This is a genomic window from Streptomyces blattellae, from assembly GCF_009709555.1.
Taxonomy (GTDB): domain Bacteria; phylum Actinomycetota; class Actinomycetes; order Streptomycetales; family Streptomycetaceae; genus Streptomyces; species Streptomyces blattellae.
This window is the reverse complement of the sequence record NZ_WJBG01000103.1, coordinates 1-57671: the sequence shown is the minus strand read 5'-3', so window position 1 is coordinate 57671 and position 57671 is coordinate 1. Positions and strand designations below refer to the sequence as shown.

Sequence of the window (57671 nt, the reverse complement as noted above, 5' to 3'; positions counted from 1 at the left end):
CTCACCGTCCGGCTGGGCACGGCCGACCGGGCGGCACCCGACGGCTCCGGCCTGCTGCCCGCCGTACCGGTGACCGCCGATCTGCGCGAGGTCGGGGCGCTGGGACTGGCCGGTCCGCGCGCGCGGCTCGCCGGGCTGGCCCGCGCGGTCGTGGCCCAGCTCACCGCGCTGCACTCCCCCGCCACCCTGGAAGTCGTCCTGATCAGCGCGGACCGCTCCCGCCCACTTCCGGAGCGCACCGCCGAGTGGTCCTGGCTGGGCTGGCTCCCCCACATCCGCCCGGGACACGGCCAGGACTGCCGCCTCCTCCTCGCCTACGACCGCGAACAGGCCACCGCCCGCACCGACGAACTCCTGCGCCGCCTGGAAGACCACGCGGCAGAGCTGAAAGGCGGTCCGGGCGGCGCGGGTCACGGACTCACGTCCCCGCGGACCAGCGCCGCCACCGCCACCGGCAGCGGCCCGACGAACACCGACCGTCCCACCCCGACGCCCTCCGGTTCGGCTGCCGGAGCATCCGCCGACGTGGCCGCCCCCTCCCCCCGCCATGCCACGGCGTCGTACGACATCCCCACCAGCCATCCCGATCAGCCCGACCCCGCCCCCGCCGCCACCCCCGCGGGGCCGATCCGGGGCGCGGCACACCGACCCTCCTGGGCCGCTGACGAGGACGAAGCCGTACAGGCCAGGAGGGGATTCCCGGGGCCGTACACCGTGGTCGTCGTGGACGGGGACCCCGGTGGCGCCGATGTGCGGGAGGCGGTGGCACGGCTGGCGTCGGAGGGGCCGCGGGTCGGCATACATGTGGTGTGCCTGGCCGAGACGGCGTCCGCCTCACCCGTGTCGCCCATGACGGAGACGTACGAGGCGGCGTGCGCGACATCCCCCACGTTCCGGGACTGCGGTGCCGTGGCGCTGCTCAGCGGTGATGTGGCGACGTCGCTGCGGCTCACGCGGGTCGCGGGGGCGGGCGCCGCACGACCCGGTCCCGTCGGGCAGGGCATGGTCGCCGCGGTGGACGCCGTCTCGCTCGCCTGGGCGGAGCGGTTCGCGCGGGCACTGGCGCCGCTCAGGACGGACGGTGCCGGGGGTGAGCGGCAGGGCAGGATGTCGGCGCCGTTGCCGCAGGCGGCCCGGCTGCTGGACGAGTTGGGGCTGGCCCGGGCCACTCCCGCGTCGCTGATGGCGCGGTGGGCGGACGCGGCCGACGACGCGGAGGCGCTCGGCGGGCGGGCCCTGGCCGTGCTCGGGGCCGGGCCGCACGGTCCGGTGTGCGCGGACCTCGTCGCCGAGGGACCGCATCTGCTGATCGAGGGACCGCACGGCAGCGGACGTACGGAGCTGCTGCGAGCCGTGGTCGCGTCGCTGGCCGCCGCCGAGCGCCCGGACCGGCTGAGCGTCGTGCTGATCGACGGGCGGGACAGCGTGAATGCGGGCAGCGGGCAGGGCGACGGCTTGCGGGTCTGTACGGACGTATCGCATGTGACGACCCATCTCGCCGCCAACGACCCCGTCCGCATGCGGGAGTTCGCGCAGTCACTGAGTGCCGAGCTGAAGCGGCGGGCCGAGTTGCTGGGGCGGGCCGACTTCGCCGAGTGGCACACGGGGCGGGAGGTGTCCGGCCGTATGGTCGCCCAGCGCTCGGCGGGAGCGGGTGAGATCCCCGGCACGGGCGCAGGTGCGTCCGGTGCCGAGGATCTCGACGCGCCGCCCAGTTCGACACTGCGGTTGCGGCCGGGCGCGGCGCGTCAGCGGGCGGAGGCGATATCGCCGTTGCCGCGGCTCGTCGTGGTCGTGGACGACCTGGACGCGCTGGTGTCGCCCGCGCTCGGTTCACCGGGCCGGCCGGCCGCCGGGTCCGTGATGCGGGCACTGGAGGCCGTGGCCCGGGAGGGCGAGCGGCTGGGCGTGCACCTGGTCGCCGCGGCGGGGGTCGGCGGCCGTACGGCCCAGACGGAACCGGCGCGGCAGGCGACCGTGCGGGTCACCCTCGACCCACCGGCCCCCGGGCCGGACGAACCGGCTCCGGGACGGGGCCGGCTGGCCTCCGCCGACGGCCGGGTGACGTCCTTCCAGGGCGGTCGGATCACGGGCCGGATCCCCCGTACGGCGACCCTGCGCCCGACCGTCATACCGATGGAGTGGGAGCGCATGGGCGACCCGCCGGCCCGGCGCCCCGTGCGGGAGCTGGGGAACGGGCCGACGGACCTGGCCTTGCTGGCGAGCGCGCTGGAGCGGGCGGCACGGGAGGTGTCGGCGGTATCGGTGCCGTCGCTTCTCTAGCGGCGGGCGATCCGGTCGCGCGGCTCCTCCAGGCATGCGGCCCCTCCAGGCACACGGCGACTGAGCCTGCCTGACGGGCGGCCGATCCTGCCTGACGGGCGGCCGATCCTGCCTGACGGGCGGCCGATCCTGCCTGACGGGCGACTGGCCTGTCTGGCGTTCGAGCACAAGGCCGTTCAAGCCAAAGAGGGACCTGAAGCGGGACCCGAAGGGAGACCTGAAGCGGGACCCGAAGCGGGACCCGAAGCGGGACCTGAAGGGAGACCTGAAGCGGGACCTGAAGGGAGACCCGAAGCGGGATGAAGGGGGATCTGGCGGCACAGCCCCCCGGGAAAGGTGCGCCACCCCGCACCCGCCCCCGAATCGGCCGCCGATTCCGCAACGCTGGGTCACGACGCGGTCACGATCACCGTCTTGACAGCGATGGCGCTCTTGCCGACCCACAGCACCCGGCGTAGACCAGACCGCACGGGACAGCGTTCGGACGTTCGACGAGGAACGAAGAACGGGGCAGTGATGCGCAGCACGTACAGCACCATCCGGAAGCACACGGCCGTGAAAGCCGCAGCCACCGTCCTCGCGGGAGCACTCGCGCTCACCGCCTGCGGTGGAGACGACGACAACGAAAACGAGCAGGCCGGCGCAGGCGAGGAGACGGCCACCACCGTCACCCTCCCCAAGCTGGACGGCGAAAGCCTTGAGGTCGCCGCCGTATGGAGCGGCGCGGAGCAGGACAACTTCAACAAGGTCCTTGAGGAGTTCGAGAAGCGCACCGGCGCCGAGGTCTCCTTCGTGCCCGCGCAGGACCCCATCGTCAACTTCCTGGGCTCGAAGATCGCGGGCGGCCAGCCGCCGGACGTGGCGATGCTCCCGCAGCCCGGCGCGATCCAGCAGGCCGTGGACAACGGTTGGGCCAAGCCGCTGGGCGTCGAGGCGAAGGCCGAACTGGCCGAGAACTACTCGCAGGGCTGGCAGGACATCGGCAAGGTCGACGGCGAGCAGTACGGCGTCTACTACAAGGCCGCCAACAAGTCCCTGATCTGGTACAACACCCAGGTCTTCGAGAACGCCGGGGTCACGGAACCGAAGACCTGGGACGAGCTGCTCACCACCGCCCAGACGGTCTACGACTCCGGTGTCACGCCGTTCTCCGTCGGCGGTGCCGACGGCTGGACCCTCACCGACTGGTTCGAGAACATCTACCTCTCCCAGGCGGGCCCGGAGAAGTACGACCAGCTCGCCAAGCACGAGATCAAGTGGACGGACCCGTCCGTGAAGGACGCGCTGACCACGCTGGCCGAGGTCTGGGGCAAGAAGGACTACGTCGCCGGCGGTGCGGACGGCGCGCTGCAGACGGACTTCCCGGCCTCGGTGACGCAGACCTTCACCGGCGGCGACCAGCCCAAGGCGGGCATGGTCTACGAGGGCGACTTCGCGCAGGTCAACATCGGTACGGCGGGCGCGGAGGTCGGCACGGACGCGAAGGCGTTCCCCTTCCCGGCCGTGGGCGACACCGCTCCCGTGGTCTCCGGCGGCGACGCGGCGGTGATCCTGAAGGACTCCAAGGCGGCGCAGGCGCTGGCCACCTTCCTGGCCTCCCCGGACGCGGCGACGATCCAGGCGAAGCTGGGCGGCTACCTCTCGCCGAACAAGAACGTGGACATCTCGGCGTATCCGAACACGGTGCAGCAGGGGATCGCCGAGGCCCTCATCGACTCCGGCGACGACTTCCGCTTCGACATGTCCGACCAGGCCCCGCAGGCCTTCGGCGGCACGCCCGGCAAGGGCGAGTGGAAGGCGCTGCAGGACTTCCTGGCGAACCCGACCGACATCGCGGGCACGCAGGCGCAACTGGAGGCGGACGCGGCGGCCGCCTACGGAGGCTGACGCGATGACGTCGGCCACGGCGGCAGGGGTCCCTCCGACCCCTGCCGCTCCCAAGTCGCGCAAGAGCGTGACCGGCACCCGCAAGACCGTGGTGGCGCTGTTCCTGCTGCCCGCTCTTGTGCTGCTGGGCGCGCTCGTGGTCTACCCGATCGGGTACTCGGTCGTCCGCAGCTTCTACGACCGGTCGGGCGCGTTCACCGGCTTCGACAACTACGAGTCCCTGTTCACCGACGACGGCATCCGCACCGCCCTGAAGAACAACGTCATCTGGGTGGTGTTCGCGCCGACGGTCGCCACCGCGCTCGGTCTGGTCTTCGCGGTGCTGACCGAACGGGTGAGCTGGGGCACGGCGTTCAAGCTGGTCGTCTTCATGCCGATGGCGATCTCGATGCTGGCCGCCGGCATCATCTTCCGCCTCGTCTACGACCAGGATCCGGAGAAGGGCGTCGCGAACGCGGTGTGGGTGGGCGTCCACGACACGTTCGCCGAGTCGTCGGCGTTCCCGAAGGCGCATCCGGGCCGTGAGTCGCCGCTCGTGGCGGAGAAGGGCGGCGCCTTCATCACCAGGGCGACGGTCCACACCGGGGGCACGGTCACCCTGCCCCTCGTGGGAGTCGCCCCCGACCAGATGCCCGGCGACGCCAAGCGGGCCGTTGCGCCGCAGGCCGACCCGGGCCGGATCACCGGCACGACGTGGCAGGACTTCACCCGCGGCGAGGGCGTCGGCACGCTCGGCGCACCCGACGCGTCCGAACTCGGCTACCCCGGCATGAAGATCGAGGCGGTCAAGGACGGCAAGGTCGTGGAGTCGGTGAAGGCCGGCGCCGACGGCACGTTCTCCCTGTCGGAGAAGGCCGACGGCGCCCAACTCCGCCTCCCGGCGGGCAACTTCAAGGAGCCGTACAACGGCCTGGACTGGCTGGGCCCGTCACTGGTCACGCCGTCGATCATCGGGGCGTACATCTGGATGTGGGCCGGTTTCGCGATGGTGCTGATCGCGGCGGGGCTGGCGGGCATCCCACGTGATCTCCTGGAGGCGGCGCGTGTCGACGGCGCGACCGAATGGCAGGTGTTCCGGAAGATCACGGTTCCGCTCCTGGCGCCCGTCCTCGCGGTCGTCGTCGTCACCCTGATGATCAACGTCCTGAAGATCTTCGACCTGGTCTTCATCATCGCCCCGGGCTCCGCCCAGGACGACGCGAACGTCCTCGCGCTGGAGCTGTACCGCAAGGGCTTCTCCGAGGGCCAGCCCGGCATCGCCAGCGCCATCTCGGTGTTCCTGCTTCTGCTGGTCATCCCGGTGATGTGGTTCAACATCCGCAGGCTCAGGCGGGAGGTGCGGCGATGAGCGGCGACTGGTCCTTCTGCTGGGGGTCCGGGGGTTATCCCCCGGGAAGGCGCAGTAACATCCGCAGGCTCAGGCGGGAGGTGCGGCGATGACCACACATGCCGACATGCTCACCCAGCCCGAACAACCCGGACAACCGGCGAAGACGGCCAAGACGGCCAAGGCGAAGCAGTCCCTCGGCTCCCGCCTCGTGGAAGGCATCGGCGGCGGTGCGGTCCGGGTCTTCCTGATCGTCGTCGGGCTGTTCTGGCTGGTCCCGACGATCGGTCTGCTGGTCTCCTCGCTGCGTCCCCCGCAGGAGATGACGATCAGCGGCTGGTGGGACGTCTTCACCGAGCCGTCCCAGCTCACCTTCGAGAGCTACGACAAGCTCCTGCAGAACAGCGACATCACCGACTCACTCGTCAACACCCTGCTGATCACGGTCCCGGCGACGGTCCTCGTCGTCGTCATCGGCGCGCTCGCGGGTTATGCGTTCGCGTGGATGGAGTTCCCCGGCCGCGACTGGTGGTTCCTCGGCGTGGTCGGCCTGCTGGTGGTGCCGGTGCAGGTGGCGCTGATCCCGGTCGCCGAACTCTTCGGCAACATCGGCCTGTTCGGCAACATCATGGGCGTGGTCCTCTTCCACACGGGTTTCGGTCTGCCCTTCGCGGTGTTCCTGCTGCGGAACTTCTTCGCGGAGATCCCGAAGGAGCTGCTGGAGGCGGCCCGGCTCGACGGGGCGGGTGAACTGCGGCTGTTCGCCCGGGTCGTGATGCCGCTGGGCGGGCCCGCGATCGCGAGTCTGGGCATCTTCCAGTTCCTGTGGGTGTGGAACGACATGCTGATCGCGCTGGTGTTCTCCGACACCGACAGCCAGCCGATCACGGTCGCCCTGCAGACGCAGATGCGCGCGTTCGCCGACAACGTCGACATCCTGGCGCCGGGCGCGTTCATCTCCATGGTGATCCCGCTGGTCGTGTTCTTCGCGTTCCAGCGGCAGTTCGTGTCCGGGGTGATGGCGGGCGCGGTGAAGTAGCGCGTACGACAGCCTGAAGGGCGTACGAAGCCTGAAAGGCTTACGACGGCCTGATCGACGGGGCGAGCCGGGACAACCGGCTCGCCCCATCACCTGCACCGGCTCGCCCCTCCGCCTGCACGGACTCGTCCCCCGGATGCCGTACCCGACGTAACCAAGTCACTCCACCGGCCGTTCCCGGGCCGACCGCCCGCACCGACCCATGGATGCGCCGTGCGCAGGTTCAGTGTTGTCGTCCCCGCGTACCGGGTTCAGGCATCCTCGACGGCCGCCCCGAACTCGCCCGGTGACGGCCGTTGTTGTTCCGCCGGATGGTCGGGCGCCTGGTGACGGTGTACCAGAGGCGGGGCCAGACCCCACCTGCCGCCCGCACCGGGTTCCTGAGCAAGTCCCTTACGTACTACCGTCGTTGCTATCGCCGTTACCGCACACCCGGCACCCCGGTCCCGCCGCGCGCACGTGCCCGGCAGGCACTGATCCGCCTGGGCCTGCGTCGCACCTACGGCATGCTCCGCTTCACCTCGGCCATGTGCCGCAGGGCAGTCCGGCAGTCGTCCCGCCTGGTCAGACAGGCGCGAGCCACCGCGCTGAGGCTCCGCTACCGCATCCAGCCGCGCCTCCCCCTGTTCCCGACGGCGACCCGTCGCCTCACGCCCGGCACGGCCGCCGCGCCGGTGGTACCGCTCGCAGAGCAGACCCCGGCGCTCACCCGTTGAGGTGAGCGCCAGGCGGAGTCGTCGACCCGCGCCGGGCGAACGGGGAGGCGCCGGCGCGGGTCAACCGAGCTGAGTCACTCGACGACGAGGTCGACGTCGATGTTGCCGCGGGTGGCGTTGGAGTACGGGCAGACCTGGTGGGCGGACTCGACGAGCTTGCGGCCGGTCGCCGCGTCCAGGCCGTCGGGCAGCTCGACACGGAGGGTGACCCTCAGGGCGAAGCCCTCGCCCTCCTTGATGACGCTGACCTCGGCGGTGACGGCTGCGTCGCTGACATCGGCCTTCGCCTGGCGGCCGACGAGGGCGAGCGCGCTGCCGAAGCAGGCGGCGTAACCGGCGGCGAAGAGCTGCTCCGGGTTGGTGCCCTGGCCGTTGCCGCCCATCTCCACCGGAATGCTGAGTGCGAGGTCCAGCTTGCCGTCGGAGGTGACGGCACGACCGTCGCGGCCGTGGGTGGCGGTGGCGACAGCGGTGTACAGCGCGTCCATGGAAGAACCATCCCTCTCAGATCACGGTCGGCGGCCCTGTCCGGCCGCCTCTCGACGACAATAAGTAGAGCACACAATTAAATTGTGGACAACTAAATGATGGGCAAAGAGCTACCCTGGAGCCATGACCACCACGCCCACCTCCGACTGGCTCCGCCTCGACCAGCAGATCTGCTTCGCCCTGAACGCCGCGTCGCGCGCCTTCGGCGGCGTCTACCGCGTACTCCTCAAGGACCTCGGGCTCACCTACCCGCAGTACCTCGTGATGCTGGTGCTGTGGGAGCACGGCGACCTGCCCGTCAAGAAGCTGGGCGAACACCTCCGTCTCGACTCCGGCACGCTCTCCCCGCTGCTCAAGCGGCTGGAGACGGCCGGCCTGGTACGCCGGGAGCGCAGCGCGCGCGACGAGCGGTCGGTGGAGGTACGGCTCACCGAGGACGGAGTGGCGCTGCGCGAGCGGGCGCTGGAGGTACCGCGGCGGATCATCGCCGCGACGGACTTCGACCTCGACGAGATCCAGGAGCTGCGGACCAGGCTCGACCGTCTCACCGCGGCGCTGGACGCGGCGACGGAAGACACTCACTGACGCCTGCTTCACTGTGACGGGTCCGACTGTGACCGACCAGCAACACCACGACCAGCAGCACCACGCACGGGCCAACTGACGAGGGGACGGCCGCACATGACCTGGCTGATCACCGGCGGCGCCGGTTACATCGGGGCGCACGTGGTACGCGCCATGACCGAGGCGGGCGAGCAGACGGTCGTGTACGACGACCTGTCCACCGGCATCGCCGAGCGCGTACCGGACGGCGTACCGCTGGTGGTCGGCTCGACCCTGGACGGCGCACGCGTGACCCGCGCCCTCACCGACCACGCGGTGACGGGTGTAGTGCACCTGGCGGCGAAGAAGCAGGTGGGCGAGTCGGTGAGCCGGCCCCTCCACTACTACCGGGAGAACGTCGAGGGCCTACGCGTCCTCCTGGAGGCCGTGACCCAGGCGGAGGTCCCCTCCTTCGTCTTCTCCTCCTCCGCCGCGGTGTACGGCATGCCGGACGTGGAGCTGGTGACGGAGGAGACTCCATGCGCGCCGATGTCTCCGTACGGCGAGACCAAGCTGGCCGGCGAATGGCTGGCCCGCGCGACGGGCAGAGCAACCGGCCTCGCCACAGCCTCCCTCCGCTACTTCAACGTGGCCGGCGCGGCCACACCGGAACTGGCGGACACCGGCGTCTTCAACATCGTCCCCATGGTCTTCGAGCGCCTCACGGCGAACGCGCCCCCGCGCATCTTCGGCGACGACTACCCCACCCCCGACGGCACCTGCATCCGCGACTACATCCACGTGCTGGACCTGGCCGAGGCCCACGTGACAACGGCCCGCGCCCTCCAGTCCTCCCCCGGCCTCGCCCTCACCCTCAACATCGGCCGCGGCGAGGGCGTTTCGGTCCGCGAGATGATCGACCACATCAACACGGCCACCGGCTACAACCTTCCCCCGACCGTCACCCCCCGCCGCCCCGGCGACCCGGCCCGCGTCGTCGCCTCCGCCGACCGCATCTCCACCGAACTGGGCTGGAAGGCAAAACACGACGTCTACGACATGGTCACGTCGGCGTGGGAGGGGTGGGTACGACTGCATCCGGGGGCGGCGCAGGCTTGAGGCCCCGCCGCGCCGACGCCGCAGAGCCGCCACCGGCGCCGCCCACCCGGCAGCGGCTCGAACATCAGCTGAGCCAGGTCACGCGCTGGATGTACACACGCTTGCGGTAGTCGATGACCTGATACCACACCATGAGCGGCCCCGTAGCGATCACTCGCAGGCCCTGCGGGTTCGTCACACTCGCTCCGTCGCCCGGGTCCTGCCCCAGTGAAGCGAGTACGACAAGTTCCCGTGCGACCTCTTCTGCGGCTGCGCGCCCCTCGGGGGGAAGATCTCCGACCACCCAGTCGGGTTCTGCGCCGTACTCCCAATCCCACTCCGAGTCCAGCGGCTCGTGGTCGTTCAATCCCCGATCTCCTGCTCGGCCTCACGCAGAATCCCGTTGATCTCCGCCATCGCGGCACGGAACGCGACCTCGCCTGCCATAGCGTCCTGGGAGATCCGCTCGGCCTCATGCAGACGTGCTGCTCGCACAGGGTCCCGCTCGATCGCCACGAAGACCCCCCAACGTTTCAGAAACAGCTGGAGCGGAGCCGTACTCCCCGTCTGGCTCGCCTGGTCGAACGCCCGCCCGGCCTCCAGGTCGAACTGGGGGAGGTTCACGAGGCTCAAGCGCTTCACGGCCTCACGCAACGCGTCCCTGGTCAAAGGGGGCATCGGGATGATCGGCCCATCGTGATGCACCGGCTGTGCACTCATCCCTCGTACCCCTCTCTCCCGCCCATCGGCCTCACCTGCCAGGGTAGCCGCGCGGGAGCGCAACCGAGCGGTCATCGTGGGCCCCCAACGGGGCCGGGTGCTCCGAGTTCGAACCACACACCCTTCCCTCCCTCGCCCCGGCGTCCCGTCCGCCACCCACCATGTTCAGCTCCCCAGCGCCCCTCGGTCAGCGAGTCGAGGATCCACAGACCGCGCCCGCCCCCAGGGTCGAACCCCTCCCTCATGACAGGCAGGTTCACGTCCCCGTCGTAGACCGTCGCGCGCATGCCGACCGGGTTGGTGACGAGGAGGAGCCCGGGACCGGTTCCGGCCGCGTGCACGCACGAGTTGGTGACCAACTCCGAGACGCAGAGCGCCGCGTCCTCCACGATGCCGCCGAGCCGCTGCGCGTGCAGCACAGAGGTGACGAAGTCGCGGGCGATGCGAGGGGAGGTGGCGTGGGGTGGAATGCGGAGGCTGTATTCGGGCATGAAGGATCAGCTCCAAGTCGCCGATGACATGGGTGAGTTGAACAGGCGGAGACCGCAGCACAACAGAGAGTGCCGCCCGCATCACCGAAGGTAGGGGGCAAGTCATATCCTGAGCAACCTATATCCGGAAAATGCCGACCTTCCGTGTGACCCGTGCCATGCTTGCTCGGCACGGGTCACACGCTGCATAGACCAGGGGGACGACACAGATGCCGCTCAGGAGCAACCCCACTTATCGCCAGGAGCGGTTGGGGGCCGAGCTGCGCAAGATGCGCGAACAGGCAGGCATCACCGCGCGAGCCGCAGCCGCGCTGCTCAACTCAAGTCCCATGCGCCAAAGTCATGTCGAGACCGGCCGCGGCGGCATCAGCGAGGACCGCATCCGGCGCCTGGCCAGGAGCTGCGCCTGTGACGACTCCGCGTACGTCGACGCATTGACGAGCATAGCTCTGGAACGGGGCAAGGGCTGGTGGGAGGAGTACCGCGGCATCGTCGTCCCCGTCGGCCTCAACCTGGCGGAGCTGGAACACCACGCCGTACGCATCCAGACTTTTCAAATGGCGCATGTTCCCGGCCTGCTGCAGACCGAGGATCACATGCGTGCCGCGTTCCGCTACGCATCACCAGAGCTGACGCCCCAGGACCTGGAAGCCTATGTGGCGTTCCGTCTCCGCCGCCAGCACGTCATCACGGAGTCACCGGAGACGCCGTACGAAGCGATCATCCACGAGGCTGCCCTGCGCATTCTGGTCGGCGGCCGCAAAACGGCCCACGCCCAGTTGGAGCGCATCCTTGAGCGCTCGGAACTGGACCATGTGACCCTGCACATCCTGCCGTTCGCCGCCGAGGACTTCGCCGGCGCCGGGCACTCGATGGACTACCTGCACGGCCCTGTTCCCCAGCTGGACACCGCACTGTCCGAGACCGGTCACAACAGCATCTTCTTCGATGCCGGGCCTCTGCTCAAGCAATACCGCAAGCGGTATGACAGAGTAGCGGGCTCTGCCCTGCCCCCGTCCGAGTCCCGGGACTTCATCGTCCACATGCTCCAGGAACTGTGAAAGGCACCCCCGTGATCGCACCCCTCACTTGGCAGAAGTCGTCGTTCTCAGGCGGCGGCACAGGTGACAGCTGCGTCGAACTCGCCGCCCCCACCACCTCCCCCCTCTCTATACACCTCCGCGAAAGCGACCTCCCCACCACCATCCTCACCACCAACCACACCACCCTCCACGCCCTCCTGACCACACTCAAGAACGGCGACGACCTACCCGGATGAACGCCCCCTCCGAACGAATCGCGCCCGCGGCTCCGCCGTCGGCAACGCCCGCGGCGCCCCCCGCGAGTGAGCGGGGCATCGACGCCCTAGTCGCCGTCGGCGGGGCGGTACTTGGCGCAAACTGTGCCACTTCCCGAGAAAGTGTCACACTTCCGCGGCTCACTGGCAGGCCCTGCCTCGACGATGCACGCTCAACTTCGAGGACCCGGCTGTGACGGGTCCGGGATCAGTCGGCGGCTGGGTATCTCGGGGCTGGGTGAGACGCACGGTGCGGGTGGCACTGACAGACAGGAACACGTACGCGAACGCATACGCCATCACCGCCATCCCCGAACGCTGCACCGCGTCCTTGCCGACGAAGGCAGCGCCCCGATGACCTGGGGCGCCGCCTTCGTCGTACGACTGCCAGTCAGGACCGCAGGATCAACACCTCGTCTTCATCCCCCTGCGTTGCCCACAGAACGGTCTTTCCTTCGGATTCGCCTGCCCAGAGTGTGGCTGAGCAGCCGTCCTCGAACTCGATCAGTACGTCGGTCGACTCGCCGTCGTCCAGCGTGTGCCAGGTGCCGCTTCCCGACTTTTCCCGGACGACGTCGTCCACGGGGCACTGGAAGTAGCTCAGAGTGAGTCCGGCCGCAGAAAAGGCACCATTCTGGCTCAGCGCCAGTTCGACATCCTGTGCGGTCCACTCTCGTACCAGTGAAGCCGTCTGGACGATTTTTCCTTCCGGATACTTCCCGTACTCCGTGGAGACATAACAGCCAGACAACAGGAGGCCCGCGGCGACCGGCAAGGCCGCCCGCAGCCCGGCTGTCCATCGAACTTCCACTGGCCCACCCATTTCCATCAGTTAGGGATCATCACACGGAAGGGGAGGACGCCTGGCGGAAAGTGCGACACTTCTCGGGAAAGTTTCGCACTCCCATGGCTCGCTGACAGGCCCCCAGCCTGGCGACGCACCGCTCAACCTCGATGACCCCCGGTAACCGGGAAGCGCCGCCTTCATTGAGACGCCACCGACCCTGTTTCAAGGTCCACGCGAACTTCCCGCCCATCCATCTGGGAAATCAGAACACTGCCATCTTCCCAGCGCGCATCCGTGACGACATCGAGATCCACCCGCCAATCAATCTCGCCACTGCTGCACACAGAGAAGAGTCCAGCTTCGAACCTAGAAATCTCCCTGCTGAGCAGAGTGCTACGCATGCTCCAGTCGGCTAATCCATCGCTGACACCCGTCTACGGTGATCGGTTCGAACAGTTCAGGACTCGATACCTCGAAGAGGAGTTGTGTCAGCACCTCAATTCCCACCTCGTCGATCTCGACACGGTCCAGCATGTGAACCGCCCCAGCCCATCGCGGCAATTCGAGAACGTCTAGTTCTCCGGAAACGCACCGACGCAGAACATCCATTACGGCGTTGCGATCCAACCGCACAGAAGGCCCCTCGTGTAGATCACACCGGTTGGCGGCATCGATCAGGCCATCCAGTGATGATTCCCAGCGAATCAAGCTGGTCAGAGCCTCGCAGGCATCGAATTCCATGGGCGTCATCCTCACTTGAACTTGACATGCGCAATGCTGCCATCAGGGAGGAACGTCGTCTTGTAAGCCAACTCCGTGACTCCTTCTGAATCTACACGCTTTCGATACACCGCGTACGACCCAGGAACCCGTCCGGGTACCTTGTAGCTAAACTCCGCACCGCCTCCAGGGAGTCGAATTATCTCCGGAATCTCGGCATTCCCAGGACTCTTCTTCATGAAGCCGGTGAGGTTCTTACGCAACGCTGGCGACAGATCACCGACACCCGCAGCAGCAGCGACCTTTTCACCTCGTGTCAGGTTTGGGCCGGTGGCCCCATTCCGGTTGTGAACGTTCCCCTTCCCCTTGCCCAGAGGCGCCCCCAAGCTCCCTGCCGCCGCCCCGACCCCGGCCGCGTTCGAGTCGGGGTCGAAGCCGTGCTCCTCGCCCCAGGCCCGGTAGCGGTCGGTCAGGCACTTGCCCTCGACGACGCAGGCGGGGGTGTACAGGGCGCTGGTGTAGTCGATGAGGGTGGTGAAGGGCAGGCCGAGGCCGAAGAGGAAGTTGCCCAGGGGATCGGTCTGGGTGGCGACCCAGTTCCTTATCTCTGGATCGTCCCCCCAGGTCGGGTCGACGTAGGGACCCGGCACGGGGATGGTCACGTTGTCAAATATGGAGCTTCGATGGCTGAAGATGAGGCCGGTGCTGCTGGTGCTCGCCGTGCCGCACGTGTAGTAGCAGCCATTCGCGCCGGTTCCACCACGTGGTACACCCGGGTTCTTCGACTTGCTCTTGGCCTTGGGGTGTGGCTCGCTGTGGCCGGTTCCGTCGTCGATCCACAGGCCCGTCGGGTCCGTGAACGTGGCAGGGTTGTTCCCTGCGTAGCCGTAGCCGTTGAGAGACTGATGCTGATCGAGTACAAGGACGGGGTCGACGCTGATGAAGCGACCGATCGACGGGTCGTACTCGCGGGCGCCGACGTGGGTGAGGCCGGTGCCGTCGTCGGCCGTTTTGCCGAGGAACGCCTTGTCGTCCGGCCACGTTCCGGTACCGCCGTCACGGGTCTCGCCGAAGGGTGTGAAGTAACGTTTGGTGAGGGCCAGTTCGGTCGAGGTCAGGGCGAGCGTGGATGTGCCGTGAGCATCACCCGCGAGGAACGACAGTGTCTCCGTACCGGACTCGTTGCTGCGTACCGCGATGGTCGCACCCGCTGCCGTGTAGTAGCGCTGGCCCCAGATGTCGCCGGTCGCCGCGTCGTAGTGGACCTCCGTGGCACCCAGGTACAGGATGCTCTCGCCCTTGGTGTTGCTCCGGACCAGCAGGTTGCCGTCGGCGTCGTAGAGGTAGCCGGTGGTGGCGTCGGCGCCGGTCTCGGCCAGCGAAGCGAGCTTGCCCTCGCTGTTCCACTGCAGGGTCTGGGTGGCCGACCCGTCGGGCCGGGTCGTGGTGTTGCCCGTGCTGTCGTACGCGTACTCCTCCGGCGCCGTGAGGCAGTTGCCACTCGTCGTCGTCGCCACCAGGGCGTGGAGTCGCTCGGAGTCGTAGCAGTACGTCTGCGTCGTCGACCCGTTGGCGGTGTGCTCGGTCTCCGTCTGCCGCAATCCCGCGCCGTTGTAGGTGTACGACGTCCAGTACGGCGATCCTCCGTCGAGGTTGCTGACGGTACGCCCAGCGGTGGAGCAGTCGGCCGTCTTCGGCGTCCACGCCTCGGTCAGGCGGCGGTACCCGTCGTACGCGAAGCACTGGTTGTCGGCCTCGCTCGTGCCGCCCAGCGTGGTCGGGTCGGAGATGGACAGGACGTTGCCCGCGTCGTCGTAGCCGTACGTGAGGTCCTGCAGCATGTAGGAGTGTGCCGTGGTCGTCACGTGCGACTCGGTGAGCCGGTTGGTGCCCTCCTCCCAGGTGTTGGTGACGTACGCCTTCTTGGTCCCGGCCGCCGCGGACGCACCCAGCGTGAGCTGCTCGACCTGGCCGAGCGCGGAATAGGACGCGCCGAGCAGGTAGTCGGAGATGCCGGAGACCTTCTCCGGGAGTGCCGCGTCGGTGTAGGTGGTGGAGACGTACTCATCGTCCAGGCCGCCCACGGCCGGCTCGTATGTGGAGGCTATGGTGCCGTCGACGTTGTAGTCCGTCTTGTACGTCAGCGTGGTGGAGGCGACCGCGCCCGAGGTGACGAAGACACTGTCTGACGGCAGGCTGAACGTCGACTCGGTCACCTGGTACAAGCTGTCGTAGGAGACCACCGCGTCGGTGTACGCCTCACCACCCGTGCCACCCACATAGCGCGTGGTCGAGTCCAACTGCCCCTTGTACAGGGTGTCGTAGGCGTACGCGATCAGCTTGTTCGCTTCCGTCTTCGACGTCTCGTACGTGGCGGTGGGGCGGCCGACGTTGTCGTAGGCGAACAGCAGCTTCTTGCCACGTGCGTCCGTCGTGCTATCGGTCTGGTCGAGCGCCGTATAGGTGTTCGTGGTCGTGCCGGTGTCGGGGTCGGTCGCCGTGGTCTGGCGGCCGAACAAGTCGTAGCCGTACGACCACTGTTCACTGTCCGGACCGGTGACCGTCTTCTGCAGCCCGTCTCGGGTGTAGGCGTACGAGGTCGAGGTGTACGCCGTCCCTGTCGGGGACGTGCCCGCGTACTCACGGCGTTCGGTGGTCCGGCCCAGCGCGTCCGTGAAGACCCGGGTCGCGGAGCCGCCCTGAACGGCTGTCGTCGCGGTCTCGTCGCCGGTGTAGGTCGTGGTGGTGGACCACTGTGCCACGCCGCCGATCAGGAAGGTGGACTTCTCCGGCCGCCCGGCGCCGTCGTAAACGGTCTCGGTCTGGCTGGGTGCCTCGCCGTACTCGGCCCGGGTGTAGGTGCCGTTGGGCTCGCTGGTCGTGTCGTAGATGTCGGATTGGGTCTCGTAGGCGAGGCCCCGTGTGTCGTAGCGGGTGTCGGTGAGCAGCCGGCCAGCCGTGGCCGCGGGGGACTGGACCTGCAGCTGACGCAGCAGCGCGTCGTAGATCGTGTACGTGGTGTCGTAGGAGGTGCCGTCGGCCTTCAGAGTGGAGGTCGAGGTCCACGACGCGGCGTCGTTGGTGACGCTGTAGGCGTAGGTGGTGTTGGCGCTCTGTCCCGCGTCTTTGGAGCGGTTGGGCAGCCAGACCCCGGTGAGGCGGCCCAGGGCGTCGTAGGTGAGGTCGGTCTTCTTCAGGTTGGCGTCGTAGAGCCTGACCGGCTGTCCGGTGGCCGGGTCTGTGTAGGTGTATGCCGAGTGGCCCGCCGCATTGGTGACCCTCGTGCGGGTCAGCGGGCCCGCGGTGGTCGGGGTGTAGGTCGTGGTCGTGGTGTTGCCCGCCGCGTCCGTGGCCGTCAGGATCCGGCCGAGGGTGTCGTACGTCGACTTGGCGGTGGTCTGCCAGGTGGAGGGGTGGCGTTCGCCGCCGGTGGCTGTGGCCGGGTAGGCGGAGGCGCGGCCCGTCCAGCTCACCTCGCCCTTGGTCGGAGTCTGGGACGCTGACCAGGCGGTGGCCGATGTGTTGTCGTAGACGGTCGCTGTGTCGGACAGGACGTCCCCGCGCGTGTTGCTGTTCGTGGGCAGCGAGAGGTCCGCTTCGGTGGCGGAGCAGACTCGGCCGACGGTACGGGTGCGGGAGACGAGGGAGTTGATGCCTGCGCCCTCGTTGCGCGCGTACCAGGTGCGGGTGCAGGTCTGGTCGTCGTCCACGGCGGTGTCGCCGTTGTCCTGAGCCGTGACGGCCATGCCGTAGTCGTCGTATGTGGTCTCCGTGGAGGCCGTGCGCCAGCTCGACGTGTCCGTCAGATAGGTGTGCGTGGCGCTCTTCGCGGTGCGGACGAAGTATGCCTCGGTGTCCGCGTAACTCTTGTGCTGCGTAGCCGTCTTGGACTTCCACGGGGTGTGCACCGTGACGGACACCGGGGTGTCCCCGTTGTACGTGATCTGCTCGCGCAGGAACCCGGCGTACGGGTCGGAGTCGGTGATGTCGGCGACGGTCAGGCCGTTCAGCTCGATGCCCGTCTCGGTGACCGAGCGGGTGCCCGAGGACGTCTTGTCGCCGTCCATGCCCTGGAGGTAGAGGGACACGGTCTTGGACTGAGTGAGGTCCGAACTGCCGGTGTACGACGTCACCTTGCGGTAGCCGCGCCACTTTGACCACGTGCGCTCCTCGGACGGCGTCAGCGGGTCGTCGTTGTAGTGCCAGGCGGGTTCCGCGTAGGAGTAGGAGTGGTAGACCGGCTCGTTCTGTCCGGTCGGGTCCGCCGTCGACACGGCGGTGACCCGGTACTTGTGGAACCAGTCGATCGAGGCCTCGGCGGCACCGTTGATGTTCCAGTACGTCGGGTAGCAGGACAGGCTGTTGTCGTCCCTCGCGCCCGGCATGTTCGTGCCGCGCGCACACTCCGGCTCCGAGATCGTCACCGTGGTGATTGCCCCGGTCTCCGACGTGACCGTCTCGATGCGCGGGCGGGTCAGCGGCAGAATGTCATCGGTGGCGTCGACGCGGTTTTCCCGCATCTGATACGTGAACGTCACCGGGTCGAGGGAGATGTCGTCGCCGTTCTTGCCCGTGTGCGTGAGCGACTTGAGGACCAGCGTCTGGTCGGAGGTGTCGCCGATGTCCCCACCATCCAGGAACTGTTGGGTCAGCGCCCAGGAATCGGCTGCCGTGTACGCACTGCTCGACGCCGACCACGCATAGGTGTTGATCCCGATCAGTCGTTTGCGGGTGAAGAACGCCGGTGAGGCGTTCTCCTCACAGTCGGCGCCCGCCGCGCAGATCGCGTCGAAGGGCACGTCCGGCCAGTTGTCGGACGTCGTATCGGTCAGTTCCGAGCAGTCGGCCGCCGTGCAGCGCTCGCTGTAGTCGAAGGTGACCTTGTTGGAGGCGTCGGCGGTGAACAGGGTGTCCGAGCGCTGCCCGTACAGGATCTTCGTCAGATAGCCACCGCGCGTGTAGGAGGCTGAGGCGGTCGAAGCCCCGTTCCTGGCATAGGAGTTGGACTCCTTGGTGTACCAGTACGACATCGCGTTGCTGTGCGTGTCCTCGACATAGTCGAGATTCCACCGCCATGCCTGCGTGCAGTACGCATCGGCGAAGGTCGCGTCATAGCAGGGCTCGCCGGAGTCGTCGCCGAAAACCGGGACCGTCCACACTGAGTTGGTGCGCTCATCCCCCGCACCGGACAGCTTGTTCAGGCCGAAGACGTACTTGGTGCCGTCACCGGTGACGACCGTCCAGTACTCGCCGTTGTTGTCGCCGTTGTCGCCGCCCGTGGAGTGCGTGACGGTGGAGGCGTCGTCGTCCTTCAGCCGCCACTCGCCCGACGTGTCGTCCTTGACCAGCTCCGTCGACTTGCCGTTCAGCACCAGCGAGGCGTTCTCGTACTTCCAGCAGCGGTCGTACTTCTCGTCGTGCCCGTCCTCGTCACAACTGCCGTACGATCGCTCGATGTACGACGACGTCAGGTCGAAGCCCTCACCGAGCTGCGTGGCCTGGTTGTTCGTCGATGCCGTCTTGCCGTCCACGCTGCCCGAGTCGTAGGAGAGCGACAGCCCCGGCTCCGGGCCTGCGGCGGCAGGTGGTACATCGACGTCGTACGACCAGGTGAACGAGCCGGAGGAACTGCCCGCCGACCAGGTCGAGGAAAACGTCAGCGGGGTCGCCGTGTAGTCGCCGGAGCCGGAGGCGGACTCACCCGACGAGGCCGTCACCGCGAGCACGGTCGCCTCGGCCACGCTCGCCTCGCGGACGAGCTGGGTGGAGACACCTGCGGACTTGAGGTCGATGCTCGCCGACAGTTCCTGCGACTTGATGTCGTTGGACGAGTCAAGCGGCTTCTGCGTACGGCACTTCGCCTTCTCCGGCGTGGTCAACGCGCATGCGGGCAGCTCCACCAGCGTGAGCCGGCCCGACCAGCCGCCTCCGTAGGCCGACGCGAACGTGCCGTAGTCCAGGGCGAGTTCGGACCGCCCCTCGCCGGACACAGTGAGCAATACCCCGGTGACCCCGGCCGCTTTCGTCGCCTCGCGGGACAGCACCTCAACGGTGGCCGTCCCCTCGGCACCGGCCTTCGGCGTGAGGGTGACGGGCAGACCGCCGGGCGCGGCCTCGGTCCGGCCGGTCAGGTCCACCGACGCCTGGCCGGCTTCCGGCCACGTGGCGTCCTGTTCCGCCCGCGCCCGCTTGGCCTGCTCCTGGTTCTCGGCCCTGCCGTCCGCCACCCGCGCGCGGGCCTTCTTGGCGCCGAGGCCCTTGACCTCGGACACCTCGCTGACCCGCTCCTTCTGAGTCGCCGGCCGCCCCAGCGGATCCGCGTCGGCCGCCCAGGCCACCGGTGTCAGCAGCGAGGCCACCAGTGTCACGGTGACGGCGACCAGTCCACCCCGCCGCCCGCCCCACCGTTTAAATGATGCGCTCATGCCATTACTCACGTCGTCGCCCCGCTGTATCCCGTGAAGAAGATCAAGGAAGTCATGCCAGGTGCCGGGCGGCGGTGTGAAGTGCCGCCGCCCGGCAACCACCCGTTATTCGCCCAGCAGTTGGCTGATCTGTTCGGTGTCCGAAGCCGCCCCGGCCCACAGCCGTACCTCGCTCACCGCGCCCGGCAGCCAGTGCCCCGAGGCACCGGAGGTGTAGCCGTTGCCGACCGCGAGGGTCTCCTTGCCGGAGTCCGTCGCATAGGGCACGGTCGTGTACTGCATGTTGTCGTTGAGATACAGCGCCGCAGTGCGGTCCTGCGGGTTGTAGACACCGGTGACCCGGACGTCACCGCTGTCGGTGGTGGCCGCCTCGCTGACCTGCGAGGTGAAGGTGCCGTCGTCGTTGTACCGGCCGAAGTGCCAGAAGCCGGTGGCGACGGTCTTCTCCACGATGTCCCCGTCGCTGGTCTCCACGGCGACGGTCGACTTGCCGGTCACCTGGAAGAAGATGCCCCAGTTGGAGGTCCCGTCCTTGTCGCGCTTGCCGACCACCTGGGCCACGTATCCCGTTCCCTTCCCAGCGAGTTCCTCAAGGTCGGGGCTGACCACGGCCGTCACGGTGAACGACCCCGTATCGTCCACGACCGCGTCCGAGGCGGCGGAGTCGTCCGTGCCATCCAGCGTGATCGCCTCCCCGTCTGTGGCGGCACCGCCGGAGATGGTGAGCGTCCGCCCGTAGCCGGAGGTGTCCGACAGTGCCGTGGATCCGGTGTCGGCCGTGGCCGCGTCCCAGTGCGCGGTCAGCTCGGCGTACTGGTCACCCGTCGTAGGGTTCAACAGGCGGGCATCCCGAATGAGTTCGTAAAAGGACAACGGTCGCTGCCACGCCCGTACCTCGTCCACAGACCCGGCCAGCGGCAATTGGTATGCCGCCTCCATCAGCCCGCGCCCGACCTGAAAGTCTCCCGAAGAAACCCAGGCGGTGGCAGCGGCCGTCTCGATGTACCACTTACCGTTCACGATCAACCGCATGGTCTTGGCGGTGGCGTTGTAGACGAAGGCCACATGCGTCCACGTGTTCGCAGCCACGGGCGCGGCCATGTACAGCGAGGAGTAGGCGGGGTTGGTGGCGTCCGCACCGGCTGTGATCATGCCCCAGTAGCCGTTGCTGCTGTTGTAGAGCACGTAGAACGGGCTGTAGACCGAGCCGTTTTGCGAGAGGACAACCTGCGTCTTGCTCAGGGTGTCGAGGCGCACCCACGCCGACACTGTGTACGACTTGGTGGTGTCGAGCACCGCGTCGTCCGTGGCCGCATACCCCGAGCTGCCGTTCAGGACAAGCCCGGTGTCCTCCACCCCGGTGGATACGTCCGTGCCCCGGCGCCCGCGCCCGTCGCGTGAGGCCCCGGCGGACGACAGCAGCAGGGTGTCCTCGTCGGCGTCCACCCCGGTCGCGGAATCCAGCGCGGACCCGGACGCCTCGTCGAAGTGCCACTCGGCCTGAGGCGCGACGCCGTCGGAGACCCTGAAGTCGATGAGGTTCTGCGCACCCCAACGGCCCAGGCTGTCCTTGGCTCGCACGTACAGCCGGTACGTGCCCTCCGTGTCAGGGGTCACCGACCTGGTCACCTGGTTGCCACTGATCTCGGACGACCATGCCTCGTCTGTGGACAGCTTGTACTGGTAGGCCACGTTCGTGTCGCCCGCCGCCGCGGTGAACGTGAACGTCGCCGCGACCCCCGGCCCACCGGCCGCCGCACACGCGTTGGCGGTGCACGCCGAATACGGTGACGCGATCGTGATCGTCGGCTTCAGCGGCCGGGTCGAGTCAACCTGGAAGTAGCACCAGCCGCTGGTGGAGGCGTTCGAGGCGCTCGACAGCCAGCTGTCGCCGCTGTTGTAGTAGGACCGCGTCCACGCCCGGTACCGGTACAACGCGTCCTCGCTGAGCGTCGACCACTGGAGCGTGACCTTCTTGTTGTCACCGATGTAGCCGTCGCCCACGGCGGGCCGCAGATCACCGTTCCCCGCGGTGGCGTCCGACCAGGTGCCGCCACTGCTGCGCTTGTCGACATCGAAGTAGACCCTGAGGCTCGCATCGGATTCGCCGCCCGCCTTCGTCTGCGCGGTCGCCGCGAGCGAAGGCGTCGAGTCGGAGACGATCGCCGGGTCGCCGGCGTCTGTCTCGCAGACCGTGCCGTCGCCGGTGACGATGCCGATACCGGTCGGCGTCGCGGGCACGCCGACGAACCTCACCTCCAGTACGGCGTCGTTCTTGAACCGCTTCCACGAGTTGGGATCGGACTCGTCGGCCGCCCGCAGCATCAGCGTCAGCCTGGAGAACTTGCCCGCCGCGAAGTCGGACACCGTGGAAGTGAGGTTCTCGTTCGACTCATCCGGGTTGTCGTTGAACTCGATCGGCGCGTTCGGCTGCGAGGGATCGCAGGCGCTGCCCCGCCCGGCCGACACATGCCGGTCGCCCATCAGGTCGAGGGCGGTGGGTCCGGGCCATTCGGTGGACGACGAGATCCCGTTCGTACGCACAAGGTTCACCCAGGAAGCGCTGCAGGACATCGACCACGTCTCCGTCACCCGGAACGTGGCGTCCAGGACCTTCTTGCCCTTCAGCACGCTGGGCGAGAACTCGAAGTACAGGCGCTGCCTGTAACCCGAGCCGCAGTAGTACGAGTAGCCGCCGGTGACGTAGGTACCGCAGTACCCCATCCCCTCGCCCTCGTCGTCGTCCCCGTTCGTCCAGGCATAGTCGTTGTAGCCGTCACTGCGCAGCAGCGTGCGCTCGGACTCGCTCCAGGTCACGTCCGGGTCGATGTAGAGCGGGAAGGTGGCGGTGTCCAACAGGTCGGCGTCGGGCACGACGGCGACCGAGTCCTCATCGACGTGGAGAGGCACCGTGGCGTGAGCGTCGCCGTACGAGGGCCCGGAGGCGGGGTCCTCGGTGGCAGTATCGTCCGTGACGTCGGTGTCCTCGTTGGACATGGCCGTCACCCCGGACGTGTCCCCGGCCGAGTCCCACATCCGCGCCGCGGGCGAGCGGAAGACCGGGGCGCCGTTGCCGTCGACCGCGACCATGCCGCCCGTCTCGGTCTCCTGGGCCGTGACGCCCTCGGTGTCGAGCGCGAAGGTGATCTTCTGCAGCTCCTCACTCGCTGCTGCCTCGGCCGTCTTGACGATCAGGACCTCACGGAAGCCCTCGACGGTCGCGGTCAGCTTCAGGTCCACGCCGGGCAGGACTTCGCCGTACAGTGCGGAGGAGCCGTCGAGTCGGGGCTCGGGCAGCTTCCCGGGCCAGCCCAGGGAAAGCGACCGCCCTTCCCGTGCGATGTTCAGCAGGTCCGCGCCTTCCCCTCCACCCGAGAACGACAGGTCGACCGCCGCGGCCTTGGGCCCGACGATCCCGTCCGCGCGGACTTCCAGGGTCGCGTCCGGCGTGGTCCACTTCCCGGCGGAGTCCTTGACCCGCACCGGAGCCGCCGAGTCCTGCAAGGTGAAGGTGAGCCCGTCAGGGTTGGCGTACGTCGTCGAGTACTCGGTGCGCAACCCTTCGACCTCAACCTGCTCGCCTGTGCTCGCCGCGTCCGCGAGTGCGGCCTGGGCTTCCTCGGTGGTGGCACCGCTGCCGTCGGCGGCCGAGGCCTCCGCGTCGGACATGGGTTTCCCACCCTCGGCGGCCTCCGTCGACCGGGCGGCCGATACCGGCGCGTCCCCGAGCAGAGACGGGTCCGCGGCAGCCGCAGGACCCCCTTGCAGCAGTACGGCCCCCAGGACCGCCGCGGCCAACGCCGCACGCGTGACCCGTCTTACCCAGCCCGCTTCACCATGCCCCCCGCTTCACCATGATCACGCCAAGAATCGACCAAAACGTAAAGCGTCTCGAACACCATAGTCAACGACCCTTCACTTACTTTGAGTTGACTGTGAGAATCCCGTGATCGGCGCCATCATCGTTCTCGTGACCCCATAGGCAGGTGAGCACAGAGACACAGACGGACCGTGGCCTGCGCCCCCTGGCAGTGGTGCTACTGGTCGCGGCGGTACTGGTGAGGGTGCTGCTGGCGACAGGCGTCGGCCGGGAGTAGCAGTCGAGTTAAGCGACCGAGCCGCCGGCAAGGGACCGTTCGTACGACGCCCCGGTCCCTCCGTCCTTGCAGCTTCACCTGGACCGAAGTCGCCCCCGACTCCACCCCTTCGGCATGCGACGTACCTGACACCGCCTGCTCACTGGGCCCATCACCCAGAAACCTTCGGACCGCCCAGGGAAGCGCGCCTCCCACCCTGGGCCGCAGCCCGGACAGTTCGCTGCAACAGCTCACAGTGCGCTCAGAGCGCCTTCAGTCCCGCCGCCGTAGTCCGAGTCAGCGCCTCCAGATACCCCTTCGGCAGCTTGGGGCTGCGGATCACCACCGAGCGCCAGTACAGGGGGCCGGAGATGAGGTCCAGTGCCAGGTCCGTGTCCACGCCCTCCCGCACCTCACCCCGTTGCTGCGCCGCCGCCACGATCCCGCTCGCCACCCCGTCCTGCCCCTCCCGCACCGCCTTCTGCATCGCCTCGGCGATCTCGGGATTGCGGGCGGCCTCGGCCTGGAGGTCGGGGATGATCTGCGAGGCGACGGGATGCCGCAACGCCCTCGACGTCACCTCGTACAGGAGGCGCAGGTCGCCCTCCAGGGAGCCGGTGTCCGGTGCCGGAAGGCCCTGGACGGCGATGGCGGAGACCAGGTCGAGCACAAGGTGCAGCTTGGAGCGCCAGCGGCGGTAGACCGCCGTCTTGCCGACGCCCGCACGGCGCGCGATGCCCTCGATGGACATCCGCGCGTAGCCGACGGCCGCGAGTTCCTCGAAGACGGCCCCCCGGATCGCCTCCGTCACATCCGTCCGGAGCACGGCCGCACCGGCCGGACGCCTGCGGCGCCGGCGGTCGGCCGTCCGGGCTCCTGGCTCGTCGGCGTTGGTCGTCATGGGCACCAGCATAGGACGTTACGACGAAACGGTTGCGTTCCGACGTTAAATCGGAATACTCTCGCGTTGCGACGATACGGTCCCGTCCCGACGTAAGAGAACGTGAAGGAACTGGTAAGGAAACGGCAGGGGATCAAGGACCGCGGGTGCGCACCCCTCCCCCCGAACGAAAGCAGCGGATGTGAGCCAGGTCCTCGACACACCGCCCCTCACGGCGCCCACCCCGGCCGCCGACGACCTCGCGGCCCTCGCCGCCCGCCACGGCCTCACGGTCAGCGGCGCCCGCCCGTCCCTGCCCGAGTACGTCCGCCGGCTGTGGGCCAGGCGCCACTTCATCGCGGCGTTCTCCACCGCCCGGCTCACCTCCCAGTACAGCCAGGCGAAGCTGGGCCAGGTCTGGCAGGTCATGACCCCGCTGCTGAACGCGGCGGTCTACTTCCTCATCTTCGGCGTGCTGCTGGGCACCAAGAAGGGCGTGCCGGACTACATCCCGTTCCTGGTCACGGGCGTGTTCGTGTGGACCTTCACCCAGAGCTCGATCCTGTCCGGCACCCGCGCGATCTCCGGCAACCAGGGCCTCGTACGGGCACTGCACTTCCCGCGTGCCGCGCTGCCGATCTCCATGTGCCTCCAGCAGCTCCAGCAGCTGCTCTTCTCGATGGCGGCCCTGGTCGTCATCCTGCTCGCCTTCGGTGTCCCGGTCGCCTTCTCCTGGCTACTGGCGGTCCCGGCCCTGCTGCTGCAGTTCACGTTCAACGCGGGCATGGCGATGATCATGGCCCGGGTGGGAGCGAAGACGCCGGACATCTCACAGCTGATGCCCTTCGTGCTGCGCACCTGGATGTACGCCTCGGGTGTGATGTGGAGCATCGAGCACCTGCTCAGCAAGCACAACGACTGGCCGTCCTGGGTCGGTCCGGTGCTCCAGGCCAACCCGGCCGCCGTCTACATCGACCTGATGCGCTTCGCGCTCATCGACAGCTTCCACGCGAGCCAGCTGCCCGCGCATGTGTGGGCCATCGCGACGGGCTGGGCCCTGCTCGCCGGAGTGGGCGGCTTCATCTACTTCTGGAAGGCTGAGGAGACGTACGGCCGTGGCTGATCACACCTCTGAGAAAATCCCCACCGTCATCGCCGACGGTGTCGACATCGTCTACCGCGTCAACGGCACCGGCGCCGGCCGCGGCTCCGCCACCGCCGCCCTCAACCGCATCCTGCGCCGCAAGAACGCCGAGAAGGCGGCTGGCGTGCGCAAGGTTCACGCCGTGCGGAACGTGTCCTTCGTCGCGCACCGCGGCGAGGCGATCGGCCTCATCGGCACCAACGGCTCCGGCAAGTCGACCCTGCTCAAGGCGGTCGCGGGCCTGCTCCCCGTGGAGAACGGCCACATCTACACCGACGGCCAGCCCTCCCTCCTCGGCGTCAACGCCGCCCTGATGAACGACCTCACCGGCGAACGCAACGTCTACCTCGGCGGTCTCGCCATGGGCATGTCCCGCGAGCAGATCAAGGAACGCTACGAGGAGATCGTCGACTTCTCCGGCATCAACGACAAGGGCGACTTCATCACCCTCCCCATGCGGACGTACTCCTCCGGCATGGCAGCCCGGCTCCGCTTCTCCATCGCTGCCGCCAAGGACCACGACGTCCTCCTCATCGACGAGGCCCTCGCCACCGGCGACGCCAACTTCCGCAAGCGCTCCGAGGCCCGCATCCGCGACCTGCGCAAGAGCGCGGGCACGGTGTTCCTGGTCAGCCACAACAACAAGTCCATCCGCGACACCTGCGACCGCGTGCTGTGGCTGGAGCGCGGCGAACTGCGCATGGACGGACCGACCGAGGACGTCCTCGCCGAGTACGAGGCGTTCACCGGCGACAAGACCACCAAGCCGAAGCCCAAGCCGAGGCCGAAGGCGACGGCGACGAAGGTCACGCAGCCTTCCTGAGTCCTTCTGCTACGACGACCAGGGCGCCCCGAGCTGTTACGGCTCGGGGCGCCCTGGTCGTCGTAGCACCGCCTGCGAATGCGTCCGTACCGCCGCCTACGAATGTGTCCGCAGCAGTGTCCGCATCGTCCGCATCGCCACCGACAGGTTGGCCAGGTCGAACGAGTCCGAGCCCTGGATCTCCTCCAGCGTGGCGCGGGCGCGGCCCAGGATCGCCGCGTTCTTCTGTTCCCAGAGCTTGAAGCGCTGCTCGGGCGTCGCGCTGCCGTTGCCGACCGCGAGGACGTCCGCCGTCACGGCCGAGTGGGCGGCGTAGAGGTCCTCGCGGATGGCGGCGCGGGCCATGGACTGCCAGCGGTCGGCGCGGGGCAGCTCGATGATGCGGTCCATGAGCTGGGTGATGCCGAGCCGGTCGGCGAGGTCGTAGTAGACCTCGGCGACGTCCAGCGGCTCCTTGCCCATGCGGTCGGCCACCGAGACGATGTCCAGCGCCGGGAAGGCGGAGGAGAACCCGGCCACGCGCGTGGCGAGTTCGTCCGGGACGCCCGCGCCGGTCAGCTCGTCATAGATCTGCTGGTACCACTCAAGGTCCGCGCCGCGCAGCAGCTTGGGCAGCTGCGACCAGACCTGCTCGACCCGCTCGCCGAAGAACTCGACGGTCTCGGCGAGCTGAAGCGGCTGCGGCCGGTTGTTGAGCAGCCAGCGCGTACCGCGCTCGGCCAGCCGGCGCGAGTGCAGCCGGACACGGGTCTGGACGGCCGCCTCGACCTTGTTGTCGAGCGCCTCCACCGCGTCCCACACCGCGGACGCGTGGAAGATCGTCCGGGCCGCGGTCTGCGCCCGCACGACCTCCTCCAGCGAGGCTCCGGTCTCCTCGCGCAGCCGGTGCAGGAAGCTCGTACCGCCCGTGTTGACCGTGTCGTTGACCAGGACGGTCGTCACGATCTCGCGGTGCAGCGGATGGCTGTCGATGTGCTCGGGGAACTTCTCGCGCAGCGCGGTCGGGAAGTACGCGTAGAGCAGGCCGCGCAGATACGGGTCGTCGGGCAGCGAGGTGTGCAGCAGCTCCTCGGCGACCGTGATCTTCGTGTACGCCAGCAGGACCGCCGTCTCCGGACCGGTCAGGCCCTGCCCGGCGTTGAGGCGTTCGCGGATCTGGCGGTCGGTCGGCAGGAACTCCAGGGCCCGGTCGAGGTGGCCCTCGCGGACCAGGTGGCGCATGAAGCGCTGCTGGGCGTGGAGCATGTCCTTGGACTGGGCCAGCGCGTTGGCGATCGCGGTGTTCTGCGCGTAGTTGTTCCGCAGGACCAGCCGGCCGACCTCGTCGGTCATCTCGGCGAGCAGCTTGTTGCGCTGCTTGACGGTCATGTCGCCGTCGGTGACCAGGCTGTTGAGCAGGATCTTGATGTTCACCTCGTGGTCGGAGGTGTCCACGCCCGCGCTGTTGTCGATCGCGTCCGTGTTGATCTTGCCGCCGTTCCGGGCGAACTCGATCCGGCCGAGCTGGGTCAGGCCCAGGTTGCCGCCCTCGCCGACGACCTTGACGCGCAGGTCGGCGCCGTCGACGCGGATCGGGTCGTTGGCCTTGTCGCCGACGTCCGCGTGGGACTCGACGGCCGCCTTGACGTACGTACCGATGCCGCCGTTCCACAGCAGGTCGACCGGCGACTGGAGGATCGCCTTCATCAGGTCGGCCGGGGTCATCTTGGTGACCTTGCCCTCGATACCGAGGGCCTCCCGGATGTGGCCGTTGACCGGGATCGACTTGGCGGTGCGGGGGAACACGCCGCCGCCCGCCGACAGCAGCTCGGTGTCGTAGTCGGCCCAGCTGGAGCGCGGCAGCTCGAAGACCCGGCGTCGCTCGGCGTACGAGGTGGCCGCGTCCGGGGTCGGGTCGATGAAGATGTGCCGGTGGTCGAAGGCGGCGACCAGCCGGATGTGCTCGCTGAGCAGCATGCCGTTGCCGAACACGTCACCGGACATGTCGCCGATGCCGACGACCGTGAAGTCCTCGGACTGGGTGTCCACGCCCAGCTCCCGGAAGTGCCGCTTCACGGACTCCCAGGCGCCGCGCGCGGTGATACCCATGCCCTTGTGGTCGTACCCCGCGGAGCCGCCGGAGGCGAAGGCGTCGCCGAGCCAGAAGTTGTAGCTGCCGGCCACCTCGTTGGCGATGTCCGAGAACGTCGCCGTGCCCTTGTCGGCCGCGACCACCAGGTAGGTGTCGTCCTCGTCGTGCCGTACGACGTCGGCGGGCGGGACGACCTCCCCGGCCACCATGTTGTCGGTGATGTCGAGCAGCGCCGAGATGAAGGTCTTGTAGCTGCCGATGCCCTCGGCCAGCCACGCGTCCCGGTCCACCGACGGATCCGGCAGCTGCTTGGCGACGAACCCGCCCTTGGCGCCGACCGGCACGATGACGGTGTTCTTCACCATCTGCGCCTTCACCAGGCCGAGGATCTCGGTCCGGAAGTCCTCCCTGCGGTCGGACCAGCGCAGCCCACCGCGCGCGACCTTGCCGAACCTGAGGTGCACGCCCTCCACCCGCGGCGAGTACACCCAGATCTCGTACGCCGGACGCGGCGCCGGCAGATCGGGGATCGCCTGCGGGTCGAACTTCATCGAGACGTAGTCGTGCGGCCGGCCGCCCTCGGCCTCCTGGAAGAAGTTCGTGCGCAGGGTGGCCTTGATGACGGTGAGGAAGGACCGCAGGATCCGGTCCTCGTCCAGCGACGCGACCTGGTCGAGAGCGGCCTCGACCTCTTCGAGGAGGGCGTCGACGATCTCCCGGCCCGCCCGCTGCCGGTCCGGCGACATCCGCGCCTCGAAGAGCGAGACGAGGAGGCGGGTGGTGTGGACGTTGCTGCGGAGGGTGTCCTCCATGTAGTCCTGGCTGAACGTGGAACCGGCCTGGCGCAGGTACTTCGCATACGCCCGCAGCACCATCGCCTGCCGCCAGCCGAGACCGGCGCTGAGCACCAGGGAGTTGAAGCCGTCGTTCTCCGCCTTGCCGGTCCAGGTGGCGGCGAAGGCCTCCTGGAACCGCTCGCGCCCGTCGTCGCCCAGATAGTCACCGGCGGCGCCCACCAGCTTGGGCATGCGCAGGCCGAAGTCGTAGATCCAGGCGTTCGTGCGGTCCGCGCAGCGCAGTTCGTACGGCCGCTCGTCGACGACCTCGACACCGAGCCGGTTGAGGACCGGAAGGACCGCGGACAGGGAGACGGGTGCGCCGTTGCGGTAGATCTTGAAGCGGCGCTCCTCGGGCGCGGCGCCCACCGGTTCGTACAGGCTGAGCGCGAAGTTCTTCTCTTCGGTGAGCTGTTCCAGGTGGACGAGGTCGGCGACCGCGGCGCGCGGGGTGTGGTCGGCCTTGTACCCCTCGGGGAAGGCGCTGCCGTACTTGCGCAGCAACTCGGCCGCCCGCTCCTCGCCGCACTCGGCGTTGAGCGCCTCCCCGAACCCGTCCGCCCAGGAACGGGCCGCCTCCACCAGCCGCGCCTCGATGCGCTCCTTGTCGGCGTCGCTCAGCTGCGGCAGCTCGGTGCCCTGCGGGACCCGGACGACGAAGTGCAGCCGGGAGAGGATCGACTCGGTGTTCCAGGCGGTGAAGTCGACGCTGATGCCGCCGAGTTCCTCCTTGAGGATGTCGATGATCCGCAGCCGTACGCCCGTGGTGTACCGGTCGCGCGGGAGGTAGACGAGGGCGGAGTAGTAGCGCCCGTATTCGTCCTGGCGGAGATAGAGCCGCAGCCGCCGTCGCTCCTGCAGATAGAGAACGGAGGTGACGATGGACCGCAGTTCGTCGACCGGCGTCTGGAACAGCTCGTCGCGCGGGTACGTCTCCAGGATCTGCAGCAGATCGCGCCCGTCGTGGCTGTTGGGCGAGAACCCGGCGCCCTTCAGCACCTCGTCCACCTTGCGCCTGATCACGGGAACCCGGCGGACGGACTCGGTGTACGCGGCGGACGAGAAGAGCCCGAGGAACCGCCGCTCACCGACGACTTCACCGTTCTCGTCGAACTTCTTGACGCCCACATAGTCGAGATACGACGGCCGGTGCACGGTCGACCGGCTGTTGGCCTTGGTGAGGACGAGGAGCTTGTGCTCACGGGCCTTGGCCCGGGCGTCGGCGGGCAGCCGCTCGAAGGACGGGCTGACGGGGTGGCTCTCCTCAGCGGCGTGATGCGGATCGGACCGCAGAATGCCGAGCCCGGTACCGGGCACCGCCGCGAGGGAATCGTCGTCCCGCAGCTCGTACTCCCGGTAGCCCAGGAAGGTGAAGTGGTCGGCGGCCAGCCAGCGCAGCAGCTCCCGGGCCTCCTCGACCTCCTGCTCACGCAGGTCGGACGTGGGCTCCTCGGGCAGTTCCTCGGCCATCCGCAGCGCCGCGTCCCGCATCTTCTCCCAGTCCTCGACGGCCTCCCGGGCATCGGACAGGACGCGCAGCAGATCGGCGGTGATCTGCTTCAGGTCGGAGCGGTCGCTCTCACGGTCGGTCTCTACGTGGATCCAGGACTCGGTGTGCGCGTCATGCGGAAGCTCGCCGGCCGGCGGGTCGGTGAGCACCGCGATGAGCTTGCCGGTGACATCGCGGCGGACGATCACCTGCGGGTGGATGACGACGTGGATGCCACGTCCCTGCCGGGTCAGCTCATTGGTGACGGAGTCGACGAGAAACGGCATGTCATCGGTGACGACCTCGACGACCGAGTGGCTGCAGGTCCACCCGTTCTCTTCCACCGTGGGCGTGTGAACCCGCACGTTGGCCGTGCCCTGCGGGCGGTTCTCGGCCAGCCGGTAGTGGGAGAAGGCGGCGCCGAAGACGTCGACCGGGTCGCGGTCGCCGAGGTCCTCCGGTGCGGTGTGCAGGTAGTAGCGCTGGAGGAACGCGAGTACGGTGTCGTGGTCCGGGGTGCCGGAGGTGCCCTCGTCCGTCGTCCCAGTCGGTAGATACCCCCCGACCGGGCTGTTCTCAGCTACCCGGGCGGCCCTGTCGAGCAGCTCGGCCTTGGCTTCGTCCAGCTTGGTCTGCATTGTCCTCTGGCTCCTGTCGCGCGTCTTTGCGTGACGTAGAAGGAAGTACGGTCTCTTCCCCTCCGACGTAACGCCTCGACACGGGGTGTCCGGTCTGCTCCGACGCTATGCCGCAAGGTGAGATGAGCGGGGGGTTATCGGCCATTCTCGACACGCCCGCGGGGTGTGACGCTGCTCTCCGTGCCGCAGGCACCCCAGGTGCACTGGCCACCCTGGGGCCCTCACCGGCCCCCTCCCACCCACGAAGACCAGCGACCACCGCCCGGCCACGGCTGTCAACCGCAAACCCCGGGCGCAAAACGGAGACCCCAAAGCCCCCGCGACCTATCGCGCTGATCACGCCACAAGGCTATCGCTCCGGACGGGGCCCCCGTCATGAGCCGTATGTGTACAAAACCGGGGGGCGAAGTTTGACGTTTTGCACAGGGCGGGCCACCCCGTCCAGCCCCGCCGCACTCCCGCACCGTTCTCCGCCCCCGCATCCTCTCAGCCCCCGCACCGTTCTCCGCCCGCCGCCCCGGCGCCCCCTCCCGGCCGCCGCCCGCTTCGCCCCCAACTGCGCCGTGCCGGGAAGGGGCCGGAGTGAGGAGCGGGGAATGCGGCGAGGGCCGGAGTGAGGCGGAGGAACGCGGCGGAGCCGCGGCGGGGTGCGGGGAACGCGGCGGAGCCGCGGCGGGGTGCGGGGAACGCGGCGGAGCCGCAGTAAAACGCCTACGCTGGGGAGGGAGTGCACGCGGGCACCCAAGGCTTGAGCCCGCCCAGCTGCGGGCGAGTCGTGCCCCAGGCGGCACCCAACCGCAGCGGGCGGGAGGCCGGCCCGCCAGGTATCCGGCACCCGTACCACCGGGCAGCGCCCACCCCGAGCAGGCGGCGGGCCGGCCCCGCCAACCGCGGGCAGTCGTGCCGCCAGGGCGACGCCCACCCAGCAGTCGGCGGCTTGACGCCGTCAGCCTGCGGGCAGTCGTGCCGCCAGGCGCGATGAAGGATCCCCCGGTCGAGCGAAGCCGGGAGTGGGGGAGGGTGGGCGCAGGCGCACCCCGCCAGCGCCGGGCTGCGCGATCCCCCCGACCGAGCACCGACGCCCGCGCCCCGCACCGTACAAACACCGGCACCCACCCCCTCCCCACCCACCGCCGCAACGCACGTTGCCCCCTAGCACCAGACAAAGCCGAAACCCACCCCCCGAGAGGAGCACAGCCCATGTCGGCCAAGATCCTCATCGTCACCGGCGACGCAGCCGAGTCCCTGGAAGTCCTGTACCCCTACCAACGCCTCCGCGAAGAGGGCTACGACGTCCACATCGCCGCCCCCACCCGCAAAAAGCTCCAGTTCGTCGTCCACGACTTCGAACCCAGCTTCGACACCTACACCGAAAAGCCCGGCTACACCTGGCCCGCAGACCTCGCCTTCGCCGAGGTCGACCCCGGCCAGTACGCCGCCCTCGTCATCCCCGGCGGCCGAGCCCCGGAGTACCTCCGCAACGACCCCGAACTCCGCAAGATCCTCAAGTCCTTCTTCGACGCCGACAAACCCGTCGCCCAGATCTGCCACGGCCCCCTGCTCACCGCCGCGGCAGACAGCCTCCGCGGCCGCCGCGTCACCGCGTACCCCGCCCTGGAGCCGGACATGCAGGCTGCCGGCGCGACCTTCCAGGACGCCGAGGCGGTGGTCGACGGCACCCTCGTCTCCTCCCGCACCTGGCCGGACCACCCCAGCTGGATGCGAGAGTTCCTCACAGTCCTCCGCGCAAAGGCCCCGGCAACCTCCCCGGCAACCTGAGCCACCCCACCCGCAGGCCCCCCAAAGGCCCCCCACAGGCCCCCGCAGGCGTCACGCAGCCAACCGCGCCGCCAACGCAACCGCCTCCCCCAACGTGTCCACCACCGGCGCCCCCGTCTCCTCAAGACTCGCCCGGCCGTGCGACCCCCCGGTATACAGCACGGCCCGCGCCCCCACATGACGCGCCGCCACCGCGTCATCCGCGGCGTCCCCGATCACCACCGTCCGACCAGGGTCCACACCGGCGAGCGCCGCGACATGCCGCTCCATGTGCTCGGCCTTGCTGCCGCCGGAGGGCCCTGTCCGCCCGTCGACCCGTATGAAGTGCGGTTCGATCCCGAACCCCCGCACCAACGGGACGAGTTCGTCATGGACGTACATGCTGAGAAGCGACTGGCTGCGCCCCGCCGACCGCCAGCTCTCCAGCAGCTCGGCGACACCCTCGGTGAGCCCGCACGTCACCCGGTGCTCGGCGTAGTACCGATGGAACGTCTCGTCCATGACCTGCCACTCGACCTCGGTCGGCAGCCGCCCCATCAGCCGCTCGTAGAACTTCGGCACCGGCACGCAGTACAGCGCCCGGTACTCCTCCATCGTGATCGGGTCGAGCCCCAGCTCGGTGAAAGCCGCGTTCGTCGCCCCGATGATCGCGTCATTGTCGTGGAACAGCGTCCCGTTCCAGTCCCAGACAATATGTGCGTCCGTCTGCATCCCCATGCCAGAAACCGTACCTGCCACCACTGACAATCAAGAGAACCAGCAGGCCAAAGGGAAGATCCGCCCAACCAGCGGAGAGTGGGCCGACGGGCTCAGTCCCCCAGCCCCACCAGATTCGGAATCTCCTGCGTCGCGAACCACAGCAGCTCGTGATCCTCGGCCCCGTCCACGACGAACTGCGCGTCGTCGTCCCCGCCGTCCGCCGCCTTGAGCGCCTCCGCAGCGGCAGCCACATCCGCCTCCGCGTCCCCGGCGTCGACATGCACCGACGCGGCCTTGGCCAGCGATACGGCCCCGCCGATCCGCACCTCCCCCAGCGCCGCCGGATCGAGCCCCCGGTCAGGGTCGGCGACCGCGGCCCCGTCGGGTACGTCGACGGCGACCACGACCCGGCGCCGTACCGCCCCGGCGTCGGCTGCCAGCAGTCGCAGCGAAGCCAGAGCGGCCCGGTTCAGTGCCGCGTACTCCAGCTCCTCGATGTCGTCGGAGAGGTACCACTCCCGCAATCCAGGCGTGACGGCATAGGCGACGAACGGTCCGTCCCCCAGCTCACCCGTCTTGTACGCCTCGGCGAGACCGGAAAGGGTCAGGGGGACGTAGACGCGCATGGCTGCCGCTTTCGTGGTCGGGGGCTCCGCAGTGCCCCGGGGACAGCGCGTTCCGCGTCTCCCGGAGGGCCTTCAGGATACGTGCGGGCGTCCCCTTTCGGGTCCCTGCCCACGCCTCGGCAGGCGTCCACCTCGCGCCCGGAACTCACCCCGTGCACCCGCGAGAACACGGGCCCGGGCACCCCTGGATCACCCGGATAAGTGAACCGTGCGACCACCTCCGCGCGGTCCGCGCCTTCCTTGCCCTCGCCGTCCGCGGCCCCGTACAAGATCCCCACCAGTAAGTTACTGCCCGGTACCTCCGGGCTCACCGAGCGGGGACACCCATGAACAAGGTCATGACCAGGGCGAACCACAACGCGGGCACCCGCCCACCCGGCCGCCGCGACACACGCCGCCCCGGCGGCACCCCGCCCCGCACACCGAGCAGCACGGCAGCACGCACGAGGACACGCAGCGAGGCGCGTACGACCTCCGCCACCGCATCTCACACCGCACCTCCCGCCGCATCTGCCGCCGTACCGCCTCAGACCCCGCCCAAGCCCGCCCAGCGCCCCCGGCCCACCGACGTCTTCGCCGACCGTCTGCTACTCGTCCTGAGCGGCCAGCGCCCCGTCCACTGGATGCTGGGCCACACCGCGGGCCGCGCCTACGACGAACTGGCCCGGCTGGCGGAACACGGTCTCCTGCGCACCCGCGGCACGCGCCCCGTCGTCCGCGACATCGGCTACTACATCGTCCACGCCGGCGCCGTCGAGGCCTTCGCCCGCATCGGAGCCGGTGACGAGCTGCGCGCCATGGCCTTCCGCCTGGAGAAGGGCCTGGACCTGCGCTGGCGCTGTACCGCGGTGGAGCTGGACGGCCGGCGCACACCCGAGCCGGTCGACGACTGAAGCCCCACCCAAGCCGCAGGGCCGGACACCCTCGGGGATGCCCGGCCCTGCACAACTCGGCTTCACTTCATGGCGCAGCCGCCGTCACGTCGGCCGACCGCTGCCCCTCGCGCGAGGCGCTTGTCACTTCTTACGGCGCCGCCCGCCCCGCGACTGCTTGCGGCGCTCCGCGCGGGTGAGGCCGTCGGACTCGGAGCGCGCCCCGGCGGTCTCCTCCTCGCCGACGAAGTCGCCCTCGACGGTGCCGCCCTCGCCGTCCACGGTCGGCGCGGTGAAGTGCAGGTTGCGCCGCTGCGGGGCTTCCAGGCCCTTGGCGCGGATCTCGGGGCGGGACCCCGCCTGCGCCGGCACCGCGTCCTGCTTCTGCAGGGTCGGCTGCTTGGCGTCCTCGACCGGGACGTCCTCGACCGGGACCTCCTCGACCTGCTGCTCGACCTGGACCTCCAGGTTGAACAGGTAGCCGACCGACTCCTCCTTGATGCCCTCCATCATCGCGGTGAACATGTCGAAGCCCTCGCGCTGGTACTCGACCAGCGGGTCCTTCTGCGCCATCGCGCGCAGGCCGATGCCCTCCTGGAGGTAGTCCATCTCGTAGAGGTGCTCGCGCCACTTGCGGTCCAGGACCGACAGCACGACCCGGCGCTCCAGCTCACGCATGATCTCGGAGCCGAGCTGCGTCTCACGCGCCTCGTACTGCTCGTGGATGTCGTCCTTGATGGAGTCGGCGAGGAACTCGGCGGTGAGCCCGGCCCGGTCGCCGGCGGTCTCCTCCAGTTCCTCGATGGTGACCTTCACCGGGTAGAGCTGCTTGAAGGCGCCCCACAGCCGGTCCAGGTCCCACTCCTCGGCGAAGCCCTCGGCGGTCTCGGCCTGGACGTACGCGTCGATCGTGTCGTCCATGAAGTGCTGGATCTGCTCGTGCAGGTCCTCGCCCTCCAGGACGCGGCGGCGCTCGCCGTAGATGACCTCGCGCTGCCGGTTGAGGACTTCGTCGTACTTCAGAACGTTCTTACGGGTCTCGAAGTTCTGCTGCTCGACCTGCGACTGGGCCGATGCGATCGCGCGCGTGACCATCTTGTTCTCGATCGGCACGTCGTCCGGGACGTTCGCCATCGACATCACGCGCTCGACCATCTGGGCCTTGAACAGGCGCATCAGGTCGTCGCCGAGCGACAGGTAGAAGCGGGATTCGCCCGGGTCGCCCTGACGGCCGGAACGACCGCGCAGCTGATTGTCGATACGCCGCGACTCGTGCCGCTCGGTGCCCAGGACGTAGAGCCCGCCGAGGTCCTTGACCTCCTCGAACTCCTCCTTCACCGCCTTCTCCGCCCGCTCCAGGGCGGCGGGCAGCGCCGCAGCCCACTCCTCGATGTGCTCCTCGGGGTCGAGACCGCGCTGGCGCAGCTCGGCCTCGGCGAGGTCGTCGGGGTTGCCGCCGAGCTTGATGTCCGTACCACGGCCGGCCATGTTGGTGGCGACCGTGACGGCGCCCTTGCGGCCGGCCTGGGCGACGATCGTCGCCTCACGGTCGTGCTGCTTGGCGTTCAGCACTTCGTGCTGGATGCCGCGCTTGGAGAGCTGCTGCGAGAGGTATTCGGACTTCTCGACCGACGTCGTACCGACGAGGATCGGCTGGCCCTTCTCGTGCTTCTCGGCGATGTCGTCGACGACGGCCTCGAACTTCGCGACCTCGGTGCGGTAGATCAGGTCCGACTGGTCCGCGCGGACCATCGGCCGGTTGGTCGGGATCGGGACCACGCCGAGCTTGTAGATCTGGTGGAACTCGGCGGCCTCGGTCATCGCCGTACCGGTCATGCCGGAGAGCTTGTCGTAGAGACGGAAGAAGTTCTGCAGGGTGATCGTGGCGAGCGTCTGGTTCTCGTCCTTGATGTCCACCCCTTCCTTCGCCTCGATCGCCTGGTGCATGCCCTCGTTGTAACGGCGGCCGGCGAGGATACGGCCGGTGTGCTCGTCGACGATCATGACCTCGCCGTCGATGACGACGTAGTCCTTGTCCTTCTTGAAGAGCTCCTTCGCCTTGATGGCGTTGTTCAGGTAGCCCACCAAGGGCGTGTTCACCGACTCGTAGAGGTTGTCGATGCCCAGCCAGTCCTCGACCTTGCCGACACCGGCCTCGTGGATGGCGACCGTGCGCTTCTTCTCGTCGACTTCGTAGTCGCCGGTCTCCTCGATGCCCTTGAGGGGGTTGCCCGCCTCGCCGCGCTTGAGGCGCGTGACCAGCTTGGCGAAGTCGCCGTACCACTTGGTGGCCTGGTCCGCCGGGCCGGAGATGATCAGCGGCGTACGGGCCTCGTCGATGAGGATGGAGTCGACCTCGTCGACGATGGCGAAGTTGTGGCCACGCTGGACGAGTTCCTCCTTGGACCACGCCATGTTGTCGCGCAGGTAGTCGAAGCCGAACTCGTTGTTCGTGCCGTACGTGATGTCGCAGCCGTACTGCTCACGGCGCTGGGCCGGCGTCATGTTGGCGAGGATGCAGCCGACGGACAGGCCCAGGAACCGGTGGATGCGGCCCATCATCTCGGAGTCGCGCTCGGCCAGGTAGTCGTTGACCGTGATGATGTGGACGCCCTCTCCGGAAAGGGCGTTCAGATACGCGGGCAGGGTGCCGACCAGGGTCTTGCCCTCACCGGTCTTCATCTCGGCCACGTAGCCCATGTGGAGGGCTGCGCCGCCCTTCATCTGCACGTCGTAGTGGCGCTGGCCGAGGACGCGCTTGGCGGCCTCCCGCACGGTGGCGAACGCCTCGGGCAGCAGGTCGTCCAGGCTCTCACCGTCGGCGTACCGCTGCTTGTACTCATCGGTGAGGGCCCGCAGCTCGGCGTCGGAGAGGTCGACGAAGTCCTCTTCGATGGAGTTGACCTGGTCCGCGATGCGGTGCAGCTTGCGCAGGATTTTGCCTTCGCCTGCACGCATGATCTTCGAGAGGACGGACACGGGGGTTGGTCTCCTTGCCGGTCGGGCCTGGGACGGTCGGTTTCCATTTGACTTGACTGAGCAACGGCCATCGTATGCGAGGACCCCGGCGTGCCGGGAGGCCTGCCGGGACTGCGACTGTCCGCGGCGCCGCAACTCTCCAAATACTCTTCAATAAGGGACAACGGCCGGGGCCCACGGATGGTGCCGCGTCACGCCGACGATTTGCGCGAACTGTGATCACCCACTCACGCAGCGCGAAAATGATGGCGCCTTCGTCGAGGCCCCGACCAGAATCACCGGATGGAACCCGTCACTCTGACCACCGGACGTCTCGTCCTGCGCACAATCGGCCCGCAGGACGCCGACGCCGTGTACGCCGCCGCCCAGGACGCCGCTATCCAGCGCTGGACCACGATCCCCTCGCCCTACCTCCCCGAACACGCCGAGAGCTTCACGGCACACCTCGTTCCCGACGGCTGGACGAACGGCTCCATGTTCACCTTCGGCGTCTTTCTCCCCGAAGGGGAGCTGGTCGGCATGCTCAGCATCACCATGCGTTCCCCGGGCGTAGCCGAGGTCGGCTTCTGGGCCACGAAACACCACCGAGGCAACGGCTACATCACCGAGGCCACCCTCACCGCCGCCCGCTGGGCCTTCACCCACGTCCCGGTCGACCGCATCGAATGGCGTGCCGAGGTAGGCAACGAAGCGTCCCGGGCCGTCGCCGAACGCGCCGGATTCACTCTCGAAGGCACCCTCCGCTCCGCCCTCAACAACAAAGGCGTCCGCCGCGACTGCTGGCTGGGCTCCCTGCTCCCCTCAGACCTGGATCTCCCCTCGACAACCCCGTACCTGCCAACACCCACATCCTCCAGTTCGTCCGGCGTTTGAGGACGAGGCCGTTCAGGCCGAAGCGGCGCTCTGGGGCGGCAGCCCCAGGGATGGGACGGGTAGGGGCGGCGGGGGCGAGACACCGTGACACCCGCACCACCAGCGCCGGGCGGCCATGTACATACCCGCAGCTCACCGCCATTGTCAGTGCCACCCCCTATCGTGCGGACCCATGACGACCCTCCCGCGCCCGACCACGGAACTCTCGGCAGACGACGCCCGCCGTCTCGCCCTCCGCGCACAGGGCTTCATCGGCGCCCCCAACCGCCGATCCGGCGTCCGCGGCCTCCTCCGCCACCTCGGCGCGGTCCAACTCGACACCATCTCGGTCCTGGCCCGCTCCCACGAACTCATCCCGTACTCCCGCCTGGGCGCGATAGGCCGCAAGGCCATCGAGAACGCCTACTGGACGCCCGCATCCGAGGCCGCCCCGCCGGCACCGCCGCACGCCTTCGAATACTGGTCCCACGCCGCATGCATCCTCCCCATCGAGGAGTGGCCCCATTTCGCCTTCCGCCGCCGCGCCTACCGCAACCGCCCGCACTGGAACCACGAACTTGCGGACGGCGCCTACGACCAGGTGATCAAGCAGCTGCAATCAGAAGGCCCCCTCACCGCCACAGAGTTGGGCGGCGCGAAGAGAACCAGCGAATGGTGGGACTGGTCCGGCGCGAAGGTCGCCGTGGAGCGCGCCCTGATGTACGGCGAGGTGGTGTGCGTCGCCCGCCGCGGCTGGAAGCGGGTCTACGACCTGGCCGAACGCGCGGTCCCGGGCACTCTGCTGCACGACGGACTCGACGACACCGAGTGCCTCCGCAGACTGGTCCGCCTCGCCGGCCAGTCCCTGGGCGTCGGCACCCGCGCGGACATCGCCGACTACCACCGCCTCAAGGGCGACCAGGTCGACGAGGTGATCGCCGACTCGGGCCTGGTCCCGGTCACGGTCGAGGGCTGGGGCAAACCGGCCTGGGCCGACCCGGCGGCCCTGAAAACCCCTCCACGCGGCCGCCACCGCACGACGCTTCTGTCTCCCTTCGACTCACTGATCTGGGAACGGGCGCGCACCGAGCGGATCTTCGGCTTCACCCACCGCCTGGAGGCCTACGTCCCCAAACCGAAGCGCGTGTACGGCTACTTCGCGATGCCGGTCCTGGCGGGCGGCCGCCTCGTCGGCCGCGTCGACCCGGCCCGCGAGGGCAGCACCCTGGTGGTCAAGCAGGCCACCCTGGACGGCCCGAAGGCGATCCCGGCCGTCGCCCAGGCGCTGGCCGAAGCGGCAAGCTGGGTGGACTGCACGGACGTACGCGTGGAACGCGTGGACGCACCCGAACTGCGTGAGCCCCTCGCAAGGGAACTCGCCCGCATACTGGCCTGATCGTCAGCGGATCTCGAGGATCTTCTCCCGCATCGCATACACGACCGCCTCCATCCTGGAGTGCAGCTGCAGCTTCTCCAGGATGTTGCGCACATGGTTCTTCACGGTGTTCTCGGAGATGAACAACTCCTTGGCGATATCGCGGTTGTTCATCCCCGTGGCGACGAGCTTGAGCACCTCCAGTTCGCGGTCGGTAAGCCGCGGTGCCGGCACCAGCCGACGCTCGTCAGTCCGCTGAATCATCGACTTGAACTCGGTGAGCAGCTTCGACGCCATGGAAGGGCTGATCTGCGACTGGCCGTCGGCCACCGCACGAATGGCGGTGGCCACCTCGTCCGTCGAGATCTCCTTGAGGAGATAACCGGTCGCGCCCGCCTTGATGGCGTCGTACAGATCGGCTTCCTCGTCGCTGATGGTCAGCATGATGATTTTGGCACTGGGGGCCACTTCCTTGATCGAGGTGCACGCCTCGATCCCGCCCCGCTTGGGCATCCGCACATCCATCAGGACGATGTCCGGCAGCAGATCGGCGGCCTTGTCGACGGCCTCCGCGCCATCACCCGCCTCCCCGATCACCTGGATGTCCTCCTCGGCCGCGAGCACGATCTCCAGGCCACGACGGAAGAGGGCGTGGTCGTCCACGACCAGGACGCGGATCGGCTCCTTACGTGGTGAGCCCGTGTCCGAGCCCATGCCGGCGACGCCGTCGTCGGCATCTCCGTCATGCATCGGTCCGAAGCTGTCCGCCATCGTTCCTCCCCCTGAAGGCTGTGGCTGGTCCTGTGCCATCGCCAACCCAAGGCAACGGCCCACCGGTTGGGCCGTTGCGGCCATGATTTCATGCCCGGGCGACACTGAGGCGACAGAGCGGGGCGCGAAGTGGTCGCACACGGGTGCCCCTGGGGGCGCACACGCGCTCCAGGGGCACCGGTCAGGTGTGTCGGCCGGATGGGTCAGCCACCCAGCGTGCCGCCTGTCGCGGAGGATTGCGCCTGGGTGACCATCGGGTCCGTGTTGAGGTGGATGACGCCGTAGTCGTATGCGTGCCGCCGGTAGACGACGCTCGGCTCCTTCGTCTCGGAGTCGACGAACAGATAGAAGTCGTGCCCGACCAGCTCCATCTCGTAGAGCGCCTGGTCGAGGGTCATCGGAGAGGCGACGTGGGTCTTCTCGCGGACTACGAGGGGGCCTTCACCCTTGACTTCCAGCGAGCCGATCTTCTTGACGGGCACCCCGTCCGAGTCTTCGTCGTGGACGGTGCGGCCGTTCCCGTTGAGCGTCGCCGCGCCCGGAACGTGGTCGGGGACCTCCGCTGCCGTGAGCCGTCGCGCGCCCCGACGTGTGTGGCGCTTGTCGTGCTGCTTGCGCAGCCGGGCATCCAGCTTCTCCGCCGCCAGGTCGAGTGCCGCATACGGATCGCTGGCCGCCGCCTCCGCCCGGATCACAGGACCGCGGGAGCGGAGCGTGATCTCCACTCGATCCGATCGGTCGGCCTGTCGGGGGTTCGGCTCCTTGGACACCTCGACGTCGAGGCTGATCACCTTGCCATCGAGCTTCTGGATCTTCTCCAGCTTCAGCTTCTCGGCCACGTGCTTGCGGAACCGCTCGGGCACCTCGGTCTTGCGGCCCTTGACGACGATGTCCACGCAGAACTCCGTTCCCGGATCGCTCCGCTTCAGCGGCGGAGCATCTCCCTTTTGCATCAGGTTCCGGTGAGCTCGGAACCTCGGACTCGGTGACGTCCACCTCCTCCTCCCCCGCGGGCGAGATCTCCACCCCGGCCGGTCGCGGATGATTACGCAAAACCCGCGGCACGGCATTCGGATATGCGAGGTGTGGCCTGGGCCTTTCCCTCACAACCGAACATATCTCGCCTGGACGGATGCCGTCACCCTCTACCGCGGTGTACCTCCACTCGGGTGAATTGCTCCTCTCATAACCTGCAACGATGCATGTTCACGGTCAGTTCCGGTTTATTTCGAAGGAACCCGGCGAAGCCGCGACCACGGCTGCGCAGATCGGGTCACGCGCCCGGTGGGTGCCCGCCGTTCCGCGCACTCCGTGCCTTCGGTCCGCTGCCTCGTCCATTGATCCAGTCCTCCGTTCCTCTGTCCTTTCCCGAGGCGCCCCGGCATACACCGCCGCAGCCCTTCTTACGTACGCTTCCGGTCCGTCTGCCCAGCTGTACCCAGCCGTCCCGTCCGTTCCGCCGCGAGCAGCCACCGCCGCTGTTGCCGCCCGTACGGCACGCGCCGCCTCCGTCAGGGAGGCGCCCGTCGTCATCAGGTCGTCGACGAGCACGACCGGGCCTTCGGCGAGCAGCCCTGCGCCTGCGGGCGCCACGGCCAGCGCGCCCGTGAGGTTGTCCAGTCGCTGCCGCGAGTTGAGCCCCGCCTGGTCGGCCACGGCCCTTCGCTGCCGCAGCACGGCGACCACCCGGGCCGGTACCCCGCTCCGCCGCAGCTCACCCGCCGCGGCAAGCGCGATCCGCCGAGCCGGATCATGCCCCCGAGCCCGCACCGCCTTACGCGCAGAGGGCACGGGAACGAGCAGCACGGGCCGACTGTCCCGCGCCTGGTCGCCGCTCAGCCCCGCCCGCACAGCCCCTGCCAAGGCCGTGCCCAACGGTGCCGCGAGCGCCAGCGCGCCCCGTTCCTTGTGGGCCAGCAGCACGGAACGCACCTCGTCCGCATACCGGGAGGCCGCGTGCACGGTCGGCAGCCCGGGCGGCTCCGGCACCGGTCGCACCACGCGCGGTGCGGCCCCGCTCAGCGCCGTACGGCACTCCGGGCAGAGCGCCGTACGAGGCCGACCGCAGCCTCCGCACTCGGTCGGCAGCACCAGGTCGGTGAGGTCCTGCCACCACCCCCGCATGTCCACCACTGTGCCAACACCCGCGCATCGCGGCCACCCCTGTGGACAACGGCCTGTGGATAACTCCGCACGCCGACCGGACGGCAGTACGACGGCAACGGACGTAGGGCCGCAGTACGCGGCCGCAACCTCGGGTCACGCGGAAGGGGAGGACCGCACCGCACCGCAGCCTCACCCCGGATAAACCGGCGCCGAGCCCTCCGTGATCACCTTCTGCCACTGGGCCCCGGTCGGCAGGCGAACGATCCCGTCCTCCGAGTACGCCACGAGCGGCAGCCGCTGGTCCTCGGACGCGGCGATCTCCTTCACGCCGGTCAGAGCGGCGGGCGCCGACCCTTCAGGGGTGGCACCGTCGACCTGGGCGTACCGCATCTGCTGGACGCCGCCCTCCTCGCGCCCGACGACCACCAGCCGGCTGTCGCCGGCCCACGACATGGCGGTGACTTCTTCCAGCTCCGGTGCCGCGGAATGCAGTCCGACGACGGACACGGCCTGGCTCTCGCCCACCTTGCCACTCCGCTCGATCCGCCCGATGAGCAGGGACTGCTTGCCGTCCTTGTCGACGACGAGCGCGATCCGCACCCCGTCGGAGGCCACCCGGACGGATTCGATACGGCCGTCCAGCTCCGGCATGTTCACCACGATCGGCTCACCCGCGCCGTCCTCCAGCATGAACAGCCCGGAGTTTGCGGGGTTCTGGTCGGCCACCCACAGATCGCCCTGGCTGTCCCAGCTGGGCGTCGTCAACCGCTCCGCCACCGAGCCGCCCGCGCTGTGCAGCACGGGCTCCCCGAGGGAAGCGCCCGACACCATCGAGCCGACGTACAACGACTTGCCGTCGGCGCTGACCGCGGCAGCCCTGTTCTCGTCGCGCGAGACGGCCACCGAACGCAGCTCGGCATCGACCTCGCCCAGTGCGCCCGGCACCGGCTCGGGTTGCTTGTCGCTACTGTCGGCCGCCATCCGCACGAGCCGCTTCTCGCCGTCGACGAAGTACAGGTACTCGGCGCGCTTGACCTCACCGCGCGCGGCGACCGTATCGGCGCTGTCCTCGGTGAGCGTGCACAGCTGGGCGTCGCCCGACTTCAGCTCGACCTCACCGACCGCCGGGGTGAGGTCCTGCAGGGTGAAGAGGATCTGGGCCGCCATCTCCCTGCACTTGCTCAGACCGACCCGCGCGGCCTTTTCGTTCAACGGGACGGTCAGCTTGTTCTGGTCGTCCGGCGTCAAGGAATCGACGCCCTTCTTCAGCGCCGTACCGGTCGGGAAACTCGACCTGACGACCGACTTGAGCCAGACGGTGGGCCCGTTGAGCAGGGAGCGCACCATCTGCGTCATCGGGTCCACGTGCCGTCGTACGTACACCGGATCGGCGACCGCCGCAGGCTGCTGCACGACCGTCCCGGGCGCGGTGTTCGAGGCGAAGTAGTACTTGTCGACGGACATGTAGTTGCGCTGGAAGTCCGACCTGCCCATGACGACGCCCGGCGGCAGGCCGTCGATGCGCCACTGCTTGGTCTTCTCCTCCCGTACGAGGTACACCATCTGGCTGTAGTTCCCGCGGGCGGGCGCATAGGCCTGCTGCCTGTCCACCGCGGCGACCTTGGTACCACTGAGCATGAAGGAGAAGTAGTCGCTGTCCTCGCGAGGCCCCGGATCGGGCGTGGTGTCGGGCGCGCTTGCGAGCACCGTCGTGGACGTCTCCGGCTGCCATTTCTTCGCAGCCCTTGCGGTCAGGTACTTACGCGCCGTCTCATAGTGCGGATCGTCGCTGGTCAGCGCCTCCAGGAAGCCGTCCACGATCTGCTGTGGCTGAGCGCCCTCGGAGGGCGGCATCGCGAAGACCCGCACCTGTGTGTCCTGACGCGGGGTGGATTCGACGCCGCGCAGATCACCGCTGTCGGGCATGGAAGCGCATCCGGCCAGCAGTACGGCGCCACAGGCGGCGTACGCCCCCGCGCGGACCGGTCGACGCCGCGCGCCCCCTTCGCGGTCAGCGCCCACGAAATGCCTCCCCTTGCTGTTCCACGTCCGGCGATCCGGCCTCCGCACGGTCCGAGGACACGCCGCGCCGCCCGTCCGAAGCGGGCGGGTCGTCCTGTCGACGGGTGCCTGAAGCCGGCCGAGGCACCACGCGCGCGCCGTTGCCGGGCAGCGCCGTCGGGTCGGCCGTGGGGGCCACGGCAGCCAGCCGCGGTGCGATCGACATCGGCGGCCCCTGCTCCCCCATCGGCTGCGCCGGTACCGTCGCGGTCTTCTCGCCACCGCCGTGCGGCAGTCCGGCGTCATCCAGTCCGCGATGGCGTCGCGAGTCCTTCGGCTCCAGGGGTATCGGGGAGCCCCGCAGCGGCTCGTCCGCCGTCCTCGGCAACGTCAGCCGGAACTGTGAACCGCCGCCCGGCTCACCCCATGCCTGCAACCAGCCACCATGCAGCCGCGCGTCCTCCAGGGCGATCGACAGCCCGAGCCCCGTACCACCGGTGGTACGCGCACGTGCCGGGTCGGCTCGCCAGAACCGGCTGAAGACGCGGGTCGCCTCGCCCGGCTTGAGCCCGACACCGTAGTCGCGCACCGAGACAGCGACCGCCCCGCCCGCCGCAGCGAGCCTGACGACGACGTCCTTGCCCTCCCCGTGCTCCACGGCATTGACGACGAGGTTGCGCAGGACACGCTCCACACGCCTCGCGTCCGCCTCCGCGACAACGGGCTGCTGGTCGCCGACGACCCGTATGTGCGTGCCCTTGCGCTCGGCGAGCGGCTCAGCACCGCTGACCACCCGCCGTACGACCTCCCTGAGGTCTATCGGCTCGGCCTCCAGTGCCGCCGCGCCCGCGTCGAAGCGGCTGATCTCCAGCAGATCGGCGAGCAGCGACTCGAACCGGTCCAACTGGTCGGCCAGCAGCTCCGCCGACCGCGCGGTCACGGGATCGAAGTCCTGCCGCGCCTCGTGGATCACGTCGGCGGCCATCCGTACGGTCGTCAGCGGCGTCCGCAGCTCGTGCGAGACGTCGGACACGAACCGCCGCTGCATCCGCGACAGGTCCTCCAACTGCTGGATCTTCAGCTGCAGGTTCTGCGCCATCTTGTTGAAGGCCTCACCGAGCCGGGCGATGTCGTCCTCCCCGGTGACCTTCATACGCTCCTGCAGGCGCCCCGCAGACAGCCGCTCGGCAATGCCCGCGGCCATCCGAACGGGCGTCACGACCTGGCGCACCACCAGCCAGGCAATGGCCCCGAGGAGAACGACCACGAACAGGCCGGCCGTCGCCAGCGTCCCCATGACCAGGCTCAGCGACTTCTCCTCCTGCGTGAGCGGGAAGAGGTAGTACAGCTGGTAGGGGTCCCGGTTCGGGTCGTCGACCTGCTTGCCGATGACCAGGGCCGACTGGGACTCCTTACCGGTGCTGTAGATGATGCGGGTGTAGCTCTGGGCCACCGCGGTACTGGCGTCGACGCGTTCACGCAGTTCCTCGGGCACGCTGGCGAACGGGTCGACGTAACCCGAGGCACGCGGTCCGCGCCCACCGCCGGTGTCGTCGCCCACGGGGAGCGTCACGACGTCGAAGGCGCCCTGGCCGCCGCTGGAGAGCGAGGAAACCAGGTCGCTCATCCATTCGATGACGTTCTGCGCGGGACGGCCATCCTCCGTGGTGGCGTCGTCGACGGTCCCGCTGGCCGTCTCCTCGGCGTTCTGCTTGGCAACCGCGAAACCACCGGTGGCCTGGCTCTGCGAGGCCTTCACCTTGGCCTCCAGCAGGCCGTTGCGCACCTGCCCCATGACGACGAAACCGAGCAGCAGGACCACGCCCAGTGACATCAGCAGCGTCGTGACAACGACCTTGAGCTGGATGTTGCGCCGCCACAGTCGCATGACGGGCAACAGCGGCCGGCGCACCCAGCGCATGAACAGGCGCAGCACCGGGCTGCCCTGGACTCCGCCCTGCAGCAGCCCGCCCTCCAGGAAAGGTCCCCAGCGGGAGCCCGACGTCTTAGAGCCCGACGTCTTACGGCCGACAGACCGCTCCGCACGAGCCCCGGTCCGCCCGGGCGACGAAGCGGCACTGTCTCCGGACATGTCAGCTGGGTCCTGCCTTGTATCCCACACCACGCACAGTCACCACGATCTCCGGCCGCTCCGGGTCCTTCTCGACCTTGGAACGCAGCCGCTGTACATGCACATTCACAAGGCGCGTGTCGGCGGCGTGCCGGTAGCCCCACACCTGCTCAAGCAGGACCTCACGGGTGAACACCTGCCACGGCTTACGGGCCAGGGCCACCAGCAGGTCGAACTCCAGCGGCGTCAACGCGATCGACTGCCCGTCCCGCTTCACGGAGTGACCGGCGACATCGATGACCAGGTCACCGATGGCAAGCTGCTCGGGCGCCGGCTCTTCGGATCTCCGCAGCCGCGCCCGGATCCGGGCGACCAGCTCCTTCGGCTTGAACGGCTTCACGATGTAGTCGTCCGCGCCCGACTCCAGCCCCACGACGACATCGACCGTGTCGCTCTTGGCCGTCAGCATCACGATCGGCACACCCGACTCCGCCCTGATCAGACGGCACACCTCGATGCCGTCCCGGCCGGGCAGCATCAGATCGAGCAGCACCAGGTCTGGCTTGGTCTCGCGGAAAGCAGCCAGCGCCTTGTCGCCGTCGGCCACGAAAGACGGCTCAAAACCTTCACCACGCAGCACAATGCCGAGCATCTCGGCCAGTGCGGTGTCGTCGTCGACGACAAGGACTCGTCCCTTCATAAACGACATCATCCCATTCTCGTAACATTGGCGAAGGTACTGGTGAGGCACGTCACTGGCCCGTGACGATAGTCGTATCCAACCGTCACTGTCTGCCCTGGGCCAGCGGCCCCCTCTTCAAGACACGGACGCGAACGGGATCCACACCGTCCTTCCTCACAGGATCGCAGAAACATTCAACTAACTGAGCGTGACCTGATGGGCCCTGGCACACAGCTCTGCCAGCGCTTCAGCCGTCACAGGTGAAACGGCGCCTTCCTCAGTGACGATCGCCGTCACCAGCTCCGGCGGGGTCACATCGAACGCCGGGTTATACGCCTGTGTCCCCAGCGGCGCCACCGGAACCCCCCCTCCCGCCTCCGCTCCGGCCACCGGCACCTGGGGCGCCGTCACCTCGATCACCTCATGGCCGGCCCGCTGCTCGACCTCGATGGACGCCCCGTCAGGCGTGTCCGGATCCACCGTCGTCACCGGCGCCACCACGATGAACGGCACATGGTGGTAGCGCGCGAGCACCGCGAGCGGATAGCTCCCCACCTTGTTCGCCACCGAACCGTCCGCCGCGATACGGTCCGCCCCGATCAACACCGCGTCCACCTCCCCGGCCGCGAACAGCGACCCCGCCGCGTTGTCGGTCAGCAAGGTGTACGCCATACCGCTGCGCGCCGCCTCGTACGCCGTCAGCCGAGCGCCCTGCAGCAGCGGTCGTGTCTCGTCCACCCACAGCCGCCGCAGCCGACCCGCCCGATGCGCGGCGAGCGCCACCGCGAACGCCGTCCCCTCACCACCCGACACCAGTCGTCCGGTGTTGCAGTGCGTGAGGATCCGGTGGCCGCCGCCGGGCAGCAGCTCGTCCAGCAGCGCCAGCCCCTTCCCGGCCATCCGCGTGCTGGCCTCGGCGTCCTCCTGGTGCAGCGCACGCGCCGCGGCCAGCGCCGCCCGGGCGGAGCGCTCCGGATCGCCGCTGCTGCCGAGTTCCGCCCGGTACGCGGCCTCGGCTCTACGCACCCCGACGGCGAGATTCACCGCGGTGGGCCGGGCGCTCGCCAGCGCGCTCGCGGCGTCGGCCACGTCGAAACCGCGCGCGGCGGCGAGCGCGACCCCATATGCTCCCGCGATGCCCAGCAGCGGCGCCCCGCGCACGGCGAGTGAACGGATCGCCTCCACCAGCGCAGGGGCGTCCGTACACACCAGTTCGACCTCCTCGACCGGCAGCCTCGTCTGGTCGAGAAGGACCACCACGGGACCTTCGGGTGGCTCTTCCCAGCGGATCGCCGGTATCTCGGTCGACTGGTTGTCCTCGCCGGATTGCGCGTACTGATCAGCCATGCGGTCAGTCTGCCCCCTACCCGGCGGACAATTGAAGGTGTCCAGCCCACACCGCGACCGGTCACGCGTCGACCACCCCATGGCACGATGGCTGCCAACCTGCCGCCGCGACCGCGGAACGGGCACCGTGAAGGAGCGACGATGAACGACACTCCGGGCTGGGCTTCGCCCGGATCTGCCCCGTCCGACGGACAGCAGCCCGGTGCATCGGGTCCTGCCGAGCCCGCCGACCGGCCCGGCACCGAGCAGCCCGCCGGCCGGCCGGGCACTGATGCGTCGGACCCCGGCTCGAAGTGGTCCAAGGAGCAGCCGCCACCAGCCCAGTGGTCGCCCCCCACGGGACCGCCGGCCGGCCCCGGCCAGGCCCCGCCACCACCTCCGCCTCCCCCCGGCCAGGGCTGGGGCAACCGACCTCCTGTCGGCCCTGGTGGATACGGCGGATACGGCGGATACGGCGCTCCCGGCGGACACAGCGGCTGGGGCGGCGGCTGGGGCGGTCCCCCGCCCGCGGCCAAACCCGGTGTGATCCCGCTCCGCCCCCTCGGCGTGGGCGAGATCCTCGACGGCGCCGTCTCCACCATGCGCGCCTACTGGCGCACGGTTCTGGGCATCGCGCTGGCCGTCGCCGTCCTCACGGAGATCATCGTCATCCTGCTCCAGGGCTTCGTCCTGGACGACAGTGCCAGCACCGAGGCCCTCAACGACCCGAGCGCCAGTTTCGACGAGGTGACCCGCGCCCTGGGCGACACCATGCTCAACACGAGCGTCGTCTTCCTGGTCTCCCTGATCGGCACCATCGCCGCGACCGCCCTGCTCACGACCGTCACCAGCCGGGCGGTGCTCGGCAAGTCCGTGACCACTGGTGAGGCCTGGCGCGATGCCCGCCCGCAGGTGGCGAAGCTGTTCGGCCTGATCTTCCTGCTGCTGCTCATCGCCTTCGGCGTGATTCTCGGCGGCGCGACGCCCGGCATCATCGTCGCCGCAACGGGTTCCGATGACGCTGGTGCCGCCCTCGCCATCCTGGGCAGCCTCGCCGCAGGCGTGGTCGCCCTGTGGCTGATGATCCGCTTCTCCCTCGCCTCGCCGGCGCTGATGCTGGAGAAGCAGAGCATCGTGAAGTCGATGAGCCGCTCGGCGAAGCTGGTCCGCGGCTCGTGGTGGCGGGTCTTCGGCATCCAACTGCTCGCCACGATCATCGCGAACATCGTCGCGTCGATCGTCGTCATCCCCTTCACCTTCCTGGGCGCCGCGGTCAGCGGAGACGGCGTCAGCAACTTCCTCGACACCGGCGGCAGCGATCTCGGCTGGACGTTCCTCATCGTCAGCGGGATCGGGGCCGTGATCGGCTCGATGATCACTTTCCCGATCACGGCCGGCGTCGCCGTGCTCCTCTACATCGACCAGCGCATCCGCCGCGAGGCCCTCGATCTTGAGCTGGCCCGCGCGGCCGGTCTGCAGGACTACGGCGCGGGCGCCCCCGGCCCCACGCCGGGGAGCTGATGCGGTGAGCCCGACGGGGGGAATTCTGACGGCCGTACCTGCACGCGTCGCCGACACGGCCGTACGGGCGCTGCTTCGCGCCGGTGATGCGTCTGCGCTGTCGCGCTCCGCCGACGAACCGCCGCTGACCATCCCGCGCGAACCGGCGCGGGACGCAGCTCGGAGCGAGCTGTCCAAAGGCAGGTACCACGAGAACGACCCCAGCCTGTTCCAGCGCGCGCTGAACGCATTCTGGGACTGGGTCGACGAGTTGTTCGGCACCGCCTCGGCCGCCACTCCCGGGGGAACGCTCGGCCTGGTCGTCGTCATCTTGGTCGTCCTCGCGGCCCTGGGTGCCCTGTGGTGGCGCCTGGGCACCCCGCGTCGAACAGCGGTCTCCCCCGCCGCCCTGTTCGACGGCCGCCCCCGCAGCGCCGCCGAGCACCGCGCCGCCGCCGAAGCACACGCCGTCCAGGGCCACTGGGACCAGGCCGTCCAGGAACGCATGCGGGCCATCGTCCGCGCCCTGGAGGAACGCGCCCTTCTCGATGTCCGCCCCGGCCGCACCGCCGATGAGGCCGCCGCGGAAGCGGGCCGCGCCCTGCCTGCCACTGCGGACCGGCTACATGCCGCCGCCCGTGACTTCGACGACGTGACATACGGGGGACGCGCGGCAACCGAGCAGTCGTACCGCCGCAGCGCCGAACTCGATCGCGACCTGGAACGCACCAAACCGGTGCTCACCAGCAGCGTCCACAGCGCGGCCCAGAACGCCCGCCAAGGAGCCGCCGAATGACGACTGAGGCCACGCTCCCGTCCACCTCGGCCTCGCCCACCACCCGCCAGGTGTGGACCCGCACACGAGGCGTCCTGCTCGGCCTCGTGCTGCTCCTGGTGGGAGCCGTGGTGATCGCCGTGATCCAGTCCGACGCCCGGCACGGCCGACTCGACCCACGCTCCGCCGACCCATACGGCAGCCGCGCCGTCGCCGAACTGCTCGCCGACCGCGGCGTGTCCACACGCGTGGTCACCACCCTGGACGAGGCCCGCACCGCCGCCGGCCCCGACACCACACTCCTGGTGTCCGAGCCCGACCTGCTGACAGAACGTCAACAGACACAGCTGCACGCCGCGACCGACGCCTCCGGCGGACGCACCATCCTGGTCGCCCCCGGCAGTTGGTCCGTCGAACGGCTCGCCCCCGGCGTCATCGCTGACCCTGCCACCAGCCTCGACTCCACGCTGTCCCCGGACTGCAATCTGCCTGCGGCCCGCCGCGCGGGAAGCGCCGACACCGGCGGCATCCGCTACACGGCCCTTCAGGTCGGCGCCGACGAGTGCTACCCCAGCGAGCGCCTGGCCACCCTCGTGCGCATCCCGGCGGCATCCGAGGGCGGCGACACCGTCGTCATCGGTGCGCCCGACATCCTCTTCAACGACCGCCTCGACGAGCAGGGCAACGCCTCGCTCGCTCTCCAACTCCTCGGCTCCCGCCCTCATCTGGTCTGGTACCTCCCCTCGCTCTCCGACTCCACTGCCGCCGGCACCGAGGGAGAGCGCGGCTTCCTCGACCTGCTCCCCTCGGGCTGGCTCTGGGGCACGCTTCAGCTCTTCATCGCGGCAGCCCTGGCCGCCCTCTGGCGGGCACGTCGGCTCGGCCCTCTCGTGCCCGAAAATCTCCCCGTGGCCATCCGCGCCTCCGAAACCGTCGAAGGCCGCGCCCGCCTCTACCGCAAGGCCAACGCGCGCGACCGCGCGGCCGCCGCTCTCCGCTCCACCACCCGCACCCGCCTCGCTTCCCTCGTCGGCGTCCCCGTCGCCCAGGCACACGCGCCTGAAGCCCTGCTCCCCGCACTGTCCGCCCACCTCCACGGCGACGGACAGTCCCTGCACGCCCTCCTCTTCGGCCCGCCGCCCAGCGACGACGCCGCGCTCATCACTCTCGCCGACCAACTCGACGCCCTCGAAAGAGAGGTACGCCGTCCATGATGGACCCGACCACTGACAACGCCGGGCCGACCGAGGACGCGGGCACCGCCCGAGCCGCCCTGGAGGCCCTGCGCGCCGAGATCGCCAAGGCCGTGGTCGGCCAGGATCCCGCTGTGACCGGCCTCGTCGTCGCCCTGCTCTGCCGCGGACACGTTCTCCTTGAAGGAGTCCCCGGAGTCGCCAAAACGTTGCTCGTCCGCGCACTCGCATCCGCACTCGAACTCGAAACGAAGCGCGTCCAGTTCACCCCGGACCTGATGCCGAGCGACGTGACCGGCTCCCTTGTCTACGACACCCGCACCGCTGAGTTCTCCTTCCAGCCCGGCCCGGTCTTCACCAACCTCCTCCTGGCGGACGAGATCAACCGAACGCCCCCCAAGACCCAGTCGTCGCTCCTGGAAGCCATGGAGGAACGCCAGGTCACGGTCGACGGCACTCCCCGCCCGCTCCCCGAGCCCTTTCTGGTCGCAGCGACCCAGAACCCGGTCGAATACGAGGGCACGTACCCCCTCCCCGAGGCCCAGCTGGACCGTTTCCTCCTCAAACTCACCATCCCCCTCCCCTCCCGCCAGGACGAGATCGACGTCTTGACCCGTCACGCCGAGGGCTTCAACCCGCGCGACCTACGCGCTGCGGGCGTACGCCCCGTGGCCGGCCCCGCGGCCCTCGAAGCCGCTCGCGCCGCAGTCGCCAAGACCGCCGTCTCCCCCGAAATCTCCGGCTACGTCGTGGACATCTGCCGCGCGACCCGCGAATCGCCGTCCCTCAGCCTCGGCGTCTCCCCACGCGGCGCTACCGCCCTCCTGGCCGCCTCACGCGCGTGGGCCTGGCTGACCGGCCGCGACTACGTCACCCCCGACGACGTCAAGGCCCTGGCCCTCCCCACCCTCCGCCACCGCGTACAGCTCCGCCCAGAGGCCGAAATGGAGGGCGTGACAGCCGACTCCGTCATCAGCGCGATCCTCGCCCACGTCCCGGTTCCCCGCTGATGGCCCTCACCGGACGCACAGCGCTTCTCGCAGCCGTCGGCTCCCTCCCCGTAGGCATCTGGGAGCCCAGCCTCACAGGTCTCCTCGCCGTGAACGTTCCCCTCGCACTGGCCTGCGCCTGTGACTTCACGCTGGCAGCACCCGTACGACACCTGCGCCTGACCCGCTCCGGCGACACTTCCGCACGCCTGGGCGAGCAGGCCGATGTGACCCTCACGATCACCAACCCGTCACGCCGCCTGCTCCGGGCCCACCTCCGCGACGCCTGGCCCCCCAGCAGCTGGCAACCCGGAACGGAAAGCGCCGCCGCCCGCCACCGCCTCACGGTCCCCGCCGGTGAACGCCGCCGCATCACCACCCGCCTACGCCCGACCCGCCGCGGCGACCGCCAGGCAGACCGGGTCACCATCCGCTCGTACGGCCCTCTCGGCCTCTTCGCCCGCCAAGGCACCCATAGAGTCCCCTGGACGGTCCGCGTCCTGCCGCCCTTCACCAGTCGCAAGCACCTCCCGTCGAAGCTCGCCCGCCTGCGCGAACTCGACGGCCGTACCAGCGTCCTCACCCGCGGCGAAGGCACAGAATTCGACAGCCTCCGCGACTATGTTCCCGGCGACGACACCCGCTCCATCGACTGGCGTGCCACTGCCCGCCAGACCGCGGTCGCCGTACGCACCTGGCGCCCCGAACGCGACCGGCACATCCTCCTGGTCCTCGACACCGGCCGCACCTCGGCCGGCCGCGTCGGCGATGCCCCACGCCTGGACGCCTCGATGGACGCCGCCCTGCTCCTGGCCGCCCTGGCATCCCGCGCCGGCGACCGCGTCGACCTGCTCGCATACGACCGCCGGGTACGCGCGCTGGTCCAGGGCCGCGCAGCAGGCGATGTCCTCCCATCCCTGGTCAACGCGTTGGCAACACTCGAACCCGAGCTCGTCGAAACCGACTCCCGAGGTCTTACGGCCACCGCGCTAAGGACAGCCCCCCGCCGCTCTCTGATCGTGCTCCTCACGACCCTTGACGCGGCTCCCGTCGAAGAGGGCCTGTTCCCCGTACTCGCCCGCCTCACCCAGCGCCACACTGTTCTGCTGGCATCCGTCGCGGACCCGCACATCGCCCGCATGGCCACGGCACGCGGCGACGCAGATGCCATTTACGAATCCGCAGCCGCCGCCCAGGCCCAAAACGAGCGTCATCGCACAGCGGAACAACTCCGCCGTCATGGAGTCACGGTCGTGGACGCGACACCTGGTGAGCTGGCTCCAACGCTGGCTGATGCATATCTGGCGCTAAAGGCGGCTGGGCGCCTTTGATGAGGAGGGCGGGCATGGCTTGCCCGCCCGCCTAAAATCGGGTAGGAGGGCCGGGTCGCCCGGCCCTCCTCCCACACCACCGGACATGCGGGTCACGCATCCGGCGGTTCACCAAGCTGATCTCAACCGTTGCCAGGTCGGCTTGAGCGTCTTCAGGCCGAGGTCGTCCCAGTAGGAGTTGGGCAGTGCCCGCGCGAGGACGGGGGAGCCCGCGATCCGCCAGTAGCCCTTGCTGCTGTTCCCCCACTCACGGGAGAACTGCTCGTTGAACCCGAGCTTGCGCAGCATGGCCCGGCGGGCCCGGGGGATCTTCCATTCCTTCCAACGGATCTGCCGCATCCTGCGGTGCAGCCACTTGTCCAGCTCGCGGAACAGATGCGCACCGTCCGCGAGCCGGAAGTAGCCCATCCAGCCAACGATGAAGCGGTTGATCTTCGCGATACGTTCGTTCATCGCGATGCTCCACCGGCGCGAGGTCAGCTCCCGCAGCCGCATCTTCAGACGGACGACCGCCTTCGGATCGACGCGGATCCCAACCTTCCCACGCCGGGCAAAATAGAAGCCGAACCCCAGCATCGTCATGACAGAAGCTGGGACCACCTTCGACTTGTCCCGGTTGACCTTCAGTTTCAACCGCTGCTCGACCACGGCCGTGACCGAGGCGAGCACCCGGCAAGCGGCTCGCTTGCTCCGCACGAAGACACGAACGTCGTCTGCGTAACGCACGAACCGGTGACCGCGCTTGAACAACTCCCGGTCCAGGTCGTCGAGCATGATGTTCGACAAGACCGGCGACAGCGGGGAACCCTGGGGGGTCCCCTCCGCGCTCGGCATCCTGATGCCGCCCACCATGATCCCGGCGTCCAGATACCTGCGGATCAGCTTCAAGACCCTGCGGTCATCGACCTTGCGCGCCACCCGCGCCATCAGGACGTCATGCTGAACCCGGTCGAAGAACCGGTCCAGATCAAGGTCCACGACCCAGCGGTGTCCGTCCTCGATGGCCCGCCGCGCGACACGGACCGCCTGATGGGCGGACCGGCCGGGACGGAACCCGAAGGACGACCCCGAAAACTGCGGGTCGAAGATGGGCACGAGCACTTGCGCGATGGCCTGCTGGATCAAGCGGTCCAGCACCCGCGGCACCCCCAGCATCCGCTCACCGCCGCCAGGCTTGGGGATGATCACCTGACGGACCGGCGCCGGCCGGTAGATGCCCGCGTCGAGTTCGGCCCTCACTTCGGGCCAGTGCACCGCGATCCACGGCCTCAGCTCAGCCGTGGTCATGCCGTCCACCCCGGGAGCACCCCGGTTGACTTCAACGCGGTTGAGCGCCGCGAGCAGGTTCTCCTTCGAGAGCATCAACTCCCACAGCGAAGACTCCCGCTCCCGGTGAACGCCCTCCGTGGAGTGCGCCGACCGGCCACTACGCTCCGCCAGGACACTTCCGGAATGCACCGGTCCCTTCCCGGTCGGCACCGCCGAAGCGGACTTACTGCGGTCCACGTGACCAGCACGAGCAACCACCACATCACCCGTTCCACTCGATGTTCGGCCCTTCCCAGCCCGCCACGCACCGGCAGCCATCCCGGCTGGTACTACGACCTCTGCTGACTTCTGCCCGGTCAGCCCGCGCCTCCCGGCACGGACCGTCGGCGCGGCGACAACTTCAGCACAACCGACACCCGGACAGATCTCCCCAGGTAAGAACGATCACTGTCCCTGGATCCCCGCCGCGTTTACGCACTGGCCCTCTTGGCAGTGACGGGCATCGCCTTCTCGTGCAGGCTCACCCGACCAGTACGCCTCATACGCGATTCGCGTTCCTCGGTACCCAGGTCTCGCCTCGGGCTTCCTCCAGACCCCACCTCACGATGACGCCCTTGCCTCCGGCTCGGGGTTAGCACCACCTCTTCCCCCAGGGGACTTCCACCCCCAAGCAATCGCCCATGCTGGGCACACACG

The 57671-nt window shown here is 69.0% G+C and carries 41 protein-coding genes (1 of these 41 running past the window's edge); 20 read left to right on the top strand and 21 right to left on the bottom strand.

Annotated features, from left to right (window positions below; genetic code table 11):
* The 5 genes from GFH49_RS02590 to GFH49_RS02570 all read left to right on the top strand — a co-directional run.
* On the top strand, positions 1-2283 hold the 3' portion of the coding sequence (locus tag GFH49_RS02590; protein WP_155054094.1) for an FHA domain-containing protein. 1986 nt of this gene lie to the left of the window's left edge; only the last 2283 of its 4269 coding nucleotides appear in the window; the start codon falls outside the window, past its left edge; the stop codon is at positions 2281-2283.
* 516 nt (positions 2284-2799) lie between these two features.
* The gene (locus tag GFH49_RS02585; protein WP_155054084.1) at positions 2800-4170 is read left to right on the top strand and encodes an ABC transporter substrate-binding protein; all 1371 of its coding nucleotides are present in this window, start codon (positions 2800-2802) and stop codon (positions 4168-4170) included.
* 4 nt (positions 4171-4174) lie between these two features.
* Entirely contained in the window at positions 4175-5518 is a 1344-nt protein-coding gene (locus GFH49_RS02580; protein ID WP_155054083.1) for a carbohydrate ABC transporter permease, read from the top strand.
* Between the two features lie 88 nt (positions 5519-5606).
* Positions 5607-6536, top strand: a complete 930-nt coding sequence (locus tag GFH49_RS02575; protein ID WP_196217831.1) for a carbohydrate ABC transporter permease — start codon at positions 5607-5609, stop codon at positions 6534-6536.
* 326 nt (positions 6537-6862) lie between these two features.
* The gene (locus GFH49_RS02570; protein WP_155054082.1) at positions 6863-7252 is read left to right on the top strand and encodes a hypothetical protein; all 390 of its coding nucleotides are present in this window, start codon (positions 6863-6865) and stop codon (positions 7250-7252) included.
* A gap of 74 nt (positions 7253-7326) precedes the next feature.
* On the opposite strand, the gene GFH49_RS02565 is transcribed toward GFH49_RS02570, so the two are convergent.
* Positions 7327-7740 carry an organic hydroperoxide resistance protein gene (locus GFH49_RS02565; RefSeq protein WP_155054081.1) on the bottom strand — a complete coding sequence of 138 codons (414 nt, stop codon included), beginning with the start codon at positions 7738-7740 and terminating at the stop codon, positions 7327-7329.
* 124 nt (positions 7741-7864) lie between these two features.
* Here GFH49_RS02565 and GFH49_RS02560 point away from each other — a divergent pair, with 124 nt between their 5' ends.
* Positions 7865-8326, top strand: coding sequence for a MarR family winged helix-turn-helix transcriptional regulator (locus tag GFH49_RS02560; protein WP_155054080.1), 462 nt, complete (start codon positions 7865-7867; stop codon positions 8324-8326).
* 96 nt (positions 8327-8422) lie between these two features.
* Positions 8423-9403: a UDP-glucose 4-epimerase GalE gene (galE, locus tag GFH49_RS02555; RefSeq protein ID WP_155054079.1), complete on the top strand. Its 981-nt coding sequence runs from the start codon at positions 8423-8425 to the stop codon at positions 9401-9403.
* 64 nt (positions 9404-9467) lie between these two features.
* Here galE and GFH49_RS02550 read toward each other — a convergent pair whose 3' ends face one another.
* The 3 genes from GFH49_RS02550 to GFH49_RS02540 all read right to left on the bottom strand — a co-directional run bounded on the left by GFH49_RS02550 (position 9468) and on the right by GFH49_RS02540 (position 10593).
* On the bottom strand, positions 9468-9749 hold the full coding sequence (locus GFH49_RS02550) for a hypothetical protein (protein WP_155054078.1): 282 nt from the start codon (positions 9747-9749) through the stop codon (positions 9468-9470).
* A complete protein-coding gene (locus tag GFH49_RS02545) occupies positions 9746-10024 on the bottom strand; it encodes a hypothetical protein (RefSeq protein WP_230396125.1) in 279 nt (92 codons plus the stop codon). The genes GFH49_RS02550 and GFH49_RS02545 overlap by 4 nt, the downstream gene beginning before the upstream one ends.
* Positions 10025-10173: 149 nt before the next feature.
* Complete coding sequence (locus GFH49_RS02540; protein WP_155054076.1) at positions 10174-10593, bottom strand: ATP-binding protein; 420 nt, start codon at positions 10591-10593, stop codon at positions 10174-10176.
* Positions 10594-10802: 209 nt separating this feature from the next.
* Here GFH49_RS02540 and GFH49_RS02535 point away from each other — a divergent pair, with 209 nt between their 5' ends.
* Complete coding sequence (locus GFH49_RS02535) at positions 10803-11654, top strand: helix-turn-helix domain-containing protein (RefSeq protein WP_155054075.1); 852 nt, start codon at positions 10803-10805, stop codon at positions 11652-11654.
* 11 nt (positions 11655-11665) lie between these two features.
* Positions 11666-11872, top strand: a complete 207-nt coding sequence (locus tag GFH49_RS02530; RefSeq protein WP_155054074.1) for a DUF397 domain-containing protein — start codon at positions 11666-11668, stop codon at positions 11870-11872.
* A 409-nt stretch (positions 11873-12281) separates the two neighbouring features.
* Here the strand turns inward: GFH49_RS02530 and GFH49_RS02525 are convergent, their stop codons facing one another.
* The 5 genes from GFH49_RS02525 to GFH49_RS02505 form a co-directional block, all read right to left on the bottom strand.
* Positions 12282-12701, bottom strand: a complete 420-nt coding sequence (locus tag GFH49_RS02525; protein WP_155054073.1) for a hypothetical protein — start codon at positions 12699-12701, stop codon at positions 12282-12284.
* A gap of 369 nt (positions 12702-13070) precedes the next feature.
* Complete coding sequence (locus tag GFH49_RS02520) at positions 13071-13418, bottom strand: hypothetical protein (protein WP_155054072.1); 348 nt, start codon at positions 13416-13418, stop codon at positions 13071-13073.
* Positions 13419-13429: 11 nt separating this feature from the next.
* A complete protein-coding gene (locus tag GFH49_RS02515; protein WP_230396124.1) occupies positions 13430-19822 on the bottom strand; it encodes an RHS repeat-associated core domain-containing protein in 6393 nt (2130 codons plus the stop codon).
* A gap of 105 nt (positions 19823-19927) precedes the next feature.
* Positions 19928-23491: a LamG-like jellyroll fold domain-containing protein gene (locus GFH49_RS02510; protein ID WP_155054071.1), complete on the bottom strand. Its 3564-nt coding sequence runs from the start codon at positions 23489-23491 to the stop codon at positions 19928-19930.
* A 669-nt stretch (positions 23492-24160) separates the two neighbouring features.
* On the bottom strand, positions 24161-24799 hold the full coding sequence (locus tag GFH49_RS02505) for a TetR/AcrR family transcriptional regulator (RefSeq protein ID WP_155054070.1): 639 nt from the start codon (positions 24797-24799) through the stop codon (positions 24161-24163).
* 181 nt (positions 24800-24980) lie between these two features.
* On the opposite strand from GFH49_RS02505, the gene GFH49_RS02500 reads away from it, so the two are divergent.
* Both GFH49_RS02500 and GFH49_RS02495 read left to right on the top strand, forming a co-directional pair.
* Entirely contained in the window at positions 24981-25901 is a 921-nt protein-coding gene (locus GFH49_RS02500) for an ABC transporter permease (protein ID WP_155054069.1), read from the top strand.
* Positions 25894-26745, top strand: coding sequence for an ABC transporter ATP-binding protein (locus tag GFH49_RS02495; RefSeq protein WP_155054068.1), 852 nt, complete (start codon positions 25894-25896; stop codon positions 26743-26745). Before GFH49_RS02500 ends, GFH49_RS02495 begins: the two co-directional genes overlap by 8 nt.
* Positions 26746-26841: 96 nt before the next feature.
* On the opposite strand, the gene GFH49_RS02490 is transcribed toward GFH49_RS02495, so the two are convergent.
* Positions 26842-31779 carry an NAD-glutamate dehydrogenase gene (locus tag GFH49_RS02490; RefSeq protein WP_155054067.1) on the bottom strand — a complete coding sequence of 1646 codons (4938 nt, stop codon included), beginning with the start codon at positions 31777-31779 and terminating at the stop codon, positions 26842-26844.
* Between the two features lie 1200 nt (positions 31780-32979).
* On the opposite strand from GFH49_RS02490, the gene GFH49_RS02485 reads away from it, so the two are divergent.
* Entirely contained in the window at positions 32980-33558 is a 579-nt protein-coding gene (locus GFH49_RS02485; protein ID WP_155054066.1) for a DJ-1/PfpI family protein, read from the top strand.
* A 51-nt stretch (positions 33559-33609) separates the two neighbouring features.
* On the opposite strand, the gene GFH49_RS02480 is transcribed toward GFH49_RS02485, so the two are convergent.
* Both GFH49_RS02480 and GFH49_RS39765 read right to left on the bottom strand, forming a co-directional pair.
* Entirely contained in the window at positions 33610-34275 is a 666-nt protein-coding gene (locus GFH49_RS02480; protein ID WP_155054065.1) for an HAD family hydrolase, read from the bottom strand.
* A 92-nt stretch (positions 34276-34367) separates the two neighbouring features.
* Positions 34368-34883: a DUF6912 family protein gene (locus GFH49_RS39765; RefSeq protein ID WP_230396123.1), complete on the bottom strand. Its 516-nt coding sequence runs from the start codon at positions 34881-34883 to the stop codon at positions 34368-34370.
* Between the two features lie 326 nt (positions 34884-35209).
* On the opposite strand from GFH49_RS39765, the gene GFH49_RS02470 reads away from it, so the two are divergent.
* Positions 35210-35776, top strand: a complete 567-nt coding sequence (locus GFH49_RS02470; RefSeq protein WP_155054063.1) for an Rv3235 family protein — start codon at positions 35210-35212, stop codon at positions 35774-35776.
* 123 nt (positions 35777-35899) lie between these two features.
* Here the strand turns inward: GFH49_RS02470 and secA are convergent, their stop codons facing one another.
* Positions 35900-38734, bottom strand: coding sequence for a preprotein translocase subunit SecA (gene secA, locus GFH49_RS02465; RefSeq protein ID WP_155054062.1), 2835 nt, complete (start codon positions 38732-38734; stop codon positions 35900-35902).
* A gap of 282 nt (positions 38735-39016) precedes the next feature.
* Between secA and GFH49_RS02460 the strand changes: the two genes are divergently transcribed.
* Both GFH49_RS02460 and GFH49_RS02455 read left to right on the top strand, forming a co-directional pair.
* Positions 39017-39607 carry a GNAT family N-acetyltransferase gene (locus GFH49_RS02460; RefSeq protein ID WP_155054061.1) on the top strand — a complete coding sequence of 197 codons (591 nt, stop codon included), beginning with the start codon at positions 39017-39019 and terminating at the stop codon, positions 39605-39607.
* Between the two features lie 172 nt (positions 39608-39779).
* Positions 39780-40982: a winged helix-turn-helix domain-containing protein gene (locus GFH49_RS02455; protein WP_155054060.1), complete on the top strand. Its 1203-nt coding sequence runs from the start codon at positions 39780-39782 to the stop codon at positions 40980-40982.
* Positions 40983-40985: 3 nt separating this feature from the next.
* On the opposite strand, the gene GFH49_RS02450 is transcribed toward GFH49_RS02455, so the two are convergent.
* The 7 genes from GFH49_RS02450 to mtnA all read right to left on the bottom strand — a co-directional run bounded on the left by GFH49_RS02450 (position 40986) and on the right by mtnA (position 49939).
* On the bottom strand, positions 40986-41732 hold the full coding sequence (locus GFH49_RS02450) for a response regulator (protein ID WP_155054092.1): 747 nt from the start codon (positions 41730-41732) through the stop codon (positions 40986-40988).
* 203 nt (positions 41733-41935) lie between these two features.
* Positions 41936-42628, bottom strand: coding sequence for a ribosome hibernation-promoting factor, HPF/YfiA family (hpf, locus tag GFH49_RS02445; RefSeq protein ID WP_408055877.1), 693 nt, complete (start codon positions 42626-42628; stop codon positions 41936-41938).
* Between the two features lie 316 nt (positions 42629-42944).
* Positions 42945-43856 (bottom strand): ComF family protein, encoded by a 912-nt coding sequence (locus GFH49_RS02440; protein ID WP_155054059.1) that lies wholly within the window; start codon positions 43854-43856, stop codon positions 42945-42947.
* Positions 43857-44027: 171 nt separating this feature from the next.
* On the bottom strand, positions 44028-45860 hold the full coding sequence (locus GFH49_RS02435; RefSeq protein ID WP_155054058.1) for an LpqB family beta-propeller domain-containing protein: 1833 nt from the start codon (positions 45858-45860) through the stop codon (positions 44028-44030).
* A complete protein-coding gene (mtrB, locus tag GFH49_RS02430) occupies positions 45850-47931 on the bottom strand; it encodes an MtrAB system histidine kinase MtrB (protein WP_155054057.1) in 2082 nt (693 codons plus the stop codon). Before mtrB ends, GFH49_RS02435 begins: the two co-directional genes overlap by 11 nt.
* A gap of 1 nt (position 47932) precedes the next feature.
* Positions 47933-48622: a two-component system response regulator MtrA gene (gene mtrA / locus GFH49_RS02425; RefSeq protein ID WP_015659998.1), complete on the bottom strand. Its 690-nt coding sequence runs from the start codon at positions 48620-48622 to the stop codon at positions 47933-47935.
* 168 nt (positions 48623-48790) lie between these two features.
* Positions 48791-49939 carry an S-methyl-5-thioribose-1-phosphate isomerase gene (mtnA, locus tag GFH49_RS02420; protein WP_155054056.1) on the bottom strand — a complete coding sequence of 383 codons (1149 nt, stop codon included), beginning with the start codon at positions 49937-49939 and terminating at the stop codon, positions 48791-48793.
* A gap of 141 nt (positions 49940-50080) precedes the next feature.
* On the opposite strand from mtnA, the gene GFH49_RS02415 reads away from it, so the two are divergent.
* Genes GFH49_RS02415 through GFH49_RS02395 form a run of 5 tightly spaced genes read left to right on the top strand, consistent with a single transcriptional unit; the run spans position 50081 to position 55706 of the window.
* On the top strand, positions 50081-51439 hold the full coding sequence (locus GFH49_RS02415) for a DUF7847 domain-containing protein (protein ID WP_155054055.1): 1359 nt from the start codon (positions 50081-50083) through the stop codon (positions 51437-51439).
* 4 nt (positions 51440-51443) lie between these two features.
* Positions 51444-52214, top strand: coding sequence for a DUF4129 domain-containing protein (locus GFH49_RS02410; protein ID WP_155054054.1), 771 nt, complete (start codon positions 51444-51446; stop codon positions 52212-52214).
* Positions 52211-53407: a DUF4350 domain-containing protein gene (locus GFH49_RS02405; protein WP_155054053.1), complete on the top strand. Its 1197-nt coding sequence runs from the start codon at positions 52211-52213 to the stop codon at positions 53405-53407. Before GFH49_RS02410 ends, GFH49_RS02405 begins: the two co-directional genes overlap by 4 nt.
* Complete coding sequence (locus tag GFH49_RS02400; protein WP_155054090.1) at positions 53407-54396, top strand: AAA family ATPase; 990 nt, start codon at positions 53407-53409, stop codon at positions 54394-54396. Before GFH49_RS02405 ends, GFH49_RS02400 begins: the two co-directional genes overlap by 1 nt.
* Complete coding sequence (locus tag GFH49_RS02395) at positions 54396-55706, top strand: DUF58 domain-containing protein (RefSeq protein ID WP_155054052.1); 1311 nt, start codon at positions 54396-54398, stop codon at positions 55704-55706. The genes GFH49_RS02400 and GFH49_RS02395 overlap by 1 nt, the downstream gene beginning before the upstream one ends.
* A gap of 108 nt (positions 55707-55814) precedes the next feature.
* On the opposite strand, the gene ltrA is transcribed toward GFH49_RS02395, so the two are convergent.
* Positions 55815-57068: a group II intron reverse transcriptase/maturase gene (gene ltrA, locus GFH49_RS02390; protein WP_230396118.1), complete on the bottom strand. Its 1254-nt coding sequence runs from the start codon at positions 57066-57068 to the stop codon at positions 55815-55817.
* Between the last annotated feature and the right edge of the window lie 603 nt (positions 57069-57671).

What these genes read in the sequence shown, in the direction of transcription:
- GFH49_RS02455 (WP_155054060.1), top strand. Translation starts at nt 39,780, where the DNA reads ATGACGACCCTCCCGCGCCCGACCACGGAACTCTCGGCAGACGACGCC.
- GFH49_RS02505 (WP_155054070.1), bottom strand. Translation starts at nt 24,799, where the DNA reads ATGACGACCAACGCCGACGAGCCAGGAGCCCGGACGGCCGACCGCCGG.
- GFH49_RS02585 (WP_155054084.1), top strand. Translation starts at nt 2,800, where the DNA reads ATGCGCAGCACGTACAGCACCATCCGGAAGCACACGGCCGTGAAAGCC.
- GFH49_RS02400 (WP_155054090.1), top strand. Translation starts at nt 53,407, where the DNA reads ATGGACCCGACCACTGACAACGCCGGGCCGACCGAGGACGCGGGCACC.
- GFH49_RS02575 (WP_196217831.1), top strand. Translation starts at nt 5,607, where the DNA reads ATGACCACACATGCCGACATGCTCACCCAGCCCGAACAACCCGGACAA.
- GFH49_RS02580 (WP_155054083.1), top strand. Translation starts at nt 4,175, where the DNA reads ATGACGTCGGCCACGGCGGCAGGGGTCCCTCCGACCCCTGCCGCTCCC.
- ltrA (WP_230396118.1), bottom strand. Translation starts at nt 57,068, where the DNA reads ATGCTCTCGAAGGAGAACCTGCTCGCGGCGCTCAACCGCGTTGAAGTC.
- GFH49_RS02490 (WP_155054067.1), bottom strand. Translation starts at nt 31,779, where the DNA reads ATGCAGACCAAGCTGGACGAAGCCAAGGCCGAGCTGCTCGACAGGGCC.
- GFH49_RS02405 (WP_155054053.1), top strand. Translation starts at nt 52,211, where the DNA reads ATGACGACTGAGGCCACGCTCCCGTCCACCTCGGCCTCGCCCACCACC.
- GFH49_RS02535 (WP_155054075.1), top strand. Translation starts at nt 10,803, where the DNA reads ATGCCGCTCAGGAGCAACCCCACTTATCGCCAGGAGCGGTTGGGGGCC.
- GFH49_RS39765 (WP_230396123.1), bottom strand. Translation starts at nt 34,883, where the DNA reads ATGCGCGTCTACGTCCCCCTGACCCTTTCCGGTCTCGCCGAGGCGTAC.
- mtnA (WP_155054056.1), bottom strand. Translation starts at nt 49,939, where the DNA reads ATGGCTGATCAGTACGCGCAATCCGGCGAGGACAACCAGTCGACCGAG.
- GFH49_RS02510 (WP_155054071.1), bottom strand. Translation starts at nt 23,491, where the DNA reads ATGTCCGACGCGGAGGCCTCGGCCGCCGACGGCAGCGGTGCCACCACC.
- GFH49_RS02480 (WP_155054065.1), bottom strand. Translation starts at nt 34,275, where the DNA reads ATGGGGATGCAGACGGACGCACATATTGTCTGGGACTGGAACGGGACG.
- GFH49_RS02485 (WP_155054066.1), top strand. Translation starts at nt 32,980, where the DNA reads ATGTCGGCCAAGATCCTCATCGTCACCGGCGACGCAGCCGAGTCCCTG.
- mtrA (WP_015659998.1), bottom strand. Translation starts at nt 48,622, where the DNA reads ATGATGTCGTTTATGAAGGGACGAGTCCTTGTCGTCGACGACGACACC.
- GFH49_RS02520 (WP_155054072.1), bottom strand. Translation starts at nt 13,418, where the DNA reads ATGGAATTCGATGCCTGCGAGGCTCTGACCAGCTTGATTCGCTGGGAA.
- GFH49_RS02565 (WP_155054081.1), bottom strand. Translation starts at nt 7,740, where the DNA reads ATGGACGCGCTGTACACCGCTGTCGCCACCGCCACCCACGGCCGCGAC.
- GFH49_RS02415 (WP_155054055.1), top strand. Translation starts at nt 50,081, where the DNA reads ATGAACGACACTCCGGGCTGGGCTTCGCCCGGATCTGCCCCGTCCGAC.
- galE (WP_155054079.1), top strand. Translation starts at nt 8,423, where the DNA reads ATGACCTGGCTGATCACCGGCGGCGCCGGTTACATCGGGGCGCACGTG.
- GFH49_RS02470 (WP_155054063.1), top strand. Translation starts at nt 35,210, where the DNA reads ATGAACAAGGTCATGACCAGGGCGAACCACAACGCGGGCACCCGCCCA.
- GFH49_RS02395 (WP_155054052.1), top strand. Translation starts at nt 54,396, where the DNA reads ATGGCCCTCACCGGACGCACAGCGCTTCTCGCAGCCGTCGGCTCCCTC.
- GFH49_RS02540 (WP_155054076.1), bottom strand. Translation starts at nt 10,593, where the DNA reads ATGCCCGAATACAGCCTCCGCATTCCACCCCACGCCACCTCCCCTCGC.
- GFH49_RS02515 (WP_230396124.1), bottom strand. Translation starts at nt 19,822, where the DNA reads ATGAGCGCATCATTTAAACGGTGGGGCGGGCGGCGGGGTGGACTGGTC.
- mtrB (WP_155054057.1), bottom strand. Translation starts at nt 47,931, where the DNA reads ATGTCCGGAGACAGTGCCGCTTCGTCGCCCGGGCGGACCGGGGCTCGT.
- GFH49_RS02560 (WP_155054080.1), top strand. Translation starts at nt 7,865, where the DNA reads ATGACCACCACGCCCACCTCCGACTGGCTCCGCCTCGACCAGCAGATC.
- GFH49_RS02460 (WP_155054061.1), top strand. Translation starts at nt 39,017, where the DNA reads ATGGAACCCGTCACTCTGACCACCGGACGTCTCGTCCTGCGCACAATC.
- GFH49_RS02450 (WP_155054092.1), bottom strand. Translation starts at nt 41,732, where the DNA reads ATGGCGGACAGCTTCGGACCGATGCATGACGGAGATGCCGACGACGGC.
- GFH49_RS02440 (WP_155054059.1), bottom strand. Translation starts at nt 43,856, where the DNA reads ATGCGGGGGTGGTGGCAGGACCTCACCGACCTGGTGCTGCCGACCGAG.